Annotated in this window: 54 protein-coding genes (2 of these 54 cut by a window edge); 40 read left to right on the forward strand and 14 right to left on the reverse strand. The window is 46.2% G+C overall.

What is annotated here, in order from left to right:
• The 4 genes from AC23N5_RS15365 to AC23N5_RS15380 all read left to right on the forward strand — a co-directional run.
• Positions 1-293: the end of an aldehyde dehydrogenase (NADP(+)) gene (locus tag AC23N5_RS15365; RefSeq protein WP_487756270.1), read on the forward strand. It extends 1,183 nt beyond the left edge of the window; the window shows 293 of its 1,476 coding nt (coding positions 1,184-1,476); its start codon lies off the left edge, out of view; its stop codon occupies positions 291-293.
• A 181-nt stretch (positions 294-474) separates the two neighbouring features.
• Positions 475-1,386, forward strand: coding sequence for an SPFH domain-containing protein (locus AC23N5_RS15370; protein ID WP_122931365.1), 912 nt, complete (start codon positions 475-477; stop codon positions 1,384-1,386).
• Between the two features lie 22 nt (positions 1,387-1,408).
• On the forward strand, positions 1,409-1,846 hold the full coding sequence (locus tag AC23N5_RS15375; protein WP_221225741.1) for an NfeD family protein: 438 nt from the start codon (positions 1,409-1,411) through the stop codon (positions 1,844-1,846).
• Positions 1,847-1,960: 114 nt separating this feature from the next.
• Positions 1,961-2,173 (forward strand): Kazal-type serine protease inhibitor domain-containing protein, encoded by a 213-nt coding sequence (locus AC23N5_RS15380; protein ID WP_122931366.1) that lies wholly within the window; start codon positions 1,961-1,963, stop codon positions 2,171-2,173.
• On the opposite strand, the gene AC23N5_RS15385 is transcribed toward AC23N5_RS15380, so the two are convergent.
• The 3 genes from AC23N5_RS15385 to AC23N5_RS15395 form a co-directional block, all read right to left on the reverse strand.
• Positions 2,174-3,505 carry a Gfo/Idh/MocA family protein gene (locus AC23N5_RS15385; RefSeq protein ID WP_487756271.1) on the reverse strand — a complete coding sequence of 444 codons (1,332 nt, stop codon included), beginning with the start codon at positions 3,503-3,505 and terminating at the stop codon, positions 2,174-2,176.
• A gap of 351 nt (positions 3,506-3,856) precedes the next feature.
• Positions 3,857-5,473: a phosphoenolpyruvate carboxykinase (ATP) gene (gene pckA, locus AC23N5_RS15390; protein ID WP_487756272.1), complete on the reverse strand. Its 1,617-nt coding sequence runs from the start codon at positions 5,471-5,473 to the stop codon at positions 3,857-3,859.
• 142 nt (positions 5,474-5,615) lie between these two features.
• A complete protein-coding gene (locus tag AC23N5_RS15395; protein WP_487756273.1) occupies positions 5,616-7,118 on the reverse strand; it encodes an FG-GAP repeat domain-containing protein in 1,503 nt (500 codons plus the stop codon).
• 52 nt (positions 7,119-7,170) lie between these two features.
• Between AC23N5_RS15395 and AC23N5_RS15400 the strand changes: the two genes are divergently transcribed.
• Entirely contained in the window at positions 7,171-8,262 is a 1,092-nt protein-coding gene (locus tag AC23N5_RS15400) for an endonuclease/exonuclease/phosphatase family protein (RefSeq protein ID WP_487756274.1), read from the forward strand.
• Here AC23N5_RS15400 and AC23N5_RS15405 read toward each other — a convergent pair.
• Complete coding sequence (locus AC23N5_RS15405) at positions 8,247-8,984, reverse strand: hypothetical protein (protein WP_487756275.1); 738 nt, start codon at positions 8,982-8,984, stop codon at positions 8,247-8,249. The genes AC23N5_RS15400 and AC23N5_RS15405 overlap by 16 nt on opposite strands.
• 196 nt (positions 8,985-9,180) lie before the next feature.
• Here AC23N5_RS15405 and AC23N5_RS15410 point away from each other — a divergent pair, with 196 nt between their 5' ends.
• From AC23N5_RS15410 to dprA, 4 genes are all read left to right on the forward strand, one after another.
• On the forward strand, positions 9,181-9,627 hold the full coding sequence (locus tag AC23N5_RS15410) for a hypothetical protein (protein ID WP_183979170.1): 447 nt from the start codon (positions 9,181-9,183) through the stop codon (positions 9,625-9,627).
• Between the two features lie 54 nt (positions 9,628-9,681).
• Positions 9,682-10,515 carry a serine hydrolase gene (locus AC23N5_RS15415; RefSeq protein ID WP_487756276.1) on the forward strand — a complete coding sequence of 278 codons (834 nt, stop codon included), beginning with the start codon at positions 9,682-9,684 and terminating at the stop codon, positions 10,513-10,515.
• Positions 10,516-10,548: 33 nt separating this feature from the next.
• A complete protein-coding gene (locus tag AC23N5_RS15420) occupies positions 10,549-12,102 on the forward strand; it encodes an FMN-binding glutamate synthase family protein (RefSeq protein ID WP_183979174.1) in 1,554 nt (517 codons plus the stop codon).
• Between the two features lie 340 nt (positions 12,103-12,442).
• Positions 12,443-13,540 carry a DNA-processing protein DprA gene (gene dprA / locus AC23N5_RS15425; RefSeq protein WP_487756277.1) on the forward strand — a complete coding sequence of 366 codons (1,098 nt, stop codon included), beginning with the start codon at positions 12,443-12,445 and terminating at the stop codon, positions 13,538-13,540.
• On the opposite strand, the gene AC23N5_RS15430 is transcribed toward dprA, so the two are convergent.
• The 4 genes from AC23N5_RS15430 to AC23N5_RS15445 are packed head-to-tail and all read right to left on the reverse strand — an operon-like array spanning position 13,537 to position 19,881.
• Positions 13,537-14,082: a hypothetical protein gene (locus AC23N5_RS15430; protein ID WP_183979178.1), complete on the reverse strand. Its 546-nt coding sequence runs from the start codon at positions 14,080-14,082 to the stop codon at positions 13,537-13,539. The genes dprA and AC23N5_RS15430 overlap by 4 nt on opposite strands.
• Positions 14,082-15,224, reverse strand: a complete 1,143-nt coding sequence (locus AC23N5_RS15435) for an efflux RND transporter periplasmic adaptor subunit (RefSeq protein ID WP_487756278.1) — start codon at positions 15,222-15,224, stop codon at positions 14,082-14,084. Before AC23N5_RS15435 ends, AC23N5_RS15430 begins: the two co-directional genes overlap by 1 nt.
• Positions 15,221-18,448 carry an efflux RND transporter permease subunit gene (locus tag AC23N5_RS15440; protein WP_487756279.1) on the reverse strand — a complete coding sequence of 1,076 codons (3,228 nt, stop codon included), beginning with the start codon at positions 18,446-18,448 and terminating at the stop codon, positions 15,221-15,223. Before AC23N5_RS15440 ends, AC23N5_RS15435 begins: the two co-directional genes overlap by 4 nt.
• Before the next feature lie 20 nt (positions 18,449-18,468).
• The gene (locus tag AC23N5_RS15445; protein ID WP_487756280.1) at positions 18,469-19,881 is read right to left on the reverse strand and encodes a TolC family protein; all 1,413 of its coding nucleotides are present in this window, start codon (positions 19,879-19,881) and stop codon (positions 18,469-18,471) included.
• 235 nt (positions 19,882-20,116) lie between these two features.
• Here AC23N5_RS15445 and AC23N5_RS15450 point away from each other — a divergent pair, with 235 nt between their 5' ends.
• The 22 genes from AC23N5_RS15450 (at position 20,117) to AC23N5_RS15555 (ending at position 39,193) form a co-directional block, all read left to right on the forward strand.
• Complete coding sequence (locus AC23N5_RS15450; RefSeq protein WP_183979184.1) at positions 20,117-20,794, forward strand: response regulator transcription factor; 678 nt, start codon at positions 20,117-20,119, stop codon at positions 20,792-20,794.
• The gene (locus AC23N5_RS15455) at positions 20,791-22,047 is read left to right on the forward strand and encodes a sensor histidine kinase (protein WP_487756281.1); all 1,257 of its coding nucleotides are present in this window, start codon (positions 20,791-20,793) and stop codon (positions 22,045-22,047) included. Before AC23N5_RS15450 ends, AC23N5_RS15455 begins: the two co-directional genes overlap by 4 nt.
• Positions 22,048-22,082: 35 nt before the next feature.
• Positions 22,083-22,442 (forward strand): hypothetical protein, encoded by a 360-nt coding sequence (locus AC23N5_RS15460; protein ID WP_183979186.1) that lies wholly within the window; start codon positions 22,083-22,085, stop codon positions 22,440-22,442.
• Positions 22,443-22,462: 20 nt separating this feature from the next.
• The gene (locus tag AC23N5_RS15465) at positions 22,463-23,083 is read left to right on the forward strand and encodes a TetR/AcrR family transcriptional regulator (RefSeq protein WP_183979187.1); all 621 of its coding nucleotides are present in this window, start codon (positions 22,463-22,465) and stop codon (positions 23,081-23,083) included.
• A 211-nt stretch (positions 23,084-23,294) separates the two neighbouring features.
• On the forward strand, positions 23,295-24,278 hold the full coding sequence (locus AC23N5_RS15470) for an NADH-quinone oxidoreductase subunit B family protein (protein ID WP_183979189.1): 984 nt from the start codon (positions 23,295-23,297) through the stop codon (positions 24,276-24,278).
• Between the two features lie 44 nt (positions 24,279-24,322).
• Positions 24,323-25,915 carry a nickel-dependent hydrogenase large subunit gene (locus AC23N5_RS15475; RefSeq protein ID WP_028526813.1) on the forward strand — a complete coding sequence of 531 codons (1,593 nt, stop codon included), beginning with the start codon at positions 24,323-24,325 and terminating at the stop codon, positions 25,913-25,915.
• A gap of 120 nt (positions 25,916-26,035) precedes the next feature.
• Positions 26,036-26,527, forward strand: coding sequence for a hydrogenase maturation protease (locus AC23N5_RS15480; protein WP_183979191.1), 492 nt, complete (start codon positions 26,036-26,038; stop codon positions 26,525-26,527).
• Positions 26,511-26,819: a hypothetical protein gene (locus tag AC23N5_RS15485; protein ID WP_487756282.1), complete on the forward strand. Its 309-nt coding sequence runs from the start codon at positions 26,511-26,513 to the stop codon at positions 26,817-26,819. The genes AC23N5_RS15480 and AC23N5_RS15485 overlap by 17 nt, the downstream gene beginning before the upstream one ends.
• Entirely contained in the window at positions 26,816-27,142 is a 327-nt protein-coding gene (locus tag AC23N5_RS15490) for a hypothetical protein (RefSeq protein WP_183979196.1), read from the forward strand. Before AC23N5_RS15485 ends, AC23N5_RS15490 begins: the two co-directional genes overlap by 4 nt.
• A complete protein-coding gene (locus tag AC23N5_RS15495; protein WP_487756283.1) occupies positions 27,117-28,631 on the forward strand; it encodes a hypothetical protein in 1,515 nt (504 codons plus the stop codon). Before AC23N5_RS15490 ends, AC23N5_RS15495 begins: the two co-directional genes overlap by 26 nt.
• A 130-nt stretch (positions 28,632-28,761) precedes the next feature.
• Entirely contained in the window at positions 28,762-29,103 is a 342-nt protein-coding gene (locus tag AC23N5_RS15500) for a hydrogenase maturation nickel metallochaperone HypA/HybF (RefSeq protein WP_183979200.1), read from the forward strand.
• Positions 29,104-29,108: 5 nt separating this feature from the next.
• Positions 29,109-29,822: a hydrogenase nickel incorporation protein HypB gene (gene hypB / locus AC23N5_RS15505; RefSeq protein WP_183979203.1), complete on the forward strand. Its 714-nt coding sequence runs from the start codon at positions 29,109-29,111 to the stop codon at positions 29,820-29,822.
• Positions 29,823-29,829: 7 nt separating this feature from the next.
• Entirely contained in the window at positions 29,830-32,196 is a 2,367-nt protein-coding gene (gene hypF, locus AC23N5_RS15510; RefSeq protein ID WP_487756284.1) for a carbamoyltransferase HypF, read from the forward strand.
• A 27-nt stretch (positions 32,197-32,223) separates the two neighbouring features.
• Entirely contained in the window at positions 32,224-32,502 is a 279-nt protein-coding gene (locus AC23N5_RS15515) for a HypC/HybG/HupF family hydrogenase formation chaperone (RefSeq protein ID WP_183979207.1), read from the forward strand.
• 5 nt (positions 32,503-32,507) lie between these two features.
• Complete coding sequence (gene hypD, locus AC23N5_RS15520) at positions 32,508-33,602, forward strand: hydrogenase formation protein HypD (protein ID WP_487756285.1); 1,095 nt, start codon at positions 32,508-32,510, stop codon at positions 33,600-33,602.
• Positions 33,603-33,629: 27 nt separating this feature from the next.
• Entirely contained in the window at positions 33,630-34,670 is a 1,041-nt protein-coding gene (hypE, locus tag AC23N5_RS15525) for a hydrogenase expression/formation protein HypE (RefSeq protein WP_487756286.1), read from the forward strand.
• Between the two features lie 86 nt (positions 34,671-34,756).
• A complete protein-coding gene (locus AC23N5_RS15530; RefSeq protein WP_487756287.1) occupies positions 34,757-35,929 on the forward strand; it encodes an NHL repeat-containing protein in 1,173 nt (390 codons plus the stop codon).
• Positions 35,930-35,941: 12 nt separating this feature from the next.
• A complete protein-coding gene (locus tag AC23N5_RS15535; RefSeq protein ID WP_487756288.1) occupies positions 35,942-36,550 on the forward strand; it encodes an urease accessory protein in 609 nt (202 codons plus the stop codon).
• A 61-nt stretch (positions 36,551-36,611) separates the two neighbouring features.
• A complete protein-coding gene (locus AC23N5_RS15540; RefSeq protein WP_487756289.1) occupies positions 36,612-36,842 on the forward strand; it encodes a hypothetical protein in 231 nt (76 codons plus the stop codon).
• Positions 36,835-37,383, forward strand: a complete 549-nt coding sequence (locus tag AC23N5_RS15545) for a bifunctional nuclease family protein (protein ID WP_487756290.1) — start codon at positions 36,835-36,837, stop codon at positions 37,381-37,383. The genes AC23N5_RS15540 and AC23N5_RS15545 overlap by 8 nt, the downstream gene beginning before the upstream one ends.
• Positions 37,384-37,429: 46 nt before the next feature.
• Positions 37,430-38,245 (forward strand): aldo/keto reductase, encoded by an 816-nt coding sequence (locus AC23N5_RS15550; RefSeq protein ID WP_487756291.1) that lies wholly within the window; start codon positions 37,430-37,432, stop codon positions 38,243-38,245.
• 3 nt (positions 38,246-38,248) lie between these two features.
• Positions 38,249-39,193, forward strand: coding sequence for an Rpn family recombination-promoting nuclease/putative transposase (locus AC23N5_RS15555; RefSeq protein ID WP_487756292.1), 945 nt, complete (start codon positions 38,249-38,251; stop codon positions 39,191-39,193).
• On the opposite strand, the gene AC23N5_RS15560 is transcribed toward AC23N5_RS15555, so the two are convergent.
• Entirely contained in the window at positions 39,185-40,312 is a 1,128-nt protein-coding gene (locus AC23N5_RS15560; protein WP_487756293.1) for a DegT/DnrJ/EryC1/StrS family aminotransferase, read from the reverse strand. The genes AC23N5_RS15555 and AC23N5_RS15560 overlap by 9 nt on opposite strands.
• Before the next feature lie 66 nt (positions 40,313-40,378).
• On the opposite strand from AC23N5_RS15560, the gene nagA reads away from it, so the two are divergent.
• The 8 genes from nagA to AC23N5_RS15600 all read left to right on the forward strand — a co-directional run bounded on the left by nagA (position 40,379) and on the right by AC23N5_RS15600 (position 46,334).
• On the forward strand, positions 40,379-41,500 hold the full coding sequence (nagA, locus tag AC23N5_RS15565) for an N-acetylglucosamine-6-phosphate deacetylase (protein ID WP_487756294.1): 1,122 nt from the start codon (positions 40,379-40,381) through the stop codon (positions 41,498-41,500).
• A gap of 33 nt (positions 41,501-41,533) precedes the next feature.
• Positions 41,534-41,821 (forward strand): hypothetical protein, encoded by a 288-nt coding sequence (locus AC23N5_RS15570; protein WP_487756295.1) that lies wholly within the window; start codon positions 41,534-41,536, stop codon positions 41,819-41,821.
• 20 nt (positions 41,822-41,841) lie between these two features.
• Complete coding sequence (locus tag AC23N5_RS15575; protein ID WP_487756296.1) at positions 41,842-42,705, forward strand: AraC family transcriptional regulator; 864 nt, start codon at positions 41,842-41,844, stop codon at positions 42,703-42,705.
• 91 nt (positions 42,706-42,796) lie between these two features.
• A complete protein-coding gene (locus AC23N5_RS15580; protein WP_487756297.1) occupies positions 42,797-43,003 on the forward strand; it encodes a hypothetical protein in 207 nt (68 codons plus the stop codon).
• A gap of 20 nt (positions 43,004-43,023) precedes the next feature.
• Entirely contained in the window at positions 43,024-43,941 is a 918-nt protein-coding gene (locus AC23N5_RS15585; protein WP_487756298.1) for an NAD(P)/FAD-dependent oxidoreductase, read from the forward strand.
• Positions 43,925-44,884, forward strand: coding sequence for an NAD(P)-dependent alcohol dehydrogenase (locus AC23N5_RS15590; RefSeq protein ID WP_487756299.1), 960 nt, complete (start codon positions 43,925-43,927; stop codon positions 44,882-44,884). Before AC23N5_RS15585 ends, AC23N5_RS15590 begins: the two co-directional genes overlap by 17 nt.
• 165 nt (positions 44,885-45,049) lie before the next feature.
• Positions 45,050-45,706, forward strand: a complete 657-nt coding sequence (locus AC23N5_RS15595) for a porin family protein (protein ID WP_487756300.1) — start codon at positions 45,050-45,052, stop codon at positions 45,704-45,706.
• 34 nt (positions 45,707-45,740) lie between these two features.
• Positions 45,741-46,334, forward strand: coding sequence for a short chain dehydrogenase (locus AC23N5_RS15600; RefSeq protein WP_487756301.1), 594 nt, complete (start codon positions 45,741-45,743; stop codon positions 46,332-46,334).
• Positions 46,335-46,371: 37 nt separating this feature from the next.
• Here the strand turns inward: AC23N5_RS15600 and AC23N5_RS15605 are convergent, their stop codons facing one another.
• From AC23N5_RS15605 to AC23N5_RS15620, 4 genes are read right to left on the reverse strand one after another with little or no spacing between them, the layout of a single operon-like run.
• Positions 46,372-47,139, reverse strand: coding sequence for a LytR/AlgR family response regulator transcription factor (locus AC23N5_RS15605; RefSeq protein WP_487756302.1), 768 nt, complete (start codon positions 47,137-47,139; stop codon positions 46,372-46,374).
• A gap of 4 nt (positions 47,140-47,143) precedes the next feature.
• Positions 47,144-48,166: a sensor histidine kinase gene (locus AC23N5_RS15610; protein WP_487756303.1), complete on the reverse strand. Its 1,023-nt coding sequence runs from the start codon at positions 48,164-48,166 to the stop codon at positions 47,144-47,146.
• A gap of 21 nt (positions 48,167-48,187) precedes the next feature.
• Complete coding sequence (locus AC23N5_RS15615; protein ID WP_487756304.1) at positions 48,188-49,075, reverse strand: SDR family oxidoreductase; 888 nt, start codon at positions 49,073-49,075, stop codon at positions 48,188-48,190.
• Positions 49,076-49,094: 19 nt separating this feature from the next.
• On the reverse strand, positions 49,095-51,455 hold the full coding sequence (locus AC23N5_RS15620) for a TonB-dependent receptor (protein ID WP_487756305.1): 2,361 nt from the start codon (positions 51,453-51,455) through the stop codon (positions 49,095-49,097).
• Between AC23N5_RS15620 and AC23N5_RS15625 the strand changes: the two genes are divergently transcribed.
• Positions 51,454-54,576, forward strand: a complete 3,123-nt coding sequence (locus tag AC23N5_RS15625) for a hybrid sensor histidine kinase/response regulator transcription factor (RefSeq protein WP_487756306.1) — start codon at positions 51,454-51,456, stop codon at positions 54,574-54,576. The genes AC23N5_RS15620 and AC23N5_RS15625 overlap by 2 nt on opposite strands.
• A gap of 207 nt (positions 54,577-54,783) precedes the next feature.
• On the opposite strand, the gene AC23N5_RS15630 is transcribed toward AC23N5_RS15625, so the two are convergent.
• Positions 54,784-57,671 carry the final stretch of a BspA family leucine-rich repeat surface protein gene (locus tag AC23N5_RS15630; RefSeq protein WP_487756307.1) on the reverse strand. It continues 6,997 nt past the right edge of the window, so 2,888 of the gene's 9,885 nt are visible here — the last part of the coding sequence; its start codon lies beyond the right edge, outside the window; it ends in the stop codon at positions 54,784-54,786.

Below are 57,671 nucleotides of genomic sequence, written 5' to 3' on the forward strand. Positions count from 1 at the left end.
ACGCCGACCTCGCCAACGCCGCCGACTTGATTGCGGCCGTGAGCCTTTTGTGCGGTCGGGTACTTCTCAATGGCGTTCCGACGGGGGTAGAAGTTTGCGCAGCGATGCAGCACGGTGGGCCTTTCCCCGCCAGCACCGACGGCCGTTTTGGCTCCGTAGGCGCGCACGCCATCAAGCGTTTTGTGCGTCCGTTGGCATACCAAAACTTTCCACAACACCTTCTCCCCGACGAGCTCAAAGACGGAAACCCGTTAGGAATCTGGCGAACGGTGAATGGAAATTTGGAAAAGTAATTGAAAATATAAGGCAAGGAGCAAATTGCAAGAGGCAAAATAAAAGGTGCTTAGAAATTTCTAAGCACCTTTTATTTTGCCGTTCCTGTCTGATTTTTCGTCCTTCATCCCGAAAGACTTGAATCCTCCCCCAATGTCGCTTATTTTCGTTTCACCAATTTAACCTTAACTACTGATAGATATGATTGCATTTGGAATAATTGCTGTACTCGCTTTTTTACTCGTCTGGATGACCATCAAGGTGGTTCCACAGCAAACCGCTTTTGTGGTCGAGCGCTTGGGCAAGTTTTACGGAGTGCTTCAGCCTGGCATCAACTGGGTCGTACCCTTTTTTGACCGCATCGCCTATAAACATAGCCTAAAAGAAAAAGCGATTGATATACCAGAACAAATTTGTATCACCCGCGACAACGTTCAGGTTCGCGTGGACGGCGTTCTGTTTTTGCAGGTGGTCGATCCTCAGCGTGCTTCCTACGGAATCAACGATTACGTATTTGCCGTGACTCAGTTGGCGCAAACCACCATGCGTTCGGAGATGGGAAAAATTGACCTTGATAAAACCTTTGAAGAACGTACGACCGTTAACCACGCCGTGGTGCAAGCCATCGACGAAGCGGCGATTGGTTGGGGTGTCAAAATGCTCCGTTACGAAATTAAAAATATTACACCTCCCCAAAGCGTTCTTCACGCAATGGAGAAACAAATGCAGGCCGAACGCGAGCGCCGTGCGTTGATTTTGCAATCGGACGGGGAGAAAATGGCCGCTATCAATCAGGCCGAAGGTCAAAAACAAAAAGTTGTTTTAGAATCTGAAGCATTAAAATTACGCCAAATCAACGAATCGGAAGGACAAGCGGCCGCGATTAAAGCGGTAGCCGATGCCACTGCCGACAGTATTCGGGTGATTGCAGCGTCTCTTCAAGAAAAAGGCGGTATGGATGCCGTTCAATTGAAAGTAGCCGAACAAATGGTACAACAGTTCGGACACTTAGCTAAGAGTACCAATACAATGATTCTCCCTGCCAACTTTGGAGACATGTCTTCGATGATTGCCACAGCGATGAGCATCGTTAAGCAACAGGAAAAAAAATAATTAACCATTAATTTTACCCGAAATGGAAATCTCATCCACCCAAATCTGGATTATCGTCGGAGTAGTGATGCTCATAGCAGAACTACTTTCAGTATCTTTCGTATTTGCTTTTATTGGTGTGGGGGCATTCGTAACTGCTTTGTTAACGTGGATAGGCGTGTTGCCCATGATTAATGCGCAATTGTTCTGTTTTTCGGTCGTGTCCGTTTTGTCACTCTTTGCGTTTAGAAAACCACTTCAAGCGCTTACAAAAAAGTCATCCGACAAATCAATGGAATATTCCGAGTACGTGGGCGATAAAGCAATGGTTGTCATAGACATCCCTGCCGACGGGGAAGGGAAGGTTTTTTACCGAGGTACCGAATGGATTGCCCTCTCGAAATCGCACGAGCGCATTCACAAAGGCAAATCGGTTGTTATTCAAGAACTCGACGGCATTCGCCTCATTGTGGCAGAATAAAACACAAGCAATCAACTATTTACACAAAAAAAGTCGCTGATAAACAGCGACTTTTTTTGTAATATCTCCAACCATTTTTACCAAAAGCGAGTCTTCATAGAAAAATACACGGCTATGCGGTTACTATTGATTTTCACTTTTTTATTGGCAATGACGGGTTGTGAAAAAGAACTACCTCCAGAATGTGTGGAGAAGCCCGTTGACTCCTTTAATTGCTATCTTAGCTATGCGCCCGTTTGTGGTTGCAATGGTAAAACATACAGCAACGCTTGCTTTGCCGAAGCGTATGGCATTCTCAATTATACCACGGGCGCCTGCAAAAAATAATTAGTATTTAAACGGCTTACCTCCCGCCAATACTTCTTGTGATTTTGCATCAAACGTGACACGCTGACCTGTGCGGTAGGCTGCATTGGCCATAATGGTCGCGATTGAGTGCTGGTAACCTGCTTCAATCGGCGCATTGGGCTGCTTACGGCTACGCACACATTCCATCCAGTTTTTGATGTGGTTAAACGTAAGTGGGTCGTTGCCTGTATTGGCACTGGTTTCAACTTTTGCCCCCTCTAACTTCATCGTTGGCAATAAGTTGGCTTGCAATCCCATTGCTTTCGCTTCGCGCTCACGCAAACCACCCGTTGGACTGATTTCGTTGGTATCAAGGTTAATCATACCACCGTTTGAGTAGTACAATTCCTTGGTTTCGCCCGCAGCGTTAGAAAAACGGCTTGTGAATTGCACTTGGAAACCTGTTTTTAGATCATCCAATGGGCCGTAATCAAACACTACCGTCAACGTATCTGGGTTCGTACGGCCATCTTTCCACTGGTAAATTCCTCCGTTGGCAACCGCCGAACGTGGATGTGGCAAGCCGCTAAACCAGTGTACAGTATCAATTTGGTGACTCATCCATTGGCCTGGAATCCCCGAAGAATACGGCCAGAACAAACGGTATTCCAAGTATTTACGTGGGTCAAAAGCTGTTTTAGGACGATTGAGCTGATAACGCATCCAATCTACATCCGACTCTTTCAAATCTTTGGTCAATTCAGGACGGCGCCAGCGACCAGGCTGATTGACGTTCCACATCAATTCTACCATCACGATTGGCCCAAACTTGCCCGACTTGATAAAATCGGCCGCTGCCCAGTAGTTTTCACCGCTACGACGTTGCGAACCAATTTGTACAATTTTACCCGATGCTTTTACGGCTTTCAATACCGCACGGTTGTCTTCCATGGTTTCCGAAAGCGGTTTCTCGGCATACACGTCGCAGCCTGCTTGCACGGCCTCAATGGTATGAATGGCGTGTTGAAAATCGGCCGTACTCATAAAAACAGCGTCCACCACTTTGGCGTCATACATTTCTTCGTTGTTACGAAACGCCTTTACGTTGCCCCCTAATTGTTTGTCCAAATAGGCTTTTCCTTCGTCGCGGCGGCGATTCCAAATGTCGGAAATAGCCGTCATTTCAAAGTTCATTTGCTTTGCAAGTTCCTTGAATGGCCCGACGTGTGACGAACGGTGACGGTCTGAAAAACCAACTACCCCAACCCGTACGCGGTCATTGGCACCAATGATTTTGGCATAACTACTTGCCGACATGGCCGTTGCGGCACTGGCTAGAATTGACTTTTGTATAAATTCTCTGCGTTGCATGAGCGGAAACTTTGTTTAGTATGTCATTAAAGAAGACAACCTTTTTTCCTATTTACTTTCTAAATGCACAAAAATCCTACCTAAAATCCCATAAAATTTACGCAAACGTTCCCGATTGTAAGTCTCTAATTCAGGGCTTTGTGACGCGGGTTACTCGGGATGTAAGCATCCCTCTTCACAGTACGCACTCGTCGGGATGTGAGCATCCCTCTTCACAGTACGCACTCGTCGGGATGTGAGCATCCCTCTTCACGGTACGCACTCGTCGGGATGTGAGCATCCCTCTCCACAGTACGCACTCGTCGGGATGTGAGCATCCCGACACACAAGAGCATCCCGACGCACTTAATTCTATTCGACACTCTGCACTCTCCCCTCGACATTCTCTAATGGTCCTGCGTGAATGATTTCTTCTGAGCAACCGTCTTTATAGGTTTCAAAGTTTTTGGTAAAAAGTGATGCCAATTTTTTCGCCGTTGCTACATAGTCTTCATGGCTTGCCCACGTATTTTGTGGAATCAATAATTCACTCGGAACAGCAGCGCACGATGTTGGAATTTCAAGCCCAAAAATAGCATCGACGACCGTGGGTGCATTGGCCAATTCGCCGTTATGAATCGCGTCCAAAATGGCACGGGTATAGCGCAATTTTATCCGTGAACCCACGCCATAGGCTCCACCCGTCCAGCCTGTGTTGACTAGCCAAACATGGGTATCATTTTCTTGGATTTTTTGGGCCAACAATTCTGCGTATTTGCTCGGGTGCCACACCATAAACGCCGCCCCAAAACAAGCCGAGAACGTCGCTGTTGGCTCAGTGACCCCCATTTCAGTGCCCGCTACTTTGGCCGTATAGCCACTAATAAAATGGTACATGGCCTGCGCAGGTGTCAGTTTAGAAACGGGAGGAAGTACTCCGTAGGCATCGCAGGTCAAGAAAATGATGTTTTTGGGATGACCACCTACGCACGGTATTTTAGCGTTTGGAATAAACTCAATGGGGTACGAAGCGCGGGTGTTTTCGGTAATGGAGGTGTCGTCGTAATCAACTTCGTGCGTTATCGGGTCATAGACGACGTTTTCTAGTACCGTACCAAACTTAATGGCTTGAAAAATTTCGGGCTCTTTTTCAGCACTTAAATTGACGGCCTTGGCATAGCACCCTCCTTCAATATTAAACACCCCATCGGCCGACCAACAGTGTTCGTCGTCGCCAATCAATTGGCGATGTGGGTCAGCAGAAAGGGTTGTTTTTCCCGTTCCACTCAAGCCAAAAAACAAAGAAACATCGCCGTCAGCGCCTTCGTTGGCCGAGCAGTGCATGGATAACACGCCGATTTTGGGCATGATATAGTTCATAATCGTGAACACCCCTTTCTTCATTTCCCCCGCATATTCTGTTCCCAAAATCACAAACTGCTTCCGTTCAAAACACAAATCAATGCTCGTCCGCGAATTCATGTGGGTAGTATAGGGATTGGCTGGAAACTCACCCGCGTTGTAAATCACGTAATCGGGCTCGCCAAAGGTCGCTAGTTCCTCTTGCGTTGGTCGAATCAGCATGTTGTTCATAAACAAGGCATGATAAGGACGCGTACAAATTACCCGTACTTTGATACGATACTTGGCATCCCAACCCGCAAACCCGTCCACGACATACATCCGCGTGCGGGTATTAAAGTAGTCGATGGCCCGCTGAATATTGATGTTGAACGTATGCTCATCCATCTTGATGTTCACATTTCCCCACCAAATATCATTGACACTTTCGGGGCGTTCAATGATGCGTTTGTCTTTGGGACTGCGGCCCGTTTTTTCGCCCGAATCGAGCATCAACGCGCCTTTATCCGAAATAGCCGCCACTTTTTCGTACAAAATGGCCATTTGGTACAACTGAGCGGGCGACGCATTGCGAATCGTCTCTTTGTTTTTAATGCCGTACTGGAGAAGGTTGAATGAAGTGCTCATAAGAGAAAGTGAATGGTTGATGACATTTTGGTCAAAAAAGAGGAATAAATAATCCTCCCAAATGTACAAACCAATCCCTAACGAAGTACAGGATAACCGTCACATTTTCAGCACTTTTATGCTAAATAAGTAATGATAAATGTCATTGTTGTTTTTTATTCTCCAACACCCAAAGTCCCCTTAACGACTGATTGACAGGGTTATGATAAGGGGGGCGTTCGAGGTAGCCGAGCAAGAGGTCGGTATCGCCGTCGCGGTCATAATCGGCTTTTTCCATCAGCATCCACTTGTCTTGGCGGGGCTGGGCAAAGGTTTTGGCTTTAAATTTCAGGTTACCTTGATTTTCCAAAAACACAAATCCTTCTTGGGGTTTGGCGGGAAAATACGAAATCGCGGCAATGTCCACATCCCCGTCTTTGTCGAAATCTTCAGCAAGGGCCTTTGCGGCACCGTTTAAGCCAAAAAAGTACGCTTCTTTGAAGTGTAAATGACCGTCGTTTAAAAAGATACGAATCCCGTGATAGGGTTTCAAAATCATGGAATAATCGGCATTGTCGCCGTTGGCATAAAGAATATCAATGTTTCCGTCGCCGTTAAAATCGGCCAATTCGGCGTAGCTAGAGCCATACACGGGCGGAAAACGATGCAGTATTTGTTTTTCAAAACGTCCACCACCACGGTTGTAATAGACCGCCATTTGTTCATCACCTTGCGCCAGCAACACAAAATAATCGAGCTTGCCGTCGCGGTTAAAATCGTAAGGATGAACCACCCGCGCCCCTGCCAACGCGTCCAATTGAAACGCTTGATAGGTATGATTAGGCAGTTGTTTGTACCACGAAAATTGTCCCAAATGAAACCCGAACTCACACACCATCATATCGTTGAGGCCATCACCATCCACGTCCGTAACGTACTGACTCACTGGCCGACGAAGGTTAGAAATCAAGGTTTTTGAATCCCATTTTTTTCCATCAGCCGCCTTTTTGTACTGAACCATTGTCCCCGTCATCTTGTCGTTGGGATCCATGATGCCCATCGCCAGCGCATTGAGGCTTCCATCGGTATTGAAGTGCACATCCGATGGCGCCGACCCCACGGTTATGGAGTCAGTTCGCTTAAATTGCCCATCCAAAACATGAATCTTTCCCGTGCGCGTACCGACGTACAACTTCTGGGTTTTGTCATCAAATTTTAGCATCGACACCATCGGTAGTTTTTCTACGTCTGGAACATCCGTTTTGGGAGCAAACAAGGTCAAATCACTTGAAATGGGGTAATTTTTCGACGAATCGGGAAGTTTATCGGGGGCATTGGTAAGGTAATATTTTACAATTTTCTCCCACTCTTCTTTGGAAAGAATGGGGGTTTCTGGGTAAATATTCGCTTGCGTAAATGCAATAATTTCGTCGGTTGACAACTCTCCATACACGCTCATTGTTGGGGCAGGTTCTACTCCCAACCGAAGCGCCATTTGGGGTAAAACCCCCTTTTCCCACGTTTTTTTGTCCAACAAACTAGGAGAAGGCATCTCGTGACAACCACCACAATAACTCTGCGCAAGTCGTTCCTCTTCTGACTTTGAATTGAAATTACAGGCGTTTATTAACAGTATTAGTGCCCCAAATGCAATAATTTTTCTCATAGGAAGTGTTTACTTTGTACTCAAAAGCGAAAAACAGCCCTAAAACTACGCAATGAAATCCACAACTTCTTTCTTTTGGCGACTTCACCAAGTATTCTTTATTTATACGCTATTGGTATATGGGCTTGCTTTCTTTACGTTCACAGGGCATTGGATTGCGGGCTTTTTAATGATGAGTTTGCCCGTGTTACTACTCATTCATCTGGTCTTCTTTGTTTTTTTCGCCCTTCGCAAATCTTCCAAAATAGCCCTTTCAGGCGCCGCACTGTTGCTGAGTTTTCCCTTTTGGAGCCGCACTTTTCAATTTTCTTGGGGCGCGCCTCCCGTACCTGAGAAACAAGAATTGACGGTTTTGTCGTACAACGTCATGTCGTTTGACGCCTACAATTTTATTCAAAACATCCACCCCGAAAACAACCAAGCCATGCTGGAGTGGGTCAAAGGGCTGGACACTGACATCCAGTGTTATCAGGAATTTTACAACTCCGATACGCGCCCCCATTTGAATACGTTAAAACAACTCAAAAAAGCAGGCTATCCGTATTATACCGTTTTGCATCCCGACATAGCTCCCCGCGAACAGCACTGCATGGGGCTGGCGATTTTGTCAAAATACCCCATCATCGACCGTGGAGAGGTTGAATTTCATGACCAAAATGGCTTGCTTTTTGCCGACATTGTGGTTCGTAAAGACACCATTCGGGTCATTAACTTGCACTTGCGTTCGATGATTGTTCGCTTTGGTGGACTGAAAGAAGCGTACCTCGAAAAAGACTATAAACAAGGCAAAAAAGAAGCTAAAAAAGTAACTCAACGCCTCAAAATGGGATTTATCCACCATTCCGAAGAGGCTGATGTGTTGCTTGAATGGATACGAAAAAGTCCCCATCCTGTGTTGGTATGTGGCGATTTCAACGAGATTCCGTACGGCTATGTCTATGGCGAAGTTCGGTCTATGCTCGCCAATGCCTTTGAAGAAAAAGGCCACGGATTTGGGTTCTCGTACCGCAATACGCCACGCTTTATCCGAATCGACAACCAATTTTTTGACAAAAAAAAGCTGGAAGTCATCGACTTCCAGACCCGAAGAGACATTCCTTACTCCGACCACTACCCCGTCATTGGGCGTTACAGGTTGTTGTAATAGGCAAAAATTTTGGCCATATCTGCCCGCGATTTTATGCTTAGGTCGTTGGTTTTGATAAATTTTTCAACGTCGTCGGCGCGGTCTCCCAAAGCTTCCAATAGTTTCTTTTTTGATGTGCCAATCTGAAACAACGTGTTGCCTCGAACGGCGAAATACTGCGGGCTTTTTGAAATTTTGGTATCCCGACTTCCCGTACCAAGTGCTTCGTTGAAGGTGGGCTTAATGATGTTTAGTTTGGTATATTCTACCAACGAGATTCGTCCTGCCGCAATCAATTCCATAAATCCTTGCACGGGCTCTTCCGCCCGAAACTGTCGCGCATTCATAAACACGCGGCGTTCGGCCCCTTCAATCGTAAAAAAGCGCACCATGCTCCCACTCACCGCCCGAATTTCGTTGGCAGGCGTTTTGATTTCGACTTCGTTGGCGTACAAATCGAGGCGAATTGGTACGTTAGCAATGCTATCGCCTTCGCGGCCAGGAGGCCCAATTTTTTGAAATAACTTAATGCTACCTTCTTTCCAAGTAGAATCGAGATACGGATTTCCGAACACCTCCCCGCGCGGCCCTTTGATGCCAAAAAGCCCCACGTTGGCGTTGAGTGGCACCTTTAGTCCTTCGGTATTCATCATATCCCGAGCTACGTTGCTCATATTTTGGGCTACCGCACTAAACGACAGCCAACTTGCGCAGAAAAAGAAAAAAAAGGGTCGAAACATGGTTATAAAGAAGAGGTTATCGTTTGTGAGTTAACGTAAAACTACAACGATTTTTTGTCTGCTAGGTGGACAAAGCTTCGGTTTATTTTTCTTAAAAGCCTCACCGTGACTTTTCTCAACCAGATGTATGACTTTTCTCATGGAAAATATCAATAAAAATGGGTGATTTTGAGAAAATTAAAAGACAAAAACTACCATGGCCAAGAATCCTAAATTCGACCTCCAACGATTTCATTTTGAACATCGGCTTTGGGGAAAAGAAATTGATTTTGTCAACGAAGAAGTGACCATTTTTGCGCATTTGCTCGACGAAATGAAGGTCATTTTACCCACTGACTTAGCGACAGATTTTGCCGAAACGCTCCAGCGTATTTCGCGCGAAATGGAGCATTTTAAACGCATCAACAATACCCTCAAAAGCGAGATTCATGCCCAAGAAAACGTCATGGCCATCGCCCTGAAAAACGAAACGGTTCAATACAACGACGACATTTGGGCGACGCAGGTCTATCTGCGGGAAAAGATGGATTTTTACCACGATAATTACCGCAAATTCAAAACCGAATTCCGACTGTTTATTGGCAAAGACCTGGAAAATCATTTTTCGCTCAAGGAAGTTTCCTCGTTACAAGAAACAGCCTAAGGCTTGATTTTTATAGGAGGACTGTGTAAGTTGTCGCCAGAATCAGATATTCTAATGCGACAACTTATTTTTTTTGTGCTCTTGGCCAGCCTCACTTCGGTTCATGCTCAACACCCCGCCCTTGAGCAACACCTCGCCGACTACCTTGCGAAGTTACCCACTTCGGTAAAGGTCAATTACCGCGTCGAATCACTTGAAGGAAAACGTTATGCAAGCCTTGGACACGACGAACGGGTGCCCTCTGCCAGTATTATTAAAATCCCCATTTTGGTCGAAATCATGGAGCAAGTCAAAGCCCAGCGCTTTGAACTTACCGACTATTATACCCTTCAAAACGCCGACAAAGTAGGCGGAGCAGGGACTATTTTTCAGGAACGTGAAGGCAAAGCTTTTACCTACGAGCAACTTGCCCACCAGATGATGGTGGCAAGCGACAACACGGCAACCAACATCTTGATTCGGAAAGTAGGGCGCGAAGCCGTGAACGAACGGATGAAAACGCTTGGCTTTCCCAATCTCCAACTCAATCGCGTGATGATGGACACCGCCGCCGTGGCCAAAGGCATTGAAAATTACGTAAATGTGATCGAAATCAACCGTTTACTCAGCCTTATTTACCAACGTAAGGTGGCCACGCCCGCGCTTTGTGATTTGATGGTGGCATTTTTGCTTGACAATCAAGACACTAGCACCTTGCCATCCCTCATTCCTCGGCAAGTAGGCATTGCCCATAAAACGGGAACCCTCACCTATATTAGGGGCGATGCAGGGATTATTTTCACCAAAAAACCATTTGTAATATCCGTATTTGTACGTGGTACCGACCTCAACAGGGCCGAAACAATCATTGCAGAAATCGGTAAAATAGCCTACGAAGCATTAAAGTAGAATCAAATCATCAACCCTAATAACTCCATATCCATGAATACAATTTTTGATTTTTTGGGACAAATTCCTTGGTGGTGTTGGCCTATTGTTTTTCTCGCAATTGTTGCCATTCGGGACATTAACCAGAAAAAACATACCATCAAACACAATTTCCCCGTGGTGGGCCACCTACGGTATTGGATTGAAACCATTGGGCCTGAATTTCGGCAGTACATCGTGGCCAACAACCGCGAAGAACTTCCCTTCAACCGTCGGCAGCGGTCGTGGATTTATGCTTCGTCCAAACGCGAAAACAATTTTCAAGGTTTTGGAACAGACCAAGACGTGAATGGAGCAGGGTACATTTTTATCAAGCCCGCTTTGCTCACCAAACGCCTTCCCAAAGACCACCCTTACCGCGAAAATCCGTACGTTTTGCCTTCGGCCAAAGTGATTGGCTTACCACACAATCGCCGAAAGCCTTATCGTCCTAAGCAGGTGATTAATATTTCGGGCATGAGTTTTGGGTCTTTATCAGCGCGTGCGATTGAGTCGTTGAACAAAGGAGCGGCCAAGTTTGGCTGCTACCACAACACGGGCGAAGGCGGTTTTTCGCCCTACCATAACAAAGGCGGCGATGTGGTGCTAAATATAGGAACAGCTTACTTTGGCATCCGCGACGACGATGGGAATTTTGTGATGCAAAAACTGGTGGATTTGACCAAAAATAATCCGTCTATTCGGATGTTGGAGTTGAAACTTTCGCAAGGGGCAAAACCTGGAAAAGGGGGCGTATTGCCTGCGTCAAAAATCACCCAAGAAATCGCCGATATCCGCCATATTCCACTGGGAAAAGATGTGATTTCGCCCGCAGCGCACAGTGCATTTTCCAACATTCCCGAAATGATTGACTTCATCGAAAGCATGGCCGACGCGACGGGACTTCCTGTGGGCATCAAAGCCGCCGTTGGGAAGCTAGAAATGTGGGAAGAACTGGCCGAATTGATGGTAAAAACGGGCAAAGGCCCCGATTTTATTGCCATTGATGGTGGAGAAGGAGGAACGGGGGCGGCACCACCGTCGTTTGCCGACCACGTTTCGCTACCGTGGGTGTATGCGTTTTCGAGTGTGTATAAAATTTTCAAAAAGCACAACCTTACCCACCGCGTTACGTTCATTGGTTCGGGCAAACTGGGCTTACCTGCGCAAGCCATTATGGCCTTTTCGATGGGCGTCGATGTCATCAATATTGCCCGCGAAGCCATGATTTCTATCGGTTGTATCCAAGCCCAAGTCTGCCACAACAACCGCTGCCCAACGGGTATCGCCACCCAAAACAAATGGTTGCAAGCAGGGGTTGACCCTACGCTCAAAAGCGAGCGTTTTTACAATTATGCCAAAACCCTCACCAAAGAAGTGCTAGAGATTTCCATTGCCTGCGGCTACGAGCACCCTTCTCAGTTTACGATGGACGATGTGGACGTAGCAATGGGCGACAACAACCACACTCGTCCGCTTCGAATCGCGTACGAATACGAAAAAGTACCCGTAGCTTACGATGGCATTCATAAGTTGGTCAACTGTGCGCACTTAGGTGGTGGGAATTAAATAGTGAAGCGGGTTACTTTTAATACAGTGTTAAGTAAATAGCTTTATTTTTTACCCGCAGAAAGCCGCAGAATTATAAGCGCAGATTGTCGCTGAAAAAAGGCTTTATATTGTCATTAATCTGCGTCATCTGCGACTTTCAATCTGCGGGTAATAGTAAAAGAAACTTAGCTTACAGTGTATTTAACCCGCTTTTTTTATTCAACAAATAAGCCATTTCAAAAAGAAAATAAGCCATTTCATAAAACATTTCAGCCATTTCGTTAAATATACCCGCACAAAAACTAACCCAACAAAGTCCCCCTCGTCCAATGAAAAACAGGTATAACTTCCTTCTTTCATGTCAGACGAAAAAATCTACCAACTTGCGCTTCATTTGACCAACGGCCTTGGCAGTGTCCTCATTCGGCAATTGATTGCCCACTTCGGAAGTGCCCAAAAAATCTTTCAAGCCAACCTCAAAAGCCTAACGAGGGTCAATGGAATTGGGGAAGCAACGGCGCGAATAATACTCCAAAAAGAAGGCATTCGAGAAGCAGAAAATGAGCTCAAAAAACTAGCATCCGTCGATGGGAAGTTACTTTTTTATACTGACCCCGAATTTCCAACGCGTTTCAAATCGCTCTACGACGCCCCTGTGTTACTGTACGGGAAGGGGAATTTCAACCTCAACGAAGGTCGGTTTGTAGGGGTGGTCGGAACCCGCAAAGCAACCGATTATGGCAAAAATACCTGCGAGCAGATTGTGGAAGGATTGGCCAACAAAGGAGTGACGATTGTGAGTGGATTGGCCTATGGCATCGACATCGCGACGCACCGCGCTTGTGTCAAGCTCCGCGTGCCCACCCTCGGAGCCATGGCCACGGGGATTGACCTTATTTACCCTTCAACTCACGCCAAAACCGCCCAAGAAATGCAGGTCAATGGGGGAATTTTGACGGAATATCCGTTAGGTACCAAGCCTGATTTTATGCGTTTTCCTGCCCGAAACCGCATTATTGCAGGCTTATCTGATGCCATTATTGTCGTAGAAGCAGCCGAAAAAGGAGGCGCACTCATCACGGCCGAATACGCCAACAATTACAACCGCGACGTGTTTGCCGTTCCAGGCAACCTCTCCAATTCGTATTCTACGGGTTGCAATCAGCTCATTCGCACGCACAAGGCACAGATTTTTACGGGCGTGGACGATTTGATGGATGCCCTCAGTTGGCTTCCAGATGGTACTGCCTCCACCACTCCTCCCCCTCTTCCCGAGCATTTTACCCAAGTCGAAAGCACCATCGTGTCGCTTCTGCGCCAAAAGGGAGAAATGCAGATTGACGAACTCGCGTGGGAAAGCCAAATTCATTTGGGAAAGTTGTCCCCACTTTTGCTAAATTTAGAACTGCAAGGATACCTCCGAAGCTTGCCAGGCAAGAAGTTTGCCTTAGCCTAACGTACCTTGTAAGTGACGGTCGAATGAGGAGTTTGGCAATAATTATAGGCATCCAAAAGCTGCAACGACCCTTTGCTATTGGTTTTTAACCAACTTTTAGTGGGCAGTTGTTGGAGTAAATCCAGCATACATTCGTCGGTCGCAAACGCCTTTTTTAAGTTACGTGCGCTCAAATACAGCAGTTCTTCGTTGGGAGTAGTACTGAAGAAATACTCATCTGTACTACCTTCACCAAAATTATGCCGACAATAAATCGTCATACCGTCAGATTGAACCACTTCATAAAACTGATCAAGGTATAATCGGTATCGTTTCCCATTTTTTTCTTCGTATCCCCATACTTTATTGGCATTTATTTGCTGCTTTTTGCCCGACAAAGTTTTCACAACTACTCGTTGCGATTGCCAACGCAGCTGCACCGCCCGAAGCTCGGGATGAACTTGGGTATCGTTCTCTTCGCGATAAATCAGGCGGTAGTGCGTTGGCGCGCAACTTTGGGAAACTACTAACAAAAGTGTGAACAGAAGGGCGGGATAACGCATTATTTTTTGCTTATTTTAATAGATTGTCCATTACGGATTTCTTCGGACGCTTTGCGCACAATGGTTTCTTTGGAATGAATCCCTCCAAATACTTCAACCAAACTATCGAGCACATTGCCTTTTTCCACGGGCACCCACTCGGCTTTATTGTCATTTACCCGAATCACAAACGTTTTTTCGGTCGAACTTACCACCGACGTTTTAGGCACAAATAGTGTGGACATCGTCCGCTCCACGGGCAATTTCACTTCGGCATACATGCCAGATTTCAACAAATTGCGTTGGTTGTTAAAATCAAACTCGGCCATCATTGAGCGATTGGCTTCCACCAAACTTTGCGCACTCCGCGCCAAGTTTGCGTTGAAAGTTTGTTCAGGAATGGCATTGACCGTAAACGACACCGAACTCTTGTCAGGAAGCTGATTGGCATAGCTTTCGGGAATGGCTACCGTCAGACGCAACGTTCGACTATCTTCCAGCACAAACAGCGGTTTGCCGTTGCTGTCGCCCGCCCCTACCAACGCCCCCGCGCTGATGTTCCGCTCCGTAATAATGCCATCAAAGGGCGCGGTAATGGTTAAGTATTGACGCAATTCGGTCTTGGTTTGGTACGTCGAACGACTCGCTTGGACATTTCCCTTGGCCACACTTACCATCGCACTGTCGGCCAGCATTTTTGCTTGGGCTTGTTCGAGTTCATGCGGCGAGACGGCACCTTCTACTTTGTTGGTTTGCAAAAGCCGTTGGTAGGTTTGTTTGCTCGCGCGAAAACGCGCTGTTTGTTCAATCAAAACGGCTTCTTGTGCCTGTACGTGTGCTTGCGCTTGGCTCACTTCCGACAGCACTTCGGGCGCATCCAACTGCGCCAAAACTTGTCCTTTGCGCACCCACGACCCGCGATCTACTTGCACCGCCCGTACAAAACCTTTCACTTTGGCATACAAGCTCACTCGGTTCCAAGGTTTCAGTTCACCTGGTAGCACAATGTTTTTCTCAGGACGCATTTCCAGTACCTCCACCACTTCTACTTGCTGGGTTTCAGGCGCGGTGCTTTTCTTTTTTTCTTCACTGGCTTCGGTAGAACAGGCAGTAATAGCTGCCCCCGCCACCAATGGCGCTAAGAGGGTCCGATACGATTTCATATAGTTGGGGTCAACGAGGATTTGTAATAGTTGCTTTCAGGATCTTCAGGGTCAAGCGATACCGACTGGGTAGTGGCGGTGTGCTGAAATTGCGTAAATACGCAAGGCAAAATGAGCAAAGCCGCGAGCGTGGAGGCTATCAGCCCGCCAATAACGGCTTGTCCCAAAGGAGCAATTTGGTCGCCCCCTTCTCCAAAGCCCGACGCCATCGGAAGCATCCCCGCAATCATCGCAATACTGGTCATCAAAATGGGACGAATACGGCTGTTAGCGGCCAACATCACCGCTTTACGGCTATCGCCAAGGGTCAAGCGAAGGTTTTCGGCATTGGTCACCATCAAGATGGCATTGGCTACGGATACTCCTACCGACATAATTAAGCCCATGTACGACTGGAGATTGAGCGTTGCTCCGCAAGCCAACAACATCAGCAACGACCCCGCTACCACGGCAGGAATGGCCGATAAAATCACGAGTGACAGTTTGAACGACTGGTAATTGGCCGCCAAAAGCAAGAAAATAATCACAATCGCGACCAGCAAACCCGTTTGAAGACTGGTGAGGGTGTCGCCCAGCAATTTGGTTTGGCCACGCATGTCCACCTGCACGCCGCGCGGTGGTTCACCTGCTTCTTTGATGGCTTTGAGTACGGCTTTTTGGGCCGAGCCTAAGTCTTTGTTGTGCAAATTGGCCGTGATTGTCACCAAGCGGTTAGGCCCTGCGCGGTCGTATTGACCTGGGGCCGTCTCCTCCGAAAAAGTAGCCACGTCCGACAATAAAGGGTGCATGGCTCCGCTACGCAACGGAATGTTCCCGATGTCTTCGGGGGTGGTCATTTTATATTCGGGAATTTGTACCTGCACCTGATACGCCAATCCTTTCGAGTCATCGAGCCAAAGGTTTTTATCGGTAAAACGGCTGGACGAAGTCGCTGCCACCATCGAACGAGCAATTTGGGTAGAAGTCACGCCCAATTGCCCCGCACGCTCGCGGTCGAGGGTGACTTTCAAAATAGGGTACGCCAGCGGTTGCGCAATTTTCACGTCGCGTAAAAAAGGAATTCGCTTCATCTCGTCCTGAATTTTTCCCGCAAAACGCCCTGCTTCTTTTAAATCTTTGGCCGCTACCGTCACCTCAATGGGCGTTGCCGAACCTTGACTCATAATTTTATCAACCAACTCAATGGGCTCAAACGACACCTTGGCCGCAGGTAATTCTTTACGAATTTTCTCTCGTAATTCTTCTTTCAGTTCGTCCATATTGACGTGGTGTGCCTCATTGAGCGATACTTGCATGACGGCTTCGTGCGGCCCGCTGTTGAACACAAAAATGTTGGAGGTGCCGTAACTTGAAGGAACTGTTCCGACGTAGGCCGACGAAATGGCAACGTTTTCTTCCCCAACCGTTGATTTTATAATGTCCAACACTTTGAGCGTAGCCAACTCCGTGCGCTCAACCCGCGTTCCATCTTGCACGCTCAGCCGCAACTGAAACTGATGGCTGTTGGCATGGGGTAAAATATCGGTTCCAATCCACAAAAAGCACAACACAATCACGCCCACGCTTCCCACCAAATAGCCCCCTACAACCCACTTACGGCCTCCTAAAGCGCGATTGAGCAAGGCAGAATAACGCTGTTTAAACTTCTCAAATCCTGTAGCTTTGGGGTCGGGATGTGTGCCTTCATAAATCACCGTTTGGGTTTCTTGGGCATCCAAGGCCAAGGTGGCAGGTTCGTGCGAAGGATGGCTTTTGAGCAGCCAATTGGCCAATACGGGCACAAACGTCTGCGACAAAATAAAGGAAGCAATCATGGCAAATCCCACCGACAACGACAACGGTAAGAACATCGACCGAGGCACGCCACTCATGACAAAAGCAGGCGCAAACACGGCCAATATCGCCATCAAAATGAGAAATTCGGGAAAAATAATTTCTTTACAGGCTTCCCAAATAGCCACTGCTTTGGGTTTGCCCATTTCGAGGTGCTGGTGAATATTTTCAATCGACACCGTGGCTTGGTCCACCAAAATCCCAACGGCCAACGCCAATCCCGACAAGGTCATGATGTTGATGGTTTGTCCTGCCAAATTCAATAAAATCACGGCCGACAATACCGAAATTGGAATGGTCACGACGACGATAATCACACTCCGCCAATCGCGCAGGAATAACAATACCATCAACCCCGTCAGCACTGCGCCCAAAATTCCTTCCGTTACGAGGCTTTTGAGGGCGTTTGTTACATACACCGACTGGTCAAACTCGTACGAAATCTTGACGTCTTCGGGGATAGAGTTTTGAAGTTCGGGGAGCGCTTTTTTGATGTTGTTCACCACGTCAAGCGTCGAAGCATCCGATTTTTTTACCACAGGAATATACACAGCGCGGCGGCCATTGACAAGGGCATAACTAACGGTCACGTCTGCGCCGTCTTCCACCGTGCCAATGTCACGCACAAAAACCGTTGGCCCCGCTCCTACGCGAATCGGGATGTCCAAAAAATCTTCGGGCTTTTTCACCAAAGAATTAACGGGCGTCATCAGCGTTTTTTCTCCCATCCGAATATTCCCTGCGGGCGAAATTTGGTTATTGGTCACAATCGCCTTGATGATTTCGTCGGGCGTCAATTGATAACTTCGTACCAATTGCGGATTTACTTTGATGATAATTGTGCGCTGGTTTCCTCCCAAAGGCGGCGGACTCGACACCCCAGGAATCCGCGAAAACATGGGGCGCACCCGCGACGAGGCAAAATCTTGAATTTCGTTGAGCGAACGGGTTTTACTTTCAAAAACCAACTGACCCACGGGCACCGAACTCGCATCAAAACGAACCACTTGCGGCGGCACCGTCCCCTCTGGCATATACGCTTTGGCCCGCGACACGTTGTTGGCCACCTCGGCGGCGGCTTGGGCCATGTCTGTGCCTGGATAAAATTGAAGGCGAATCAACGATAGCCCTTGAATGGTTTTTACTTCCACATCCCGAATCCCCGATACGTACAAAAAGTGGTCTTGGTAACGCGTAGCCATAAAACCATCCATTTGATCGGGAGCCATACCGCCGTATTGTTGCACCACATAAATGGTCGGCAAATCCAAATTGGGAAAAATATCAACAGGAATAGTGAACAATGACATCACCGAAAAAAACAGGATGCCAAACACGCCCACTACCACTGAAATGGGTTTCCGCAAGGCAGAACGAATGAGTTGATACATACTTCTATGGTGCGTTTGATTTACTTAACTTGATTCATAAACAGGGACAAATCGCCTTCGGCGGCGGCTTTCAACAGTAAAAAGCGCCACGCATTGCTGGTTGCCACGTAGCCGTCGATTTCGGCGCGGTTGAGCGTCACAAAGCTTTGAAACAACGTCGGCAAATCCGTTAGTCCACTTTGGTAACGGGCCTTGGCTTGGTTGTAGGCTTGCTGGGCGGCTTTGAGTTGAATAGGCGCTTGTTTGGCCAATTCCAGCCCCATTGTCAGTTGCGTATCGGCCTCCTGGTTTTGGCGATTGATGCGCAGCGATTGCTCGTTGTACAAATACCTAAAACGGTCTATCTGCCACTGTTCACTTTTATATTCTTGCCTCACCCTCAGCATGTTTGTTATGCTCCACCGTGCGGCAACGCCCACCAAATAGTTGGAAACTTGATAGCCCAACCCACGGCTAAAGCTAAAATCGGCGACATCGCTTACATCAGCGGCATTTGACACCCCCGAACCCCGCGCCCAAGCAGCCCCTACCAGCGAAATGAACGGTAGTCCCGAACGTTTGATGGCATTGCTGCGCGCCACCGAAAGGCTAAGTTGGGTTTGGAAAAGTTTTAAAACAGGATTTTTGGGTGAAAGTGAATCCGAAAGAAACGTAGTTTGGGGAAGTGTACGATAAAACCCAAGGCTGTCCACCTGAAGATTTTTTTGAACCTCACCCACCAGTTCCGAAAGGCGCAATCGCTGAACTTGTGCCCGCTGCTGGCTTTCTAGCAACGACAACCGCGCCCGAACTGCCTCTGCCGTGGCCAAGGAACTATCGACCGCCGCGCGCATCCCCGACTGTACGCCTGCGTCGATCACCCGCTTGAAGGTCAGGGCGCGGTCGAGGTTAGTGCGCTGTACCTCAACCAGTTTTTGCTGAATGAGAAGTAACAAATACGCATCAATCACCCGAATTTGGTGTTGAAAAAGTTCATTTTCGTAGTCCGCTTGCGCCCGCTTCCAATCTGCCTGAGCGACCTCCACGTTGGCTTTTACCCTGCCAAAATTGACAACTCGCCAGTCAATAACAGCACTCACAAAACTCCCCGTGGTGGGTTGATAGACAGGCTCTGGGCGAATCCCCCCAGAAGTAGAAATGGTCGTGCCTTCGTTTGGAAAAAACGAACCGTGGATACTGTTGTTGGTCGAAAAGGTATATTGGTCTTGCACCACGATGGAAGGCAAGTACTCCGTTTTTGCCAATTGCACTCGTCGTTCTATACTTTTGGCTTCGGCCTGCTTTGCTTTCAAAAAAGGGTAATTTTGAACACCTTGCTCCATGGCTTGCGACAGCGAAAGTGTTTGTGCTTGCCCAGAAAACCCTTGGCTCACCAGCAATACCAACCCAAAAACCTGGCTCAACGGCCGAATGTAGCTAATACCTTTTTTCATAGAAACCAACGTAGTGGAAGTGCGGTTATCAGTAATAGCTCACAAAACAATAGCCCAATTCTGGAAACATTTAGGAAAAATGGGAATCTAGGGCAAAAAACAGGTTGAGCGCATTAAAAAAAGTAACCTTGCTGAGGCTACTTTTTTTAATGCGCTCAACCTCGACAAAAAAGTACCTTGTCTAAATGTTTCCAGAATTGACTTCTACCTTTGTTTTGTTGAATCAAATACGTCTATGAAAGTACTGGTTGTTGAAGACGAAAAAGGATTGGCTGAAAGCATCAGCGAATACATGATCAAAGAAGGATTTGTGTGCGAAACCGCAGGCACCTTTTTGGAGGCCGACCAGCGGATTTATTTATACGACTACGATTGTGTTATTGTAGATTTGAACTTGCCCGACGGCAATGGGTTTCAACTGATTCAATCGCTCAAAAAAATGCTTACAACCACGGGCGTCATTATTATTTCGGCCCGCAATGCCCTAGAAGATAAAATCAAGGGGCTAGAAATTGGGTCGGACGACTACCTGACCAAGCCTTTTCATTTGTCTGAACTCAACGCCCGCGTCAAATCGCTGATTCGGCGCCGCAACTTTAGTGGACATACCGAAATTGAGTTTCACGAAATTTTGGTCCAACCTGCTTCCCGAAAAGTCTATGTAAAAGGGCAATTGGCCGTACTTTCGCGCAAAGAATACGATTTATTGCTATATTTCTTGTCGAACGTGGACGTGGTGCTCACCAAAGCATCCATTGCCGAACATTTGTGGGGGGACAACATCGACTCCGTTGACTCATTGGACATCGTTTACTCACACATCAAAAATCTTCGGCGAAAATTGCTCGAAAAAGGCTGTACCGACTACGTGCGTTCGGTTTATGGAATTGGCTATAAATTTGGGCTTTCGTGAAACTATTAACCAAAACCAACCGCATTTATCTAACATTCTCAACGGCCATTTATTTGTTTGCGGGACTGGCCTTCTACCAAGTCATTAAAATCCTTATTTATGATGAAGTAGAAAACCGCTTGAAGGTCGAAAAACGTGACTTTGAGCAATACCTCAAAATCCACGACAACTGGTCGAGTGGCTATTTTGTCGAAAACAAAATCGAAGTCTCGCCCGTCACTGGCCCCATCCAAGCTGCGGAGTTTTTTACGGACACCCTGATGCGTAGCCGTTACGAAGACGAACTTACGCCTTTTCGGCAACTTACGTTTTATGCCACCATCGGTGGTGTGGTGCGTGAAGTCACCATTCGTAAATCGCTCATTCAAACCTTCCGACTGATTGAAATCATCACCGCAACCATGGTGGTTTGCCTGGTGCTGTTGTTGATAGGGACTTTTTGGTTTCAGGGAAAATCTTCGGGGCGAATCTGGCATCCGTTTTACGAAACCCTTTCACGGATGAAAAACTTTGACCTCACCCACGAAAAACCTTTGCAGTTGGACAAGCCCGAAATTGACGAATTTGAAGAATTGAACGAGGTATTCCGAAAAATGGGCGAAAAAATGCAACACGACTACCGAAGCCTCAAGGAGTTTACCGAAAATGCCTCGCACGAAATCCAAACGCCATTGGCACTCATCAATGCCAAAGTCGAACAGTTGATTCAACACGCCAAACTTTCCGAAACCCAAACCCACTTGATTGAAGATATTTACCAAGCCTCGCGGCGCATGGCTCGGCTCAATCAAGGGCTGTTGCTTTTGGCAAAAATTGAAAATCACCAGTTTACGACGAACCACACCATCAATTTGACCGAATTGCTGGTCAACAAGTTGGGCGATATGGAAGAAATGATACACTACAAACAATTGGAAGTCCAGCTCGAAAACGATACTCCTTTTGTGGTAGAATTACCGCCCGCTTTGGCCGAAACTTTGGTTAATAATTTGGTCAACAATGCCATCAAACACAACCACGCTCAAGGACAGATTCGGTTACATTCGACGCCCGAACAAATCTGCCTCAGTAATACGGGACATGCACTGGTAAGCCCTCCCGAGCGCTTGTTTGAACGCTTTAAAAAAGAAGGCACAGGCCCCGACTCGGTAGGGCTTGGCTTGGCCATCATCAAAGAAATTTGTACCAATTACAACTTACAAATCAACTACACCGTCGGTGATGGATGGCATCAGTTTTGTATCTCTTCCTAAGATTTTTCTATCTTTGACTCACCAACGCGCCAAAGATGAAATCCTATTTTCGCATCGACGAAGTTACGTACTCCCATTTATTGGGCAGGCTCAACGACCTGCACGTGACCGATAAGCGCGGTACGCTCCCTGATTTTACTTTTTTTCATAAAGACGAATGGCTCGCCGACACGGCCGTCATCGAGGAACTCGCGCGACACAAAGGCGAATGGCAGGTTAATTTGGTCTTTGCCCATACCACCAACCCGATGCGGTTTATCCGCCGACAAATCACTTCGTATTCGTGCCCGCGTAAGGCATCCTTGTTTGCGTCTTTGATGCGCCGACTGGCGGCAAAAGACCAGCGCGGTACGCAGGCAATCAGTATAAATGATATATTTGTAGCACAGAACTGAGCATCATCGCACGAGTTATCATGCACAATACCAAAGAAAAAATCGTACTAGCTTCCATAAAGCTCTTCAATGAGCATGGGGTGGCAAGTGTCAGGCTTCAACAAATAGCCGATGAAACGGGTATTAGCGTCGGTAATTTGGCCTACCATTTTCGCAACAAAGAGGCCATTGTCTCTTCTGTTTACGAAAAACTATTTGATGAATTTCGGCAACTTCTCAGTACGTACCTTCTCACACCTTCTTTTGCCGATTTCGACGGGCAGATGGCAGGCTATTTTGAATTTTTCAAAACCTACCGTTTTTACATTACCGATTTGTTTTCTGCCGAACATCCCCTGCCCGACATTCAAGCCGAATGGGAGATGTTTATGAACAAAATGATTTTGCAAATCAAAAACCGTATCGACTTCCACGTCAGTCGAGGCGAGCTCCTTCCCGAATCGTCGCAAGGAACGTACTACCTCATTTCAGAGTCGATTTGGATGACGCTGGTTTTTTGGATTCCTCAACAAACCCTACGCCGTAAACCCGTCACGGAAGGGCGCTATCGGACAGCCGTGTGGAACCATTTAAAACCTTACTTTACTCAAAAAGGCTTAGATACCTTTGAGCTCATATCTCCCGTCCTTTCTCAAAATTAATCTTCAAATCCTGACCAATGTCATGTCTTTGCAGTAGTACATCTGCTACTTTGTGAAGCACATGTACCTACCGATATTTAGGTTTATTCTAAATTAGAAAAAAATTTCTAAATTTAATTAGAAAATATTTTCTAAAAAGTCGGAAGTGGTTATATTTGTTCACTTTTTAGTACAATTTTAGCAAACCAAAACCCTTAAGCTATTTTTTCTTATGGCAAATGTACTATGGCTGCAAGGAGGCGCGTGCAGTGGCAATACCATGTCATTCTTAAATGCCGAAGAGCCTACGGTGGTTGACCTCGTCACCGATTTCGGCGTCAATATTCTCTGGCACCCTTCCATTGGGCTTGAGATTGGTCACCAAGTGACCGAGCTACTCGACGACATCATCAAGGGAAAAGTGCAATGCGACATTTTGGTATATGAAGGAAGTATCATCAAAGGCCCTAAAAATACAGGCACGATGAACTACTTCTGCGACCGCCCCATGAAGGACTGGGTAAAGGAGTTATCGGAAGTAGCGGGTTTTGTGGTAGCCATTGGCGACTGCGCCACCTGGGGCGGAATTCCCGCCGTGGAACCCAACCCCAGCGAATCGACGGGCGTACAGTTTTTGCGCAAAGAAAAAGGTGGCTTTTTGGGGGCTAATTACAAATCAAAAGGTGGTTTGCCCGTCATCAACATCCCTGGCTGTCCTGCTCACCCCGACTGGATTACGCAAATTTTGGTGGCCATCGCTACGGGTCGTATCGGGGATGTTTTATTAGACGACTACCACCGTCCCAAAACGTTCTTTACCGATTTTGTCCAAACGGGCTGTACCAACGTTGTCAATTTTGCCAATAAAGTGGATGGAGGTTTTGGAAAACGAGGCAACGGTTGCTTGTTCTACGAAGTGGGCTGCCGTGGGCCCATGACTCGGGCGAGTTGTAACAAAATATTGTGGAACCGTCAATCGAGTAAAACCCGCGCCAACCACCCCTGCTTAGGTTGTACTGAACCAGGCTTCCCGCACCACGATTTGGCCAAAGGAAGTGTCTTCAAAACCCTCAAGTATTTGGGCTTTTTGCCCCAAGACGTACCTGCGGGCAACTCCAAACTTGGCTACTACATGCGCGCTGGTTTTGAAAAAACAATGCACGCCGTGGAAGTCGGGCTTGGTATCGAAAAAGCCCACAGCCAAGGTTCTAAATAGTTTCCCCAAATCGCATTTTATCACTTCAATTTGAACACACTCCAATGGCAATCACCAAAGAACTAAATATATCCCCCGTAGGTCGGGTAGAAGGCGACCTCGACGTAAAAGTATATATGGAAGATGGCGTAGTGACCCGCGCCCACACGCAAGCGGCGATGTTCCGTGGTTTTGAGCAAATTATGGCGGGTAAAGACCCCCAATCGGGCTTGATTGTTACCCCTCGTATTTGTGGAATTTGCGGTGGTTCGCACTTGTACTGTGCTTCATCGGCTTTAGACACCGCTTGGGGCACCACCTTGCCGCCGAATGCCCTCTTGCTTCGTGCCTTGGGCCAAGCCACCGAAACCATCCAAAGTATTCCGCGTTGGTTTTACGCCATTTTTGCCACCGACTTGGCCAATAAAAAATTTGCGAACAAACCCCTTTACGCCGAAGTTGTGAAACGCTGGGCAGCGTATGTGGGTACTTCCTTCCAAAAGGGAGTCACCACGAGCGCGCTACCTGTGCAAGTGTATGCACTTTTTGGCGGTCAATGGCCGCACTCTAGCTACATGGTACCAGGCGGGGTGATGAGCGCCCCTACCCTCAAAGACATCACGCGGGCCCACGCTATCATGAACCAATTCCGCAAAGATTGGCTCGAAAGCATCTTTTTGGGCTGTTCGATTGAGCGTTACATGCAAATCAAAACGTGGGACGATTTGATGGAGTGGGTCGAAGAAAACGAATCGCAACGCAACTCCGACTTGGGCTTGTACATTCGGGCAGGGATTGAGTTTGGGCTCCATAAATTTGGACAAGGGGTAGGTAAATTTGTGGCGTTTGGTACCTATATTCACAAAGATTTGTGGAACCAGCCCAAAATTGAAACCCGTAATAACGCCGTGATTAGTCCTGGTGGTTTTTGGGACGGCAAAAAATACTATGAATTAGACCATTTGCAAGTGCAAGAGCACGTCAAGCACGCATGGTACGCCGATGTACCCGCCGCCCACCCTTGGGACGAACCATTGCCAACGCCACTGCCGTCGCAAAACTTGGCCGAAACCAACTTTAACGATAAATACAGCTGGTCGAAAGCACCGCGTTACATGAATTTTGCGGCCGAAGCTGGGCCTTTGTCGCGCGTGATTATGAATGCCAATCCTGCCAACAAAGCACACCAATTCCAAGACCCACTCTTCATGGATATTATGGAGAAAATGGGGCCAAGTGTGTTTACCCGCACGTTGGCACGCTTGCACGAAGCGCCTCGTTTGTACTTAATGATCGACGAATGGCTCCGTCAAGTGGACCTCAACGGCGACTTTTACATCAAACCCACCGAACGCGACGGCAAAGGTTGGGGAGCTACGGAAGCAGCGCGTGGGGCATTGGCACACTGGATTGAAATTGAAAACGGCGTCATCAAAAACTATCAAGTGATGGCTCCAACCACTTGGAACGTAGGCCCTAACGACGAAACGGGCAACCCTGGACCCATTGAGGCCGCCTTGGAAGGCACCGAAATCGAAGACCCGCATGACCCCGTAGAAGTAGGTTTGGTGGCTCGTTCGTTTGACTCGTGCTTGGTATGTACCGTTCACGCCCACGATGGCAAAAGTGGTCAGGAACTAGCGAAGTTTAAGTTGTAAATTATTTTTTAACCACAAAGGACTCAAAGAATCGCACAAAGTTCACAAAGAGAAAAATAACATTGTGTTCTTGGAGCTGCATCGTTGATTCCTTTGTGATGAACTTCTTTTGCATATCACATGAAAAAAACAGCGATAATGGGGTTTGGGAACCCGTGCCGAAGCGACGACGGAGTCGGCTGCTTTGTAATTGAACAACTCAAAAACCAATTCGCTGAAAATGAACAGGTAAGTTTATTTGACATGGGCACTTCAGCTTTTGAGGTGCTCTTTCACTTACAAGGTCACGAACGAATCATCGTGGTGGATGCCGTGGTCAATTCGGGAGAAACCCCAGGAACGTTGTATCGACTGCCTGCCTCCGAAATCAACGCACACATTCAGGATGACCCGATGGTGTTTTTGCACAGCTTAAAATGGGATCAAGCGCTGTCGTACGCCAAAAAAATCTTGCGCGAAGCCTACCCCGACGACATTCAGGTGTATTTGATTGCCGTGGACAACCTTCGGCTTGACATTGGTTTGAGTCAGCCCGTTCGTGAAGCAGGCGACCGCGTTGTTGCGTTGATTTTGAACGAATTGGAATTAGCTACGTATGACACTACAGCTTAAAAATGGGCATTTGATTCTGCCTGTGGCGTTGGTGCAGTCGGTGTTGGAAAACGAAGCGCAGGTCAATTGGGTCTATTATCCCGAGCGGCAAACCTTATTGTTGGCAGGAAAATCCAAGCAGTTTTTTGAAAAACTCCATAAAACGAATTGGCAAACGCTCAAAGACAAAAACTTACTTGGAGACAAAGCTTTTTACCTCCGTGGCTTGTTGCTTGATTTTGAGCTCGACGAGCACGACCGTGAACTAGCTTACGACATTACCCAAGTGGGCATTATCAACGTACGACTGTGAACCCATTTCCCGATTCTCGCGCAGGTTTTACCCTCAACATCCGAGGTTTGTACAGAGATTTAGAGGTACTTATCAACGACCGTTGGCTTCATTCGACCGAAGTACGTTACCGAATCGAAACCCGAAAAGGACGTTGGCATTTGACCATGGTCTATGTGTATGTTCAAAACCCATTTCAGTTTTTATGCCGAAGGCTCGACCATTACGATACCGAAGAAAAAGCTAAATTATACGCTCAATTGTTTCGGCGCGGAATGCAGCGCGACGCCCGAGGAACCCTTAAATCTAACGCTTTACATGTTTTCGATATTTGCCTCAATTGACCAACTCCCTGCTTTACAGGCCATTATTGACAGCGAATTTCGCCTCAACGAAGTCGTCAGTGTCAAAGAAATGCCTTCGATTGGGGAAGAAATCACGAACCGATTTTTGGTAATACGTGACCATGAAATTTTTATTCCGATTGATTGGGCCAACGAAGCTCCGCCCTTTCTTCTCCCTTATCCTCTGGAGTTTAGCACGCAAAATTTGTTGGCAGTGGTTTATACCAAACTCGGAAATTATGAGAAAGCGTACGAATTGGCCGAATTCAACCCGTTTCTTCTACGGGACATCGACACCCTCAACTGCCTCCAACACGGGGTGCAGGTGAGAATCACGGAGGAGCCGTTCACAAAGCTGCCGTCCTTTGAAATGTATCGGTATTGGCACAACACCGCCGTCATGGCTCACTATGGCGAATTGACGCACTTTGTGCATTACGTTACCATAAAGAAATACTACCAAAAAGCCCTCGAAGCGGCCCCCGATGATGAATGGCGGGCGTTTACGGGCAAACATTATGCCTCGCTCTTGTTAGACGCGGACGAATTGAGCGAAGCCGAGTGGCTAGTAAATCAATGCAGAGATACGGCCATTTCCGAAGATGCACAGTTTGAATTATTGGCGGTTCTTTGTGCGATTTGGATAAAGAAAATACAGGTGCCTTACGATACGGTGCTGCTCCAACAAATCAAAAATACGTTGGCCACTCTTGTCTCCTATTATGAACAACGACAAAACGGGGCACAAGCAGCTTTGTTACTCACAGATGCTTCTCAAATTGCTAATTTGACCGATAGTTTTGCCGAATCGTTGGGTTACATCAATCGAGCCATTGCGTTATTACGCCAAGAAGATATTCCCGAGCTGGTAGCCAATGCGCACTACCGAAAAGGGACACTGTTATACACATGGGCTCAAAATGGCAATCCGCAATTTTTGAAACCTGCCATGGAAGCCTACCAAGAAGCACTCAAACTATTTACCCGCGACAATGCGCCTGAGGTGTTTGCCGAAATTCATCACCATTTGGGCGTGATTTATTCCGAAATTCCTGACGAAGTCAAGAAAAAAGGGATTTGGGCGGCTGTTTCGGTAAGTTCTTTCAAAGAAGCACTCCGCTATTTTACCCGCGAAACCAATCCGTACGAATACGCGCGTATCTGCAACAGTTACGCCAATGCCCTCACCAAATACCCCGAAGCTGCCCAAAGCGACAACCACGCCAAAGCGCTGTCGTTTTATCGGGAGGCGTTGGACGTACGGACGGCGGCAGACTACCCGCACGAACGGGCATTGACCTTGCTCAATTTTTTAGAAATAGGCTGGTTTGTTCACCACGAAAACGAAGCAAGCGAAAAAGCGCTGTTGGAAGAAATGGAAAGCTACATTGCCGAACTACCCAAGTTGACTAGCGATGCATCGTTGTTGATAGAAGTAGCGCAGCACCAAGAAAAGTTGGAGAAATTAAGAACAGTAGTTGGTATATAAAATCTTAATAACCCCACGCTTTTACCTAAATCAACGCTAGTAATGGCTTTAGCCCTGACTTTTGAAGTCGAAAAAATAAGTCCTTCCAAGTTTTGAAAACTTGGAAGGGTCATACAAAACCGCTTGATAAATGCACGAAATATCATTGGTACGGAACATTTTCAGAACGTTGGAAGAAGAATTTCCCAACGACATGCAGCGCATTCGCGGGATTTATTTAAAAGCGGGACTTTTGTCTAATGTCCAGCCTATTTTGATGCAGAACGCGTTTCAGGCCGTTTTGGAAGACCAGCCCAAGTACAATAAAACCAGCTTACATGTCGAGGTTTTGTCCATTTTAATTCATTGCGACCTCTGTGGGCAAACTTCAGAAGTTGAACAATACCGCTTCGTGTGTAGTCACTGCGGGCGGCCAAGTCGAAACGTGATACAAGGAGAAGAATTACTCATCAGTAAAGTAGAATTTGACTAATAGCTATGCAAAAACCTAAATCAAACCAAGCCTCCGTCGGGTCGGTACAGTGCGAAAACACGACGCTTAACCTACTAAAAGTAAACGATTTTGTGGCCAAAGCCATCCGCGACCGACTGCCGAACATCTTGGTCATCAACGTTTGTTCGTCGCCTGGCAGTGGTAAAACCACCCTCATGCAAGAAACGGGCAAGCGGCTAAAAGGCAAGTTAAACATGGCCGTTTTGGTGGGTGACCCCGAAACCGAGCGCGATGCCATCCGTATGCGCGATGTGGGTATCAACGCCCTGCAAATTGTAACGGGCGGCATGTGCCACATTGAGGCGCAGATGATTTTCCAAGCCCTCGACCACATCGACCTCACAGGTACCGATGTGCTATTTATTGAAAATGTGGGCAATTTGGTTTGTCCAGCGGCTTTTGATTTGGGCGAAGACTACCGCGTAACGGTCTTGGCCTGTACCGAAGGCGACGACAAGCCCAAAAAATACCCTCGGATGTTTTTGACGAGCGAACTGCTCATCGTTTCCAAGTCTGACTTGTTGCCTTACGTTCCGTTTTCGGTGGAAGCGGTCACCAAAGACGCTCGCGACGTAAATCCTGACATCGAAGTACTTAGCATTTCGAGTTTGAAAGGCGACGGGATGGAAGCATGGTGCGATTGGTTGGTCGAACGGGTTCATGCAAAAAAAGAAAAAACCTCCGAAAAAGTAATGTAAAACAGTTATGTGGGTGGAGACTGCCGAAAATACAATCCAGCAAGTTGTTTCTCAAAAGTCAGTTTCTTTTGAAGAACAAACGTATGGTATTCGGCTCACGGGCATTGTGCAAGGGGTTGGGTTTCGGCCATTTGTTTATCAACTAGCCCATGAATGGGGGCTGACAGGGACAGTAAGCAACGGTCCCGAAGGCGTAAAAGTGGTTTTAACGACCGACCCAACTACGGCAAACCGTTTTTTAGAAACCCTTTTGGCCAATACCCCGCCCCAAGCTTTGGTAGAAAAATATGAGTTAGAGTCGCTCCCTTTTTGTTCCTTTCAAACGTTTAAAATCATTGAAAGTCAGGCTGGGAAACTTACCAATGGACTCAAACTTACCCCCGATTTTGCGATGTGTTCTTCCTGCCGAGCGGAACTACATGACCCACAAAACCGTCGTTTTCGGTATCCATTCATCACCTGCACCCAATGCGGTCCGCGCTATTCCATTCAGCGAGCAGTTCCCTACGACCGCGCCCAAACGACGATGCAGGTCTTTGAAATGTGTCCCGCCTGTTTGGACGAATACAACGACCCCAATCATCGTCGTTTTTACTCCCAAACCAATTCTTGTCCCACCTGCGGCATTCAATTGGGCTGGTACACGTGCCGACAAGCTACTGCGTATTCTTCCTCTTTTTTACACGATACCCATTGGATTTTAGACCGCGCCCATCGGGCCTTGAAAGCGGGAAAAATTGTGGCGGTGAAAGGAATTGGAGGGTATCTTTTGCTTTGTGATGCCACCAATGAAAGCGCAGTGGCAACCCTTCGCGAACGAAAACACCGACCCACCAAACCCTTTGCCGTCCTTTATCCAACATTAGGCGTTTTACAACGAGAAGCAACCGTCAGTGACCAAGAATCTGATGCTTTGTTGAGTTCAGTTGCGCCGATTGTGTTGGTTCGTCCACACACAACCACTTCCATTGCTCCGTCAGTCAATCCTGGCCTTACGCACTTAGGGGTTATGTTACCCTATGCTCCTTTGCTGGAGTTGATAGCACACGATTTTGGAAAACCATTGGTGGCAACGAGTGGCAACCGAAGTGGAAGTCCTATTATTTTCAAAGACGCTGACGCCTTGACCGAACTCAGTCAAGTCGCCGATTTCATCTTAAAGCACAACCGAGAAATTGTACTTCCCCAAGACGACTCTGTCTTACGGTTTTCGCCTTTTTTTGCCAAACAAATTGTACTCCGTCGCAGTCGAGGGCTAACGGGAAGCGTAAATGCCACTGGTCTTACCTCAACTACGTCTATCCAACTTTCGTTTGGCGCTTCTCAAAAAAGTACATTTACGCTCCTTGCCGCAGACAACCTGCATACAAGTCAGTATCTTGGTGATTTGGAAGACTGGGAAACCCAAACGCATTTTAAACATACCCTCCAGCACCTTGTAAAGGTATTTGATGTAGAACCTAACCGTTTTTCAGCCGATGCCCACCAAGGTTATTTTTCTACCCAACTAGCGCACGAATGGGCAAAAGTGACGAAGTCAACCCTTCAAAAAATTCAACATCACGTTGCGCACTTTGCCGCTGTTTTGGCAGAGCACCGACTCACCTCTTCTCCTGAACCCATCGCAGGAATTGTTTGGGATGGCACGGGATTAGGCTCCGACGGGCACAGCTGGGGCGGCGAGTTTTTTTTGTATTTTCCTAACCCTTCTCGTCCCTTGGGAGAAAACATCGAGCGAATAGCACATTTTGTGTATTTCGACTCGTTGGCGGGAGATAAAATGGCAGTAGAACCTCGATTGTCGGCTTTTTCATTGCTTTTTCCTGAAAAAGAAGAACTACTCAACAACAAGTTTTCGGAGAAAGAAAGCAGCTTTTACGCCAAACTTTTAGCCAAAAATACCCTAAAAACGTCCTCCGTTGGAAGACTATTTGACGCCGTCGCTAGTTTGTTAATCGACATTGATAAAACAAGCTACGAAGGAGAAGCCGCCCTCCAATTGGAGGAATTGGCCGAACGCTATTTTTTAAACCATGGACTTTTAGTCACGCAATACTATTCATTGAAAAATCTCAATTATCGGTTTATTTCTTCCAAAGAGCTGCTAGAAGCAATAGCCGAAGACATCTTCACGGGCGTTCCAGTAGATGAAATCGCGGCGAAATTTCATGTAACCCTCGTCAAAATTATAGAAAAATTTACCCAAGAAACAGGCGTCCAAAAAGTGGCTTTCAGCGGTGGTGTTTTCCAAAATGCGCTGTTGGTGGACCTTTGCATTGCGGTCTTGGGAAATACCCACGAGCTGTTTTTCCATCAACAATTTTCACCCAACGACGAATGTATTTCGTTTGGACAGGCTGTGTTAACTCCTTAATTATCAACCCCTCTCAACCTTACTTTTATGTGTTTAGCAATTCCTGGCAAAATAAAATCCATAGAATTCCAGTACGACGGAACAGTACGCATGGCCAAAGTACTCTTTGGTGGCATCACCAAAGAAGCCAGTTTGGAAATGGTTCCCGATGCCAAAGAAGGCGATTATGTGTTGGTACACGTGGGAGTGGCCATCAGCATCGTCGATGAAGAAGAGGCCCGAAAAACCTTCGCGTATTTGGAGGAAATCGGAGAAATTGATGAGCTGGTAGAATCTTCCCAATTAGACCGCCCTAACCCCCTCTAGTTCCCATGAAATACTTATCAGAATTTCGCGACCCCGAAGTAGTCGAACACTACCTCGAAGAACTGCACAAAGTAGCCACCCGCCCGTGGACAATTATGGAAATTTGCGGCGGTCAAACGCACAGTTTGGTCAAAAATGGCCTTTTAAACTTGCTGCCCAAACAAATCACCATGGTACACGGCCCAGGCTGCCCCGTGTGCGTGACTCCGCTAAACCTCATCGACAAGGCCGTTTACTTGGCCGAAGAAAAAGGAGTCATTTTATGTTCTTTTGGTGATATGATTCGCGTGCCAGGGTCGAGCCGTAGTTTGTTGGAAGCCAAAGCCAACGGTGCCGATGTTCGGATTTTGTACTCACCCTTGGAAGCAGTCAAAATTGCCCATGAACACCCTCACCGCCAAGTCGTTTTCTTTGCCGTAGGGTTTGAAACTACCGCTCCTGCCAATGCGCTTTCGGTGCTCCATGCGCGTCGGTTAGGGCTGACCAATTATTCCATTTTAGCTTCTCATGTACTTGTTCCTCCCGCTATGGAGGCCGTCATCAACGACGGTGAGGCTCAGATTCAGGGCTTTTTGGCGGCAGGACACGTTTGTACCATTATGGGATTGGAGGAATACGAACCTATTGTTCAAAAATACCATATTCCAATGGTAGTCACGGGGTTTGAACCTGTGGATTTGTTGCAAGGAATCTTGATGACGGTCAAACAACTCGAAAACGGCGAGGCCAAACTCGAAAACCAATACAGTCGCGTAGTGAAAGCCAACGGCAACCCCGAAGCAAGAAAAGTCATCGAACAAGTGTTTGAGGTCTCAGACCGCGAATGGCGCGGCATCGGAAACATCCCACTCAGTGGTTGGGAAGTCAACGCTTCGTTGGCGGAATTTGATGCTAATCGAAAGTTTTCTATTTCCATCGCCAAAGCCTCCGAATGCGCCGATTGCATTGCGGGACAAGTCCTGAAAGGTATCAAAAAACCGTTTGAATGCTCGCAATTTGGCAAAGGCTGCACGCCCATCACGCCGCTGGGTGCCCCCATGGTATCGTCAGAAGGAGCCTGCGCTGCCTATTACCACTTTGCCGAAGCCGATGTCGTATAATTTTTGACTCATCACGTTTACAAATAAATGATAACACTCGATTGCCCCATGCCCCAACTTGACTTCGACGTCATTACGCTCGGTCACGGTAGCGGCGGGATACTGACCAACCAATTACTCGAATCAGGCGTATTTGATTTGCTCAAAAACCCGTTGCTCGACGAACACCACGACGGTGCCATGTTTGAGTGGTCGGGGAGAACGGCATTTTCTACCGATAGCTACGTCATCTCGCCCATTTTTTTTCCTGGAGGAAACATCGGCGAATTGGCCGTTAACGGAACAGTCAACGATTTGGCCATGTGCGGCGCAGTGCCTAAATACCTTTCGTTGAGCTTCATCTTGGAAGAAGGGCTTACGATGAAAGAGTTTTGGGAACTACTGGTCTCCATTCGTCGAGCTGCCGAAAAGGCGGGCGTAAGCATCGTGACGGGCGACACCAAAGTGGTAGAACGAGGCAAAGGAGATAAAATTTTCATCAATACCTCTGGCTTGGGCAACATCCACCCGCAAGCCCACATTTCTACTAAAAATGTACGGGCAGGTGATAAAATCATCGTAAGCGGGTCGATTGCCACGCACGGCATCGCCATCATGTCGGTGCGAGAAGGATTGGAGTTTGAAACAACCCTTACCAGCGATTCCGCCCCGTTGAATCATACTGTGAAAGCATTATTGGACGAATTTGGCACAGATATTCACTTGCTCAAAGACCCGACGCGCGGTGGCGTAGCGTCTGTCCTTAACGAAGTAGCCCGCGATTCTCGCTTGGGCGTCAATCTTTTTCAGCAGCCGATACCCGTCCTCGAAGAGGTACGCGGCGCTTGTGAATTGCTTGGTCTTGACCCACTTTACGTGGCTAACGAAGGGGTTTTTATGGCTTTTGTTCCTGCTGAAAAAGCCGAAGAAATTGTGCAAAAACTTCGGACGTTGGAATATGGCCAAGATGCTGCCATCATTGGTGAAGTAACCACCGAACACCCCAAACAAGTAGTGCTTCACAGCCGAATTGGGGGAAAACGGGTGGTAAATATGTTGGTGGGAGAACAACTTCCCCGCATTTGTTAACCTTTAAACCTTTCTCCAACCCTCATTCCAAACCTTATAGGTTTTTAAAACCTATAAGGTTTCTAACGATAAGGTTTCTAACGAAAATGAACTTAAACATAGACATCACCGACGCCCCTCCTCGCCCACTTTCCACTTCCAGTGCTCGCACTACTTATGCGGCATCGTTGGCAAGGAAAGCGCCGATGGTCGAAAAAGTAACCATTTTTCGGGGAGATGAAGGGAATCCTTTATTAGCGCCACGCGGTGTGTGGGCCGTTGGAAACCGTCTGTTGGTGGCAGATACGGGTCAAAATCGGCTATTTTGTTGGAACAAATTGCCAGAGACAGAATTTGCAGTCCCCGACCTTGTGTTAGGCCAACTCGAAACGTCGCACACGGGACGAAACGCGGGTAGTAAAGTCCATGCAGGCTCGTTGCAGTACCCTTCGGGGATTTGGTCAGACGGGCAACGATTGGTCGTTGCCGACGCGTGGAATCACCGAGTACTCATTTGGAATAGTTTCCCTACTCAAAATGGGCAGGACGCCGATGTAGTTATCGGGCAACCCGACTTTGAAAGCAACTTACCTAACCTTCGAGGCGTTGGAGCTACGCCTTCGGCTCAGTCGCTGTATTGGCCATACGGTGTTTTTTCGGACGGCCAACGGCTATGGATTTGCGATACGGGCAATCGTCGTGTTTTGTTTTATGAGGCGTTTCCCACCCAAAATTTCACTGCCGCCGACGCCGTCATTGGAAAACCTGATTTTACAGAACGCGACTACGAAAATCATGAACCGATTTGGCCCTATTCCGTCCGAGTAAATGCCGAAGGAGTACTGTCGATTGCCGATACGCAATATTACCGAAACCTCATTTGGCACCGTTGGCAAGACGCCTTTACCCAGCCCGCTGACGTCATCATCGGCCAGCCCGATTTTGACGCAAATGGAATGAATCAATTCAGTTTGTTTCCCCAACAAAACTCCATGAGCTGGACCTACGACGCCTTTTTTCACCAAAATGGGTTATTTGTTGCCGATACGGGAAATAGCCGTTTGCTTTGGTTTGACCGCATTCCTACCGAAAACAACGCCTTGGCCGACAACCTCATTGGCCACGATAATTTTAGAACTGGCAGCGAAAATAGCAATACCCGCTTTGGAACCGACAAGCAATTGTACTGGCCATTTTCGCTTTGTTCCGTAGAGCGTTGTTTGGTGGTAGCCGATACGGGCAATCACCGCGTGCTTTTGTATCAAATTACCAATCCTTAACCAGTCACTTACATGGAACTCGCCCCTTTGTTTTTCGCCGTTGTCGTCGGGTTTTCTCATTGTTTTGAAGCCGACCACCTGGTGGCGGTCAGTAGCATTGTCACCCGCAGGGACTCCACCTCAGCCGCGCTCAAAGACGGGGCGTTTTGGGGGCTTGGTCATACGTCCACGATACTACTGGTGGCATTGGTGTATATGCTTGGCAAATTTGTACTTTCCGAAGCCATTTTCCAGTACTTTGAAGCAGGGGTAGGTCTGATGCTCATCGTGTTAGGCATTCACCGAATTGTAAAATTAAAATCCGAACTCCATCACCCTCACCTCCACGAACCTGCTTATGGATTGGCCTACGGCGTGGGGCTTATGCACGGCTTGGCAGGAAGTGGCGGACTGTTGATTTCTGTACTAACTCAAATCAACGAACCAAGTCATGCTTTTCTGTACTTGTTGTTGTTTGGCCTCGGTTCTGTCGCGGGTATGATGGTAGCGGCGGGGGCTTTTAGTCTGCCTTTTTCGAGTAAATTATTCCAAAACCGCCACCTCTTGCGTGGGTTAACACTGGTTTCAGCCGCTTTGTGTGTGGGTTTGGGGGTAAAAATTGTTTTGGAGAATGTTTTCTAAAAAAGATTAAATAGTCGGGTTGTGAGCAACCCTCCCCACAAGAGCAACCCTCCTCACTAATATGAATTACAACGAAGCTGATTTTGTCCAATACGCCCTCCAGCAAATGGAGATTCCGATACTTCACCGTAACGGCAACTACTTTGACCTCGCAGGCGGCTTTTCGTTGGAAGTCGAAGGCCGAGATTTGTACCGCCTTTCGTTTGAGCAATGGGTCATTTCTCCCTTCGACGACATCGGGACGCTCTGTCAGTTTATTAAAACTAACCTCACACCCCGCACGAATGAATAAATACGAAGTTTTTGTGATAGCCATGGCCGAAAGTGAGTCGCAACGTGGTCATTACGTCCTTATTTTAGAAGAGCCCATTTCTAAACGACGTATTCCAATTATTGTTGGGACAAATGAAGCGCAAGCCATCGCCATACATTTAGAGGGACTTCAACCTTCGCGCCCCCTTACCCACGATTTATGCCAAACCATCATCCAACAGTTAGGCGCTAAAGCCAAGGAGGTCTGTATTTACCAAATTCAACACGATATTTTTTATGCCAAACTACTACTACAAGGCCCAAAGGAGCTAGTAGAAATCGAAAGCCGTCCTTCAGACGCCATTGCCTTAGCAGTACGGATGCACTGTCCGTTGTACGTAAGTGATCAGGTCTTGGAAGAAGCAGGGTATTTGTTGGATGAAAAAGGCCGTGAGAAAAAATCGTATGCCGAATATACGTTGGAAGAACTGGAAGAATTGTTGTCAAAAGTAATTGCCAAAGAAGATTACGAAAGCGCCGCCCGCTTGCGCAGTGCCATCGAAAAGCGCAAACAAAGTTGAGAATTTTTCCCAAATTGCGGCACTATCATCTAAACCTGGTTTACCTATGCTCCCATCTATTACTTTAAATAACGGCATTCAAATGCCCCAATTAGGACTCGGCGTGTATGACCCTCAACCTGGCCACGATATTCGGCAAGCGGTTTTGTGGGCGTTAGAACTTGGGTACCGCCTTATTGATACGGCCGCAGCCTATCACAACGAAATGGAAGTAGGACAAGCCATGCGCGACAGCGGTTTAGCTCGCGAAGATATTTTCTTGACCACCAAAGTTTGGAACGACGACCAAGGTTATGACAATACCCTCAAAGCATTTGAAGAAAGCCTCCGTAAACTCAACACCGATTACGTTGATTTGTACCTGATTCACTGGCCCGTACGCGAACATCGAATCCAAACGTGGAAAGCCCTTGAAAAAATCTATACCGAGGGCAAGGCCCGTGCCATTGGGGTTTCCAATTATTATGCCCCTCATTTTGAAGAGCTTTGGCCGCACACATCTATCGTTCCAGCCGTTAATCAAATTGAGCTAAGTCCGTATTGTCACTTGCCCGAAGAATTGAACTACTGTCGCCAACGAGGTATTCAAATTGAAGGGTATGCGCCTTTGGTTCGAGGGCTAAAATCCGATGACCCGCGACTCATCAGCATCGCTGAAAAATACAACAAAAGTACGTTTCAGGTGCTTATCCGTTGGACACTTCAGCAAGGAGCCATCACGATTCCAAAATCGGTTTCAAAACACCGTATCGCGGCCAATATAGACGTTTTTGACTTTGAATTGTCGGCCGAAGATGTTGCAGAAATGAATACATGGCACGACGATACCCGCATTGCCTGGAACCCTATGGAGTTTTTGTAACGAATGAAAAATAAACCCTCCATTACTTCCCCCCACGACAAACTCGTCAAAGAACTTTTCTCTGACCGTCAGCTTGCGCGTGCTTTTTTGGAAGAAATGCTTCCTAGTGACGTAGTATCTTTATTAAATTTAGAATCGCTTCAGCACCAAAACAATTCGTATTTATCTCCACCTATGGAGGAAATATTTTCAGATGTGGTCGTTGAAGTCAACCTAAAAAACAGCGACGATTCACTGCAAATATCCCTCTTGATTGAACATAAATCGTACAAAGACCCTCGCGTGGGTTTTCAACTTATGCGTTATTTGGCAGAAGGATACTGGCAGCAGTTAAAAAATAAACAACCCCTCCGCCCCATAGTCCCCCTCTTGTTTTATCATGGGAAACAGCGCTGGCGTTTAAAACAAATGGAAGACTTCTTCCCCAATTACCCTCCAATTTTCCAGCGCTATATTCCTTCGTTTGGGATAGAATTTGTCAGCTTAATTCAAATGCAAGACGAGCGTCTGGAGCAATTGAGAGACGGAGTACTGAGTGCAACTCTTGGGTTATTACGCTACTCTCATGATTGGCCAACACTGCTTAAACGATTACCAAGAATCATGGAGTCTTTAAGTTCCTCCCAAGGAACTGGCTTTGTTATGAGTTTGTTTGTATATTTGTTTAGTGTGACCGAACTGACGGTAGAACAGTTAAAAGAAAATTTACCTGAAGATATAAAAACGACTTTTATGAGCACTTACGATAGAATCATGGCAGAAGGTATTGAGAAAGGTATCGAAAAGGGTATCGAGAAAGGCATTGAAAAGGGCATCGAGAAAGGAATCGAAAAGACGATATTGAATGCTTTTGACAACGAAATTACCTTGGAGACGATTCGTGTTATTACGGGTGAAAGTACCGAAAAAATCAAGGAAGTCCTACAACGAAATAGCCGCCTAGCCTAAGGTGCGTTTCATGGCCTCTACTACTCGTTGAAGGTCTTCTTCCGTCAAATTTGACCCCGACGGAAGGCATAAACCGTCGTCGAAAAGTGTTTCTGCTATCTGTCCACCGTAGTAAGGCGCACCTTCAAACACGGGTTGGAGGTGCATGGGTTTCCACAAAGGCCGCGCTTCAATGCTCTCTGCCGCCAAAGCCATTCGTAGGACTTCGCGCGTCACGCCGCTCGTTTTTGTCACATCCACCCGAATACAGCTCAACCAGCGATTCGCATAGCTCCCTTCTCTTTCAGGCTGAAACGCAATACGGTCATCCCCTTCAAAGGCTTGTTGGTACCATACAAAATTTGCCCGCCGCTGACGTACTCGCTCGTCGATAACCTGCATTTGTCCTCGACCAATCCCTGCACAAATGTTGCTCATTCGGTAATTATAACCAATCTGCGAATGTTGGTAATGAGGGGCATTGTCGCGGGCTTGAGTAGCCAAAAAACGAGACTGTTGTATCAATTTTTCATCATCAGAAAGCAACGCTCCGCCGCCCGAGGTGGTGATAATTTTATTCCCGTTGAAAGACAAAATATTCAGTTTTCCAAAACTTCCCAGTTTACGACCCTGCCAACTCGCCCCCAATCCCTCAGCGGCATCTTCGATGAGGGGAACTTCGTAACGTGCACACACGTCTATGATTTCGTCGATTTTGGCGGGCATACCGTATAAATGCACCGCTATCACTGCTTTTACATTCTTTCCTTTGGCTCGTTCGCCCTTGATTGCTTCTTCTAACGCCTCAGGACAGATATTCCACGTTTCCCATTCTGAATCCACAAATACGGGCGTAGCTCCTTGATACACAATAGGATTGGCAGACGCAGCAAAGGTAAATGACTGACAAATAACGACATCTCCCTGCCCTACCCCGAGCATCACCAAAGCCAAATGCAACGCCGCCGTCCCCGACGACAACGCCGCCGCATGGCCTACGCCTACATAACGGCTCAGGTCTTGTTCAAACCCATCGACGTTGGGTCCCAAAGGCGCTACCCAATTGGTTTCAAACGCTTCTTGTACGTACTTTTGTTCGTGACCGCTCATGTGCGGCGAGGAAAGCCAAATTTTATTCATTATTCCATAGAAATCTTGCCGAAAGTTCCACATCTTTCGGCAAGTTCGCAAATTAAACCCGATTCCATGTACGTTCTGACCAATTGCACCATTTACACGGGCGAAACTGTCCTTACCCACCATGCCGTGGTCGTTGACGACAACCGTATCGACCGCGTAGTACCTACCGATTTGATTCCAAACGACTTACCCGTTTACGACCTCCAAGGCCATGACCTGACTGCAGGCTTTATTGACATTCAATTATACGGCGGACAGACGGGCTTTTTGGTACGGGATTTATCGACCGAATCGCTGGATGACATGGTCAATACCCACCAGCAAGACGGAACAGCGGCCATTATTCCCACCTTGTATTCTACGTCAAGGGAACGAATTTTGAAGGCCATTGAAGTGACCAAAGCCTATATTGCGTCGGGAAAAACGGGGGTATTGGGGCTACACATTGAGGGACCGTTTATCAATCCTGAAAAAAGAGGGGCACACAGCGCCGCGCAAGTACGGATTCCCACCGAAACAGAACTAGAAGAAATCATCGAGCAAAGCCAAGGGATGCTTACCCTGATGACGATTGCGCCCGAAGTATGGCCGCCTCAGCTTCTTGCTCGTCTCCAAAACAGCCACATCCAACTCTCGATAGGGCATACCAACGCGACCTACCAACAAGCCAAGGCTTTTTTTTCCTCGGGAATTTCGATGGCGACGCACCTTTACAATGCTATGCGCCCCTTTGAAAGCCGCGAACCTGGCGTAGTTTCGGCGATTTGGGACACGCCAACGGTACACGCCAGCATCATTGCCGACGGTCACCATTGCGACGCCGCCACCATTCGTATCGCCAAGCAGCTCATGGGCGACCGCCTTTTTTTAATTTCGGACGCTACTTTGGCAAAAATTGAACCGCAACGCTTTGTTTTTGAAGACTTTACCGCTAACTACGACGGTCATCGCCTGCTCAACGACGATGGCAAATTGGCGGGTTCGGCCATTACGCTGCTCGATGCCGTTCGTTTTTGTGTCCAAACGGTGGGGCTTCCCAAAGAAGAAGTTTTTCGGATGGCCTCCACTTACCCTGCACAAGTGGTGGGTGTTGGTGAGCATTTTGGAAGAATCAAAGCAGGTTACACTGCCACTTTTGCCGTTCTCGACGACCAGCAACGCCTCGTTTCTTTTTACCCGCCTCAATGATAAAACTTAAAATCCCCCTAAAAAACCACTACAATGAAACCAGAAAAACTAGCTGCACTTACCGACGAGCAACTGCTCAAGCAGAAAAAAATAATCAAAAACACCCATAATATTATCCTAGCAGTGGGAACTTTAACCCTACTCCTCGCCTGTGTAATGTTTGGCTACCACGTTGGGAAAGAGGCCGCAACTGGTGGTCAAAGTACCTTCAATTACAAGCCTCTGCTACCTGTTATTGTCTTCTTTATGCTTGGGTATGTAGTCGTTTCGTCAGAAAAAAAATCCATTGACGACGAAATCAAGAAACGGAAGTTGGGGTAAACTTGAAATTGCTTTAACTCATGAAAAAAATTCCAATACGTCAAATAACAGCTATCCCCCAAGAGGAGAATCGAGCTGGGAAATTTAAAATTCGAAGTTTAGAAGAAGTGCTTTCTGGCAAAGCACTTACCCACGCTCTTCATAAACATGACTTTTATTTTATTTTGGCCATAAAAAATGGAAGTGGTTTTCACGAAATTGATTTTGTAAAATATCATGTACAGGCTCATTCTATGTTTATTCTAAGACCAGGGCAAGTACACCAACTGGAATTAAGCGCTGATAGTAGAGGGTTCTTGCTTGAATTTGACAGTTCATTTTATCAACCCAAAAACCCAATGGCAGAATATCGTTGGAAAAAAGCCCTAAGCAAAAACCATTGCCCAGTAGAAGAAGCCCGCTTCAACAAATTGCTAACCTATTTGGGTAATTGTTATTCTGAAAACATTGCCACTTTGGAGGGGTACATCGACGCCATTAGAGCAAACCTTGACCTCTTTTTTATAGAATATGTACGGCAAAGCCAAAACCCTAATCAAGTTAGCTACCAAACCTCTACCTATGTCCAACAGCGATACGATGAACTACGCTTACTATTAGAAGCACATATTACACAAATAAAAAGTGTATCACAGTATGCTGCTTTACTTAACCTTTCGGTATATCAACTCAAGTCTATCACCAAAACGTCGGTTGGAAAAACACCTGCTGACCTCATTAATGCACAGATTATTTTAGAGGCAAAACGATATTTATTGGCTACGTCCAATCAAGTCAAAGACATTGCTTGGCTGCTCGGATACGAGGACACTTCTTACTTTATTCGCTTTTTTAGAAATCAGACTGGGCACACACCTGATGCTTTTCGCAAAAACTTCAATTAACTCCTATTCAACTTCGTAATCGTCCTATCAAACCCGACTTTAGCTCCACTACTTTTGTGAACGATATTTAAACGTTCTAAAAGTAGCATCCATGACAACCAAAACTCGATTTATAGCTGCCCTTAAAATCTGGATAGTTATCTATCCCTCTATTGCCGTTTTTCTCTCACTTTTTGGCGAAGCACTTTCTATTTTCCCACTTTACCTCCGTACCCTTTTCCTCACCATTACGTTGGTTCCTTGGATGATGTTTATTGGCCTTCCTACAATTGATTTCCTTCTAAGAAAGTTAAACTAGCCTTTTCAAAGCATACCCCCATGAAAACAAACGAAAATAACTATGAAGTAATCATCGTCGGAGGCAGTTACAGTGGCCTAGCAGCGGGTTTAGCGCTAGGAAGAGCTTTGAGAAAAGTACTTGTCATAGACAATGGTCAGCCCTGTAACCAGCAAACGCCTTATTCTCATAATTTTCTAACACAGGATGGAAAAACACCTCAGGAAATTTCTAGTGTAGCTAAAAGTCAAGTGGCTTTATACCATACCGTAAAATTTCTGGATGCAAAAGTCACATCAGCAATGAAAACAAAACAAGGTTTTGAGGTACGGATTCAAAATGGGAAAGTCTTTTCCTCAAAAAAACTCGTTTTTGCCACAGGGATAAAAGACCTTTTGCCTGACATACTTGGTTTTGCAGAATGCTGGGGAATTAGTGTCTTGCATTGTCCCTATTGTCATGGCTATGAAGTTCGTCATCAGAAAACTGGTATTTTGGCAAATGGAGATTCTGGGTTTGAATTGGCTATATTACTTACTAATTGGACATCAGAATTAATTCTCTTTACCAATGGCCCAAGTACCTTTTCGGAAACTCAAAATAAAGTACTTCAAAAGCACCAAATTATCATTATTGAAGAAAAAATCGACTGTTTTATTCACCAAAACGGCTATTTGCAGGGAGTTGGTTTAACCAATAACTCCCAAATAGCACTCAATGTTTTATATTCTCGCCCCACTTTCTTGCAACAATCAAACATCCCAGAACTACTAGGTGCTGAATTGGCTTCCGAAGGGTATATCAAAGTCGATGCTGCTCACAAAACAAGCATTCCTGGGCTGTATGCTTGTGGCGATAATGTAACTAAAATAAGAACCATAGCCAACGCTATTGCAATGGGAACCACCACGGGTTTAATGCTTAATAAAGAATGGATTGAACATGAAAGCATTTACTAAAACAACATACGGAGGCCCAGAAGTTCTTAGATTAGCAGACGTTGCGAACCCTAAAGTAAGTGTCTCAAACATAGTAGTCAAAGTGATGGCTAATTCGGCCAATCCTGCCGATTGGCACATACTTAGAGGAAAACCTTATTTTGCTAGGTTAACCTTTGGATTATTTAAGCCCAAAAACCCGCTCTTGGGTGCCGATTTTGCAGGTATCGTCGTTGAGGTGGGAGAAAGGGTCAAAGATTTTAAAGCAGGAGACTATGTTTTTGGAGAAACACTTCACGGAGGGGCATTTGCTGAGTATATCAGCATAAATGCCAATGAATGCGCCTTAATGCCCAAAGGAGCCAGTTTTCAAGCAATGGCAGGTGTACCGATTGCAGGACTCACTGCACTACAAGCACTTATTACTCACGGGAATCTAAAAAAAGGAGAAACAGTATTAGTCAATGGTGCCGCTGGGGGTGTTGGTCATTTTATTGTTCAAATAGCCAAAGCGTATAGCGCGACCGTTACTGCCGTTTGTTCTAGCCAAAGCGCAGATTTTGTCCGAATGTTAGGAGCAGATAACATCTTGTTTCATGACAAAGACAATATTCACCTTCATCAATCCAAGTACAACCTCGTTATTGATGCTTATGGAAACCTTAACCACGAAGATTACCAACGAATGGGGCAACGAGGAGTTATGATTGGGTTTACCAACCTTGCTCACATACTTATCTTGCTCGTAAAGCGAATGCTTAAAAAATCACCAATTGCCCAATTTACAGTTCAATGTAATAAAAAGGATTTGGAAACTTTAGCTTCGTTAGTTCAGCAAGGAGTTATCAAAACCTACATTGAACACACTTTTTCCTATCAGCAAATTCCAGAGGCAATTAGACACATCGAGGCCATGAAAACAAAAGGAAAAGTAATAATGAGTTGGGAAAACCCAGAGGCGTAGCTCAGCTTAAACTACTCTTTGGCGGACTCAATTCCCCAATACTACACTTATTCTTCATTTTTAAATACTTCCCAAAAGGAAGCCCAAATGTGCATTGCCTTACCACAAGCATTGTTTCTTTCCATACAATTCAAATTTCTAACAAACCATAAAAACAACTTAAGTATGCATTCATTTATCAAACCTTTCGCAATCATCTTTGCCTCTATTCTTCTAATTGTGACTTTGGCAAAACAGGGTTATTCTCAAGAAAGTCGCTTCAGTATTTCCATTAACTCGCTGACGACCAACTTCAATTATGGCAGTTTAAATAACGCTTTGCGCCCATACAAAAAAGATTACAAAGGGCTACAAGTTGGCTTTTCGTACCAAGCGGGTGTTACATCCAAGTTTTCGATTGTTCCAGAGATTTATTTTGCCATTAAAGGAGGCACATTGAAAAATAATAATGAGCTTACTAATGTCAAATCGACTGTTCGCCTTTATTCCATTGAGTTACCTGTACTTGCCCGCCTGCATCTAGGTCGATTCTATGCTAATGTTGGTCCGTATGTCGGTTATACATTAGGTGGTCGACTGAAACAAGAAGGGAACACTAGCAGCCCTGCCTCTAAAACCGCAATTAGCTTTGCTGGGGACTTTAAACGGTGGGATGCTGGGCTACAAGCAGGAATTGGGTGCAACTTCAAAACCTCAAAAAAGCTCATAACCTTAGATGCTCGGTATGGTTACGGGTTACTTAACCTTTCGACATTAACTGAACGCTATAATCGAATGCTCAACATTAGCTTTGTTATTTCAAAACGTTCATTAATCAAGTAAATACCTCTTTTTAACCCCAATTTCACCTAAAAAAATGAAAATTGTAATAGTTGGTGCATCAGGCACAATGGGAAGTCATTTGTCTAATGCTTTTGCAAAAGACCACGAGGTCATCAAAGTTGACCGAAGTAAAGGAGATATCCGAATAGATATTACTTCAACAGATTCAATCAACAATATGTATGAACAAATTGGAGACTTTGATGCACTGATTTGCACTGCTGGCCCCACCTTTGTTGGTTCATGGAAAACCCTAACTGACAAAGAGTTTCGACAGGGGGTTGAAGGAAAAATGATGGGTCAAATTAATTTAGTGCTCATTGGACAGAGTTATATCAATCCCAAAGGTTCTTTTACCCTCATCACAGGTGCTCTTACTCACGAACCACAAAAAAACTTTGCCAATGCTTCGGCAGCCAATGCCGCAGTTGAAGGTTTTGTAAGGGCAGCCGCAATTGAGTTAGTGGATGGCATTAGAATCAACGCCGTAAGCCCCAAAGTCATCGAAAATTCACCTCATTATTTTCCTTATTTTCCTGGGGAAATTCCAACCACAATGAAACAGTTAGAGTACGGCTTTAGAAAAAGTATTTTTGGAGGAAATACAGGGCAAATAATTAATTTATAGTACTTTATAGCGCGAGTCAGTGACTCGCGCTATACCCCTACCCTTCCATCCACGCTTTAAAGTGCGGGGCTTTTTCGCGGCTTACCAGGATGTCGTGCGAGGGCTCGGGCTGAAGTTCGAGTTTGAGCTTGCCGTTGAAATAGGCATGAATCTTCTGAACAGCAGCCAATGAAGCAATGTACTGCCGATTCAAGCGAAAAAATAAGGCAGGATTCAGCAATCGTTCCAGTTCTTCGAGGGTATAATCGACTAAAAACTGTCGGTTGTCGCTTCGTACCAAACATACCATTTCGTTGGTGGTATAAAAATAAGCGATTTCCTCTTGGGGAATGGGCAAAAGTTGGTCGTTGTAAGGCACCAAAAAGCGGGTTTTGTGCTTTCGCCCCACGGCAGGCATTGAATCTAGCAGCGATTGGATTTTTAGAGTGTAGTCATTGGCCGAAAAACCCCGTTGGCTTTCTTTAAACTTCGTAATCGCCGCTTCCAACTCTTGCGGTTTGATGGGTTTCAACAAATAGTCTATACTTTTGACTTTGAAGGCTTTGATGGCATATTCATCATAGGAAGTCGTAAAAATAATGGGGCTAGGAATCGCCATTGATTCAAATATGGCAAAACTGAGTCCGTCGGAAAGCTGGATGTCCGAGAAGATTAAATCGGGTGCAGGATGCGTTAAAAACCAACGCTTCGAGCTTTCGATACTATCCAAAACCGCCACAATTTCAATTTCTTCATCAATTTTTTTTATCAGCTTCCCAAGGCGTTCGGCGGCGGGATATTCGTCTTCAATCAGGATGGCTTTCATGAATTTAGGCTTCTAACAAAGGCAGTTTTACTTTAAATGACCACTCATTTCGCAGGACTTCAACCTGCTGTTCGGTGAGTAATCGATACCGATTGATGATGTTTTGAAGGCCCACTTTGGTCGATTTCTCAAAGGTCATTTTTTCTTGTAGGTTGTTCTCCACCGTCAAAAACCCATCTTCTTGTACAATCCTGATTTTCAACGGCTTTTCTTTGGAAACCACGTTGTGTTTAATCGCATTCTCAATCAACATTTGAATACTCAACGGCGCTACATGCAACTGATTTGTATCGGTCAAAAGTTCAGTCTCAACCTGCAAATTCTCCCGAAAACGAATTTTATTGAGGTAAATGTACGCGTCCAAAAACTGCATTTCTTCCTCTAACGTCACGGTATTTTTTTCCCGACTCACCAACACGTACCGATACACGTCCGACAGCTTGTCGAGGTAGTTTTGGGCGGGGCTATTTTCATCGTCGATGAGCGAGGCCAACGTATTGAGGCTATTGAACAAAAAATGGGGGTCTAATTGGTTTTTGAGCGCATCCAATTGCGACTGCACATTTTCGCGAGCCAAGGCTTCGGTCTTTTGCACGTGCGATTTCCACGATTGAAAGAAGAAGGCACTTTCGTACATCAACGTCACAATAATGGTCGGAATGAGGCTGATTTTAAAGCCAATCAACACCTCATTGATACGGTCGAAATTGGAGATTTGAGAACAAAAAAAGTAATCAATAAAAGCACTCACCACCAAGGTATATGTCAAGCCCACAATAGTTTGCCAACTCAGCCGACGAGCAGTTTGGCGATAATGCGGAAACTGTTTCCGCATCAAAATAAAAATGGCACGGTTTCCCTCCCAAATCAACAACGTGTTCATAAAACACGAGCTTACCCAATAAAAAATATCTTTGGTGTTTCCGCCCGTAAAGACTTCTTTGTGGAGCACGATTGGCAGCAAAATACTTAAAAGTGGAATACCAATTAGCCGTGCTTTGCGGTCGTTGATATAGGGAGGTTCCATGCGAAATTTCCTCATTTTTTATCAAAGATACGGAATATTTACACCTGTTGGTTCTTCAAAAAACACCTCCAATGACGTGCTCGGCTCACCAAGTTCTTTCCAAAGTGCGTGACCGTGAAAATCTTCGGTGGTACCTTCATAAAAGGCAAACAAGTCGGCCAGGCTTTTCATGGTTGGTGAGACAAAACCAATCATTTTAACCATCCAAAGAGGCAAAACTTGCAGTTTCAGGGAAGGTCTTTGGCCTTTTAGACGTTGATAAACGGCTTCATAGTCCATTTTTTCGCGTCCTTGTACTACGTAGTGTTGGTAATAAGCCGTTGGGTTTCCTACCGCTTTGGCAACCCATTGGGCATAATCCGTGGAATTGGTCCAGTAAAACTCTACGGGTTTTCCCACCCACTGCAAGGTGTCTTTTTTGATGGCCCATTCAATGCTGTCCAAAAACCACGTTGGGTGAAAAATCGTAAACGGAATCCCCGACTCTTCGATGTAACGATGCCCTTCGCGACGGATTTGATTTTGGTAAAACTCCTTAGGCTGACGAATCGACGGGTGAGCACCTAACGCGCCAATTTTCAGAATTTGCTGAACACCTACCGCTTGACACGCTTCCACGATGTTTTTGACCCCTTCTCGCTCCAAGAAGAACGAACTTTTCGCCTGATTTTCCTCGGCACTTAGATTGATGTAAACGTACGTACTGCCTTTCAACGCGCGGGTCAAACTTGGTACATTTTGTACGTCGGCTACGGCAAATGTCACTTCTTTTGGGAGCAATTGCTTGGCTTTTTCGGGATTTCGCACCACTGCCCGCACTTGATAGCCGTACGCCAAGAGGGCTTTCACTACGGGAATGGCCAAACGCCCCGTAGCGCCTATGACTGAAATAATGGTTGATGAATTCATGCTTTGAAAATTTAACAAATTAAAAGGTTAGACGATAAAACGGAATGGGCAAAAATCCTTGTTGGTAGGCCGTCCCGATTTTATTTACGCGTGGGTTGTAAGCTTGTTGAAAAATGTTCTGATGATTCGTAATATTCTGTAAATCAATAGCTAACTCGTGTGTACTGCGACGACGATTGAGTTTATAACCAATCTTGAGGTCGGTGCGAAAGTAGCCACTTTGTTGCTGCGTAAACGCCCGTGATTCGTCATAAATAGTGGTGTTAGCCTCGGCCGATGCCTCCAAATTGATGGGACGAATGTATTTCCCACCTGCCGACGTAAGTTTCCAGTTGATGCTCAACACGCCCCGATTGCCCAGCGGAATGTCTTTGCCCGCCAGCACATTCAGCACGTAGCGGTTGTTGAAAGGCGTATTGCGTTCGACACCGTCGCTACCTTTGTATTTTGAATCAAACAACGAACCCGTTACCAAAAAATAGTAATTATTGGAAAAGTACTTTTCGAGGGTCATTTCAAGGCCATAGTTCCGACCAGTACCTTTGTTGACCAAATTACCTACGTTGGTTGGGGCAAAATCAACCCCTTCAATGAGCACCGAATAATAGCCCAAACTCGGCTGAATCGGAACGTTAAACAACGACTGATAATAGGCTTCCAACTTCAAGCGTAGATTTTCGCCGAGACTACGCTCATATCCCAAAACAAAATGATGGCTTTTGGTAAACCCTAAGTCTTTGTTTGTCAACGAGTAGCTTCCATTGGTATTTTGAGATTGGTAAAAATACAGCAACAACGGCTGTAAATTACTGTGCAATCCATAGGCGAGGTTAAACGTACTGCGGTCGGTTGCTTGGTAAGCCAACCCGACGCGCGGTTCCAACGCCGCCGAATTGTTGAGTTGATAATGAAAGCCCGTCAGCCCCGCATTGAGGGTCAAGTTTTGGCTAAAGCGGTGTTTCCACTGCACATACGCCTGCGTAAGCATCGTTTCGCCGTCGGTATTGCGGAGGGTAACGACGTTGGGATACAGGTTAGAATTCAGCAATTTAAAGCGACTCAAGTCCACAATTACCCCTGCCGAAAGTTTGTCTTTGGCACTAATTTTATGATTAACGCTGGCATTGAGGGATAGTTTTTCATTGGTAAACTCAGCCTGTTGTGCCAAAATCTCTTCCGAAATGACCTTTGTTTCTGGTTTATAAATTACGGTATCTCCTTTGAAATTTTGGTAACTTCTCGATGCCGAGAGCGTCACTTTTCCAAAAGTTTTGTCCGTAAAACGGTGCTCGTACGACAGCGCCGCAATGCCCGTTTCAAAACGGACGCGGGTGTTGGTATTTTCGTCACCGTACGCATCTCCTTTCTCCGTGTCCACGTCTTTTCCCAAAAACGTAATGTTACTTTTTCCCGCCAGCGTCCAAAACGACAATTGCCCTTTTTTACCTACTGGAACGTCCGTTTTAAAAGTAAAATCCTGATAATAAGGCGTTCCTGCAATATCAAAACCCAAATTAGACATAATACCAAACAACGAATAGCGATAATTAAGCAAATACGACGCCTTCGATTTTTTGCTGTAAGGCCCTTCGGCACCCACCTCAACCCCGTTGAAACCTACTTGGGTCAGAAACTCATGCTTTTCGTCGTTGCCTTTTCGTAAGCGCAAATCAAACACCGACCCGAGGGCATTGGCATATTCGGCAGGAAACGCCCCCGACATAAAATCAGATTTAGCCAACAGGTTGGTATTCAGCATTGAGACAGGCCCACCCGACGTACCCAACGAGCTAAAGTGGTTTGGATTGGGGATGTTGACACCATCCAAACGCCACAGCAAAGAAGCGGGCGAATTTCCACGAACCACGATGTCATTTCTAGCATCGTTGGCACCACTGACGCCCGCAAAATTGGCCGCCATCCGCGACGGATCGCCCAAGCTTCCTGCGTATTTGAGGGTTTCGGAAGGCGCAAACGGTCGCGCACTTACAGTTGACATTTCGTTGTTTGCCACTTTATTGTCCTCGCTTCGTTTGTACTTGACGGTCACTTCGTTGAGGCTTTTGAAGCTTTCGGTCATCGACAAGTCCAATACCACCTCTTTACCCGCATTGACAATCACGTCTTTGGCAAAAATGTCTTCGTAGCCGAGGTACGTCACCCGCAGCGACGCCCTGCCAACGTTCACTTTTAGCAAACGAAAATTTCCATCGGCGTCGGTGGTGGTTCCGTTGAGCGGATTACTGCCCACTACCACCACTGTTGCCCCCACCACGGGCGCTTTGGAAGCGCCATCCGTAATCTTACCACGGACGGTTTGGGTAGATTGGGCAAAAGAATAATATCCCAAAAATAGGAGGAAGAAAAACATTGTTTTCATGGCTTTTTTGTTGTTGGTTTTCGGTTCAAAATTCTCCAGAAACCAACACTTCCAAAACCCAACAGCAGGTGAAGTGGCAAAATCAATGGGTGAAATTCACACAACAAAGGGTGAAACGCGCAGTAATACCGCTTTTTTGTCTATTTTTGTCCTCCGACCCATTCCAACTTTCCGTCTTTACGACTCCATGTATTCTATGAAGCGAAAATGCTCCGAGGCACACAAATTGGTATATAGACTCATTCTCAAATCATTGGTGTTTTGTCTTTGGGGAATAGTGGCAGGAGGGATACAAACGTCCCAAGCCCAAAACAAAATCGACACTTACTTGTCTTTGCAGGGGCAGGCGCGCATGGACAGCCTTTTGTTACTACAACATTTAGTTTGGTACAACATCGACAGTACCGCTGCCTTTGCCCAAATTGATATTATAAGAAAGCATGGTCTTCAGTCCAACGATCAGCTGTTGGCTATTTATGCCGATTTTCTAAAGACGTATTACTTATTAGGAGGTAAGCAAAAGAACCTCGAAGCCGCTTATGCTCGTTTTCAGAATGTGTCAAAAAAGCTAAAAAAATTACCTGAAAGCGCACTTAAAAATGCTTTTTCGGCCGAGTTAGAACATAACATGGGGGTGACACTGTACTTGACCCGCGACCCTTCCAGCAAATGTATCAATCATTTGTTGGCCGCTGATTTGGCCTTTCGGAAAATTGGCTACGAGCATTTCGCCTTTGCAGGATACCGTTTTACGTATTTGGCCTTGTATTATTTAAAGCGAGCTTCGGACCCAGAAACCGCCTTAAAGTACTTAAAAGAAGGCGAGACTTACATTCAGAACGACCCCGTTGATTTTCACCGCATTCAGTTGTACCGCAATATTGCGTTGTGTTTGGTAGAAAAAAAACAGTACAAAGAGGCCATTCGCTACAATCAATTAGGTATTGCACAAGTGCGTACTCGTAAAGACAGCCTGCGAATTGGCGCTTTAAACGGCAATATTGGTGAAATCATTTTAGTCCACTTTCCAAACCCCAAAGAAGCCGAGCCTTACTTTAAAAAAGAGCTATGGTATCGGCTCCGTTTCAAACCCGACGGTTATGGAGACATTTCCAAATTGTACAGTAATTTGTGCCAAGTGGCTGCCCACAAACGAAATCCTGAAGAAGTAACTTATTATTATAATCAAGCCATAAAAATAGCCGAGCTCAACACCGACAAGACCGCATGGTACCCCACGCTCAGCGATATTTATCGGAGTAGGATGATTGCCGACACCCTCCTTGGTAATTATAAAAGTGCCCTAAAGCACGAATTTTTGTTTCAGGATGCACAAAGTAAAATCAAAAAAGAAGACCTAAGTAAGTCAGCGATTGAAGCTTCGGTGCGGTTTGACTCAGAAAAACTAAAACTGCAAGCCGAACTCGCTAATCAACAAACCCAAAACTCGCGATTTTGGGTTGCGTTTGTTTCTTTGTTATTACTTGTGACGTTGTTGGTGGGGTATTTTATCTATTATCGCTTGCAAACTCGAAGGGAAGAATTGGCCCGTCAATTGCTGTTTGAGCAAAAAGAAGCGGAACGTTTGGCGGAATTAGACACCCTAAAAACCCGATTTTTCACCAACATATCCCACGAGTTTCGTACGCCATTGACGTTGCTTTTATCTCCCCTGCAAGATTTACAAAAGGAGTTTCCTGGGCGTACTATTTTCCAAATGATGCAGCGAAATGCCGAACGATTACTGTCATTGATTAGTCAGTTGTTGGATTTAAGCAAATTAGAAGCGGGAAAAATGGAGGTTCAATTGCAAGAAGGCGATTTGTCCCAATTTTTACAGTACATATTTTCTTCGTTTGAATCTCTAGGACAAGACAAAAATATTTTATTCCAATACCAACAAAGTCGAGAACATCAATTTGCTTATTTTGATGCGGACAAAATTGAAAAAATTACGACCAATTTACTTTCTAACGCTTTTAAATTTACGCCAGAAAATGGACGTGTTCAGATACGAGCTGATTATACTGACACTTCATTATTGATAGAAGTAAAAGATTATGGCATTGGGATAGACAAAGAACGTTTACCCAAAATATTTGAACGTTTTTACCAAATTGACGACAGCACACAACGTCATTATGAAGGAACGGGTGTGGGTTTAGCGTTGGTAAAAGAGCTGGTAGAAGTATTGGGTGGAACAATCAGCGTAGCAAGTGAACTAGGGCGTGGAACTACCTTTACAATCAACCTACCTACTGAATTTTTAGATAAAAAACCCGAAAACGAACCAACCACTTTACATTTCAACAATACTGCTAAAGTTTCTGACAATGTTTTAGAAAATAAAACGGCGAATGAAGAAGAGTATCCCGTGTTACTTATTGTAGAAGACAACGCAGATTTGCGCGCGTACATTCGGAGTCAGTTTGAGTCAACTTTCTTTATTATTGAGGCCAAAGATGGAAAAGATGGATTAGAAAAAGCATTGGAGACTATTCCAGATTTGGCCATTTGCGACCTGATGATGCCCCATTTGGATGGGTTTGAATTTTGCAAGCAGCTCAAAACCGACATGCGAACAAGCCACATTCCAGTCGTGATGCTGACTGCAAAAGCCGCCATGGAAGACCGTTTAGTAGGTCTTGAGTTAGGCGCCGACGATTATCTTTCTAAACCATTCAATACCGATGAATTGCAAATTCGGGTTCGTAATTTGATAAAAATTCGTGAAAACATTCGCCAAAAATACAACGCACCAAAACTCTTGACAACGGAAATTGAGTCAGCAATTCACCCCCAAACTCATGACAAAGAATTTTTAGAAAAAATCAATCATGTATTAGACAATAATATCAGCAATTCGACCTTTGAAATGGACGATTTAGCTAAAATTTTATCTATTTCAAGCACTCAACTTCGTCGAAAATTAAAGGCACTTACCAATCAAACCATTATTGAATACGTAAGAAATTATCGACTTGATAAAGCCGCTCAAATGTTAAAAAATGGAGATGGATCTGTTTCTGAAATTGCTTATAAAGTTGGCTTTGAAAGTCTTTCTTATTTCTCAAAAGTATTTCAAGAACGTTTCCAACAAAGTCCTTCTGATTGGAAATAAATTAAAGCCCCCAATAATACTACAAAATAAACTTTCCAAGTTTCAGGTACTTATACCTAAAACTTGGAAAGTCTCAATCAACTTTGCTCATTTAAGTAACAGAGCAAAATCTCCAAGGCACTTGTTTTAATGTAATTCGTTGATTTTAAACGGACAACAATTAACAGATAACGGTTAACTTGTGCTTTAGCACTTAATTTACACGTATTATTTCTTAATGACTTTCAAAACCTCCTGTTTGTCATTTGTAATGACTCGTAATAAATACAAACCTTCAGGAAGCATTTCAACGTTCATTTCTTCATAATGCGCATTTGTTTCAGGGCTAAAAGTCCGATGCAACACCTGACGACCTGCAACATCCAGCAACGTAGTTTGCACCACTTGCCCTTTGCTGTCTTGGACTTTAAGGCGGAGGATATTGGTGACGGGGTTGGGGAGAACCGTGGCGAAAAGCCCGTTATCCGACCCTTGCCCCTTTGCCCCTTGCCATTTACCATTTGCCCCTTCGCTATCCGCTGTCCTCGCTGCTCCTACCCCTACCCCATCTCGTGACTGGATACGGAACCAGTATTCTTGGTAGGCCAGCACGTTGCCTTGCGGTTGACGCGTTGCGGGGTAAATACTGCCCCAGCCCTTCATGTCCCAATAACGAATACTCAATTTGTACAACCCTTTGGGCAAACCTGCATCGTATGAATTTCCACCCGCACCGTTGTCTTGATAGAATCCGTAGGCAGGGTGGTTTTGACCGTACAGCTCCGTCCAACCTTCGCGGTTGGCGTACATGAAGTACGGTGCGTTGTTCTCGTGCGTGTTGAACGAACGAATTACGCCCATTTCGGGTGTTGCCAACATGTCAAAGGTCAATGAGCCGTCAGTACTTAATCCGCACGCTTCTACGTTGATAGTCCAGTAGCGTGGAGCCATTTTGTTGACGTTTTCGACGTAATACAAGGTCGGATTCACTTGCGTACTTTGATCCAATTCGGGGCCACCGTCGCGGGTGATGAATTGGCTTGTCCACAACGACTTATCATTCGCAGGTTTCACTGCTGACTTAGATTCACCAATGTTAATCAACGTCACCACAAACGCATTCCAATAAATATCTTTACGAACACTTTCTGAGCTTTGGCAACCACCTTCAAAGAGGCAATTCGCCCAATACGTTTGCTTCGTTACGTTGCTAAACGCAACCTCAAAACTTGGCGCTGTAACACCCGTGTTCCAAAATGTCTGACTTCCTGCGGGGCAGTTGGCTGATATTCTCACCGTTGTACCTGTGCAAACTATCTCTTGCGAGGCAGTAATCACGGGAGCTACTTGCGTTGGCGTCAAGGTAAACGTCACGACGTTGCTCTTTTCACTCACGCAACCATTTTCCGTCTGACAACGAGCGTAATACGACGTCGTTTGACTTGGTACGGTTGAAGGAAGACTTGGCAAAGCCACGTTCGTCGTCGCATTGTACCAAATCGTGCGCAAGCTGCCACAAGTTGATTGGCCACTGAAACTTGCCGTTGGGTTACAACTGCTTGTTGATGAGAGTGACACCGTCGGTGCTGCTGGTATGACCACTAATTTTAACCGCATTACGCCAGATTCTGATTCCACACACGAAGGCGTTCCGTCCGATTTGCGGCAGCGTACACGGTAGTTGTGGAATTGGTTATCCACCAAGCCTACAGGTACGCCCGCGCTGTATTCACCACCATCAACGGAATAAAGTATCACTTCACCAGCAGCACAATTGGCATTAAAAGTTAGCGTAGTAGTCGCTAGGCTACACACTTCTTTGATTTCCCCTACGGCAACCGTCACGCCGTCCACCAATAGCGACACATTCTGCGGAACGGAGGCACGATTATTAATCGTCAATTCTATCACGCCCGAATAAGTCGAAGCACAATTGGCATCGCAAGCCGCTTGGTAGCGGTGGGGTTGGTTATTGGAAGACTGGGAAACTGGTGGATTGGTTGACCATCCGCTCCATGCACCACTGCCTACTTGTACACGCCAAACGGGAGTACCCACTACACACAAACCCGTAACGTTAAACTGTAAGCCGTTCACAGGATTCGCATCCGTATCACAAAGAACGGGATTGTTGCCCTCGTTCAAGGTTTGTTGTAAAGCTAAAAGTGTAATCGTTGGTTTACTTTGAACAGCTACGACTGCAGTCGCCGTAACCTCCGAGCAACCGCCAGACGCGGGAATTGTGTACGTCACCGTGTAGGTTCCTGCCGTTGAAGTGCTTGGATTAATTGTACCTGTATTGGCATCGATACTCAAACCTGACGTTGAACTGAACGTTCCGCCGCTGCCCGTTAAGGTCACCAACGCAGATGTCACACTTTTGCAATAAGGCGTTCCGCCGTAGCTGATAGTGGCACTTGGAGCATCGGTAATGACCACATTCGTCGTCGCCGTAACCGCTGAGCAGCCGCCAGACGCAGCTATTGTATAGGTCACCGTGTAGGTTCCTGCTGTCGAAGTACTTGGATTAATCGTTCCCGTAGTGGCATCGATACTCAAACCTGACGTTGAACTAAACGTTCCGCCGCTACCCGTTAAGGTCACCACCGCAGATGTCACACTTTTGCAGTAAGGTGTGCCGCCGTAGCTGATGGTTGCACTTGGAACCTCAGTAATGACCACATTCGTCGTCGCCGTAACCGCCGAACAACCACCCGACGCGGGAATTGTGTACGTTACCGTGTAAGTCCCTGCCGTTGAAGTGCTTGGGTTAATCGTCCCTGTATTGGCATCAATACTCAAACCTGACGTTGAACTAAACGTTCCACCGCTACCCGTTAAGGTCACTACCGCGGATGTCACACTTTTGCAGTAAGGTGTTCCACCGTAGCTGATGGTTGCACTCGGGCTTGTTGTGATCGTCACACTCGTAGTCGCCGTAACCTCCGAGCAGCCGCCCGACGCGGGAATTGTGTACGTTACCGTGTAGGTTCCTGCCGTTGAAGTGCTTGGATTAATCGTTCCCGTAGTGGCGTCGATACTCAAACCTGACGTTGAACTGAATGTCCCACCGCTGCCCGTTAATGTCACTGCCGCGGATGTCACACTTTTGCAAT

The sequence above is a fragment of the Runella sp. R5_40 genome, assembly GCF_057652295.1.

Excerpts from the sequence above, each read along its gene's own strand:
- AC23N5_RS15470 (WP_183979189.1), top strand. The coding sequence starts at position 23,295 with ATGGCAAATGTACTATGGCTGCAAGGAGGCGCGTGCAGTGGCAATACC.
- AC23N5_RS15440 (WP_487756279.1), bottom strand. The coding sequence starts at position 18,448 with ATGTATCAACTCATTCGTTCTGCCTTGCGGAAACCCATTTCAGTGGTA.
- dprA (WP_487756277.1), top strand. The coding sequence starts at position 12,443 with ATGTCAGACGAAAAAATCTACCAACTTGCGCTTCATTTGACCAACGGC.
- AC23N5_RS15375 (WP_221225741.1), top strand. The coding sequence starts at position 1,409 with ATGGAAATCTCATCCACCCAAATCTGGATTATCGTCGGAGTAGTGATG.
- AC23N5_RS15575 (WP_487756296.1), top strand. The coding sequence starts at position 41,842 with ATGAAAAAAATTCCAATACGTCAAATAACAGCTATCCCCCAAGAGGAG.
- AC23N5_RS15620 (WP_487756305.1), bottom strand. The coding sequence starts at position 51,455 with ATGAAAACAATGTTTTTCTTCCTCCTATTTTTGGGATATTATTCTTTT.
- AC23N5_RS15585 (WP_487756298.1), top strand. The coding sequence starts at position 43,024 with ATGAAAACAAACGAAAATAACTATGAAGTAATCATCGTCGGAGGCAGT.
- AC23N5_RS15540 (WP_487756289.1), top strand. The coding sequence starts at position 36,612 with ATGAATTACAACGAAGCTGATTTTGTCCAATACGCCCTCCAGCAAATG.
- hypE (WP_487756286.1), top strand. The coding sequence starts at position 33,630 with ATGATAACACTCGATTGCCCCATGCCCCAACTTGACTTCGACGTCATT.
- AC23N5_RS15515 (WP_183979207.1), top strand. The coding sequence starts at position 32,224 with ATGTGTTTAGCAATTCCTGGCAAAATAAAATCCATAGAATTCCAGTAC.
- AC23N5_RS15610 (WP_487756303.1), bottom strand. The coding sequence starts at position 48,166 with ATGGAACCTCCCTATATCAACGACCGCAAAGCACGGCTAATTGGTATT.
- hypB (WP_183979203.1), top strand. The coding sequence starts at position 29,109 with ATGCAAAAACCTAAATCAAACCAAGCCTCCGTCGGGTCGGTACAGTGC.
- AC23N5_RS15590 (WP_487756299.1), top strand. The coding sequence starts at position 43,925 with ATGAAAGCATTTACTAAAACAACATACGGAGGCCCAGAAGTTCTTAGA.
- pckA (WP_487756272.1), bottom strand. The coding sequence starts at position 5,473 with ATGAGCACTTCATTCAACCTTCTCCAGTACGGCATTAAAAACAAAGAG.
- AC23N5_RS15405 (WP_487756275.1), bottom strand. The coding sequence starts at position 8,984 with ATGTTTCGACCCTTTTTTTTCTTTTTCTGCGCAAGTTGGCTGTCGTTT.
- AC23N5_RS15535 (WP_487756288.1), top strand. The coding sequence starts at position 35,942 with ATGGAACTCGCCCCTTTGTTTTTCGCCGTTGTCGTCGGGTTTTCTCAT.
- AC23N5_RS15555 (WP_487756292.1), top strand. The coding sequence starts at position 38,249 with ATGAAAAATAAACCCTCCATTACTTCCCCCCACGACAAACTCGTCAAA.
- AC23N5_RS15580 (WP_487756297.1), top strand. The coding sequence starts at position 42,797 with ATGACAACCAAAACTCGATTTATAGCTGCCCTTAAAATCTGGATAGTT.
- AC23N5_RS15500 (WP_183979200.1), top strand. The coding sequence starts at position 28,762 with ATGCACGAAATATCATTGGTACGGAACATTTTCAGAACGTTGGAAGAA.
- AC23N5_RS15600 (WP_487756301.1), top strand. The coding sequence starts at position 45,741 with ATGAAAATTGTAATAGTTGGTGCATCAGGCACAATGGGAAGTCATTTG.
- AC23N5_RS15495 (WP_487756283.1), top strand. The coding sequence starts at position 27,117 with ATGTTTTCGATATTTGCCTCAATTGACCAACTCCCTGCTTTACAGGCC.
- AC23N5_RS15475 (WP_028526813.1), top strand. The coding sequence starts at position 24,323 with ATGGCAATCACCAAAGAACTAAATATATCCCCCGTAGGTCGGGTAGAA.
- AC23N5_RS15415 (WP_487756276.1), top strand. The coding sequence starts at position 9,682 with ATGCGACAACTTATTTTTTTTGTGCTCTTGGCCAGCCTCACTTCGGTT.
- AC23N5_RS15480 (WP_183979191.1), top strand. The coding sequence starts at position 26,036 with ATGAAAAAAACAGCGATAATGGGGTTTGGGAACCCGTGCCGAAGCGAC.
- nagA (WP_487756294.1), top strand. The coding sequence starts at position 40,379 with ATGTACGTTCTGACCAATTGCACCATTTACACGGGCGAAACTGTCCTT.
- AC23N5_RS15450 (WP_183979184.1), top strand. The coding sequence starts at position 20,117 with ATGAAAGTACTGGTTGTTGAAGACGAAAAAGGATTGGCTGAAAGCATC.
- AC23N5_RS15560 (WP_487756293.1), bottom strand. The coding sequence starts at position 40,312 with ATGAATAAAATTTGGCTTTCCTCGCCGCACATGAGCGGTCACGAACAA.
- AC23N5_RS15380 (WP_122931366.1), top strand. The coding sequence starts at position 1,961 with ATGCGGTTACTATTGATTTTCACTTTTTTATTGGCAATGACGGGTTGT.
- AC23N5_RS15410 (WP_183979170.1), top strand. The coding sequence starts at position 9,181 with ATGGCCAAGAATCCTAAATTCGACCTCCAACGATTTCATTTTGAACAT.
- hypD (WP_487756285.1), top strand. The coding sequence starts at position 32,508 with ATGAAATACTTATCAGAATTTCGCGACCCCGAAGTAGTCGAACACTAC.
- AC23N5_RS15420 (WP_183979174.1), top strand. The coding sequence starts at position 10,549 with ATGAATACAATTTTTGATTTTTTGGGACAAATTCCTTGGTGGTGTTGG.
- AC23N5_RS15530 (WP_487756287.1), top strand. The coding sequence starts at position 34,757 with ATGAACTTAAACATAGACATCACCGACGCCCCTCCTCGCCCACTTTCC.
- AC23N5_RS15385 (WP_487756271.1), bottom strand. The coding sequence starts at position 3,505 with ATGCAACGCAGAGAATTTATACAAAAGTCAATTCTAGCCAGTGCCGCA.
- AC23N5_RS15485 (WP_487756282.1), top strand. The coding sequence starts at position 26,511 with ATGACACTACAGCTTAAAAATGGGCATTTGATTCTGCCTGTGGCGTTG.
- AC23N5_RS15550 (WP_487756291.1), top strand. The coding sequence starts at position 37,430 with ATGCTCCCATCTATTACTTTAAATAACGGCATTCAAATGCCCCAATTA.
- AC23N5_RS15460 (WP_183979186.1), top strand. The coding sequence starts at position 22,083 with ATGAAATCCTATTTTCGCATCGACGAAGTTACGTACTCCCATTTATTG.
- AC23N5_RS15625 (WP_487756306.1), top strand. The coding sequence starts at position 51,454 with ATGGCTTTTTTGTTGTTGGTTTTCGGTTCAAAATTCTCCAGAAACCAA.
- AC23N5_RS15445 (WP_487756280.1), bottom strand. The coding sequence starts at position 19,881 with ATGAAAAAAGGTATTAGCTACATTCGGCCGTTGAGCCAGGTTTTTGGG.
- AC23N5_RS15465 (WP_183979187.1), top strand. The coding sequence starts at position 22,463 with ATGCACAATACCAAAGAAAAAATCGTACTAGCTTCCATAAAGCTCTTC.
- AC23N5_RS15595 (WP_487756300.1), top strand. The coding sequence starts at position 45,050 with ATGCATTCATTTATCAAACCTTTCGCAATCATCTTTGCCTCTATTCTT.
- AC23N5_RS15545 (WP_487756290.1), top strand. The coding sequence starts at position 36,835 with ATGAATAAATACGAAGTTTTTGTGATAGCCATGGCCGAAAGTGAGTCG.
- AC23N5_RS15435 (WP_487756278.1), bottom strand. The coding sequence starts at position 15,224 with ATGAAATCGTATCGGACCCTCTTAGCGCCATTGGTGGCGGGGGCAGCT.
- AC23N5_RS15370 (WP_122931365.1), top strand. The coding sequence starts at position 475 with ATGATTGCATTTGGAATAATTGCTGTACTCGCTTTTTTACTCGTCTGG.
- AC23N5_RS15615 (WP_487756304.1), bottom strand. The coding sequence starts at position 49,075 with ATGAATTCATCAACCATTATTTCAGTCATAGGCGCTACGGGGCGTTTG.
- AC23N5_RS15395 (WP_487756273.1), bottom strand. The coding sequence starts at position 7,118 with ATGAGAAAAATTATTGCATTTGGGGCACTAATACTGTTAATAAACGCC.
- AC23N5_RS15605 (WP_487756302.1), bottom strand. The coding sequence starts at position 47,139 with ATGAAAGCCATCCTGATTGAAGACGAATATCCCGCCGCCGAACGCCTT.
- AC23N5_RS15570 (WP_487756295.1), top strand. The coding sequence starts at position 41,534 with ATGAAACCAGAAAAACTAGCTGCACTTACCGACGAGCAACTGCTCAAG.
- AC23N5_RS15430 (WP_183979178.1), bottom strand. The coding sequence starts at position 14,082 with ATGCGTTATCCCGCCCTTCTGTTCACACTTTTGTTAGTAGTTTCCCAA.
- hypF (WP_487756284.1), top strand. The coding sequence starts at position 29,830 with ATGTGGGTGGAGACTGCCGAAAATACAATCCAGCAAGTTGTTTCTCAA.
- AC23N5_RS15400 (WP_487756274.1), top strand. The coding sequence starts at position 7,171 with ATGAAATCCACAACTTCTTTCTTTTGGCGACTTCACCAAGTATTCTTT.